The organism is Providencia sp. 2024EL-00732 (assembly GCF_044006275.1).
GTDB lineage: Bacteria > Pseudomonadota > Gammaproteobacteria > Enterobacterales > Enterobacteriaceae > Providencia > Providencia huashanensis.
Window position 1 is genome coordinate 115,344 of record NZ_JBIPDG010000009.1, and the last position, 57,671, is coordinate 173,014.

The window sequence follows — 57,671 nt, forward strand, 5'->3', positions numbered from 1 at the left end:
GACAAGGGGAGAGGCAGACTTAAGTTGCTGTAATATATTTGATTTTGTTACGTTGTCGATACTTTCAAATTCAGCCATGTGCCCCTCTCGCATAATAGAAACTGTAGAATAACTCATGCAGTTTACAGGTTATAATCATTAATGAAATAGCTTAATAATCAGAAAGATAGTTTTGTATCACCATCCCCCCAGCCCCTTGAGCGACAATTTCATAAGAGTCATTCGCTGGGTAAATACGTGTTTTAATATGCGGGAAAATAGACAGTTTGTCTTCAATGGATTTTTTAGTCACCGCAAAAAAGTGGTTTTTAGGTGTTAATGTGCCCCCGCATACAACGACATCCGCTTGCGTGATCAAAACGGCATTAGCAATCGCAATACCATAATAATAGGCAGCTTCTTCAAGTGCCTCAAGACACAATGCATCATTCAAGGTTAACGCTTTGAAAATAATATGGTAATTAATCTCAGATTCATGATTAACTAATTCATTGATAACTGAGGGCTTTCCTAAGCGAAGTTGTTTTATTATTCGGGTTTTAATCGCAGATAGTGAGCTATACTGCTTTAAACAGCCAAATGACCCACATTCACAGCGTTGGCCATTGATATCAATCGTGGTGTGACCAAATGCTTGGGCGGTACTGATAGGCGCAGGGGCGTAGTGATTATTAATTATGGTGCAGCTGCGGATGTCAGTATCACAAGTAGTGAATAAAAACCTTTGGCTATCAGAGGTATAGCGTAAGCGATATTCAGCAAAAGCCGCAAAGCTGATCCCACTCCCAAGTAATACAAAGCAAGGTACTTTGTCAGTAATATAACGATATAGCTCTTGTATCCGGGCGCTATATTGGTGATAAGGTAGTTTATCGCGCTCTAAAATATGGTCGATAGCAATCCCTATGCCAAGCAAGCTTTCAAGCTTGAGATGGTGTTCCTCAAGCAGGGTGTTAACCTTATTTAGCAGATGATCTAGCATGTTTTCTGCTGTTTCTAAGTGTTCATATTTCACTTTGACCATGCCTAAAATATCCAGCTTTAGGTTTTGTAAAACAATGGTCGAGTAGATATCACTCATTTCAATCCCAACTAAATAACCATCAGCAGGGTTGATGCTATACAGAATGGGTTTACGCCCACCAGTTGATTCTCCGAGTTCTGAGGTCGAAATTAATTGGCATTTACTCAGCTCATCAAGCAGCCTTGCACAGGTGGCAGGCTTCATACTGGCCAATGATGCCAAGGTTTCAGCTCTAATTGGACCATGGTTAAGAATCAACCGATAGAGGACTTTGAGTTTTTGTGTTTTTGAATTTTTTGAGGTGCGAAATTCATTTAATAGTGTATGTAACAAGCGCCCCGCTCCTTTCTATTGCCAACTCTTGCGCTAGAGATTAGCAAATCTACGCATAAAATACTGTTTCGTCCGACACATCATACCGAAATACTTTTTCTTAAAATGAGATTAAGATCGCTGTTCTGTTTTTAAATTGCTTTATGATCGATTTTAACAATTTTTAGTCGATGTCAATTTGGAGACCGCCATGCATCATACAAAAGATATTTTAGAAAGCTTGAGTTTTATTCAGTCTCGCACAGATATGAAACCTACTGTTGGCATTATTTTAGGGTCAGGATTAGGGCCATTCGCCGACACATTAGAAAATGCGGTACATATTCCTTATAGTGAAATTCCCCATTTTGCGAAATCAGAGGCGGTTGGTCATGCCAACGAGTTAGTCATAGGGACTATCGCAGGCAAAAATGTTGTTGCTATGAAAGGGCGTTTTCATTATTACGAAGGCTTTTCCCTTGATCAAGTCACTTTCCCTGTGCGTTTAATGAAAGCTCTGGGTGTCGAAAAACTGATTATTACTAATGCTTGCGGTGCAGTGAATACTGAGTTTAACCCAGGCGATCTGATGATTATCACAGACCATATTAATTTGACGGCGAACAACCCATTAATTGGGCCAAATAACCCTGAATTAGGTGTGCGCTTCTTGGATGTTAGCGAAGTCTATAACAAAGAGTTACGTCAAACGATTAAAGATGTTGCCACAGAGCAAGGGGTCAGTGTGCGTGAGGGCGTATATGCATGGTGGACAGGGCCAACTTATGAAACACCTGCCGAAATTCGCATGATCAGAACGTTAGGCGCTGACGCCGTTGGGATGTCTACTGTACCTGAAGCCTTGGTTGCTCACCATTCACAAATTAAAACAGTCGGGATTTCCTGCTTAACCAATATGGCGTGCGGTATTTTAGAACAACCTCTCAGCCATGACGAAGTGATTGAAACGGCAGAAAAAGTCAAAGCAACTTTCTTGAAGTTAGTGACAGGTGTGATTGAACGCTTCTAATTTTTTAAGCTTCTTTTTCTCAAAATAATATAAAGAATGTTGTAAGTATAGGCAGGATGAATATTGAAATGAAACTCAAAGGTTTAATTCTAGTTTCTTTAGGCGCTTGTAGTTATGGCATTCTTTCGACGTTAGTCATTCTAGCTTATCGTGCTGGGTATTCCCTTAATGATGTCATCGGTAGCCAAACGGTACTTGGTGCGATATTACTTTGGTTTTTTGTCGTCGTTGGCGCATGGGTAAAAAGAGTTCGTTTAGTCTGGCCAACGGGTCAGCAGGGGTTGTTGATGTTACTCACGGGGACAACAACAGGCTTAACGGGGCTACTGTATTATGCATCGCTACAGTATTTATCGCCTGCTCTTGGTGTTGTGTTATTTTTGCAATTTACCTGGATGGGGGTAGTAATTAATACGGTAGTGACGCGCCAAATACCGCCTTTCATGACGGTAATTTCTGTTGTCGTCATATTAATCGGAACAGTACTGGCGACAGGGTTACTGAATAGTGAAACGGTGGTGTTTCATTGGCTTGGTGTGTTATTAGGGCTATTAGCCGCATTATCAAATGCTATCCGCGTGTATGTCAGTGGGGCTTTAGCAATAAAAACTGACCCAATGATGCGTTCTGCAATTATGGTAACAGGCGGAGCTATTTTGACATCAATCGTTGTACCACCCACCTTTTTGCTAAGTGCTTCAACGTTTCAATCGTTATTTTTCTCTTATGGATTACCTCTCGCTTTTTTTGGTTCCTTTTTTGGTATGTGGATGTTTGCCAAGGGCACTCCACTTATTGGCACCAGCCTAGCGACCATTGTTAGCTCAATGCAACTTCCCGTTACTATTTTATTGTCTGTAACGGTATTGCATTTACCTCTTGAATTCATTCAGTTTGTTGGTGTTGTCGTCATTCTTATGGGTGTCGCCATTGCTGAGTTGAAAATAAAAACGAATAAATGTAACTCCAAACGGAGCTTCGTATGAATATTAAATCCCGCTTAAAAATCATGCTTTTTCTACAATATTTTGTCTGGGGAAGTTGGTTGATTACACTCGGCTCTTACATGATGAAAACATTGAGTTTCTCAGGTGCAGAAGTCGGTATGGTTTATAGTTCGAAAGGTGTAGCCGCTATTTTAATGCCCGGTATTATCGGGATAATTGCAGATAAATATATTCCAGCAAATCGGCTATATATGATTTGTCATTTGATTGGCGCTGCGGCTTTATTTTATGCAGCTACAGTAACCAACTCGACAGTGATGTTTTGGGTGATGCTGATTAATGCGATGGCTTTCATGCCAACCATTGCGCTTTCGAACAGTATTAGCTACTCATCATTAAGCCAATATCAGTTAGACTCGGTCAGTAATTTCCCGCCTATTCGTGTATTTGGTACCATTGGTTTTATTGTGGCGATGTGGAGTATTAGCTTATTGAAATTTGAGCTAAGTAGTATGCAACTTTATATTGCAGGTGGTTGTTCATTACTTTTAGCGCTTTATTCACTAACCTTGCCAAAAATTGATGTCAATAAAAAAGCCATTTCAAGTAGCTGGATCAGTAAGCTAGGTTTAGATGCGCTCGTTTTATTTAAAAAACCGATTATGGCGGTGTTTTTCTTATTCGCTATGTTACTTGGTGCTGTTTTACAAATCACCAATACGTTTGGTAACCCATTCTTGCATGATTTCGGCCTGAACCCGCTATACCAAGATAGCTTAGTTGTTCAGTACCCATCGATATTATTGTCGATTTCTCAGATGGCTGAAGTGTGTTTTATCTTAGCAATTCCCTTCTTCTTAAAACGCTATGGCATTAAAACAGTCATGTTATTGAGTATGTTTGCTTGGACATTAAGGTTTGGTTTCTTTGCGTTTGGTGACCCATCTGCGATTGGCTTAATGTTCTTAATCATGTCAATGATTGTTTATGGCTGTGCGTTTGATTTCTTCAATATTTCAGGGTCTATCTTTATCGAAAGAGAAGTCGACACAAGAATGCGGGCAAGTGCTCAAGGTTTATTTATGACGATGGTGAATGGCGTTGGTGCGTATTTTGGCGCTATTTTAAGTGGGTTAGTTGTCGATTATTATACGGTAGATGGGGTTAAAGATTGGCAAATGATTTGGTTGGTCTTTGCATCTTATACCGTAGTATTAGCAATAATATTCCAATTTACGTTCCATTATCATCACGATAAAAACACTGGCTTGAAAGAAGCCAAAGCCAATTAGTCAAAAGTGGCGTAAACCCCGTTCAATACGAGCGGGGATACCCGGATAAGCTGTTAAAAATTAAGCCAATCAATACAAGTACCAATTGGCTTAATTTTTTAGTTATTGAAGAGGGTTATTCAATATTCTGAATTTGTTCTCTCATTTGCTCAATCAATACTTTTAGCTCGACAGCAGAGTTAGTGACTTCGCTATTGATTGACTTCGACGCTAATGTATTTGATTCACGGTTAAATTCTTGCATCATAAAATCAAGGCGACGACCTGTTGCCTCTTTTTTCTTCAGAATATTACGTGTTTCTTTAACATGTGCTTCTAGGCGATCTAATTCTTCAGAAACATCAATACGCTGGGCTAACAAAATAAGCTCTTGCTCTAAACGGTTGTTATCCACTTGGATTTCCGCTTCTTCAAGCTTGCTGTGCAAGCGGTCACGTTGCCATTGTAAAATTTCAGGCATATGTTGGCGGACTTTAGCTACTTCAACCAGTACACCATCGAGGCGTTGTTCGATTAATGCATGCAGTGACGCGCCTTCAGCTTCACGGCTTTGAATGAAAGCATCAATGGTTTCATCTAAGCCTGCCATTAATTGTTCGCTAATGGCGTCTAAATCTTGCTCACCTGCTGACATCACCCCAGGCCAACGTAAAATTTCCAATGGGTTAATTTCACCTTCATGGCTATAATTTTTTACCCAATTAGCGGCACTAATTAATTGGCGAGCAAGCCCCTCATTAAGAATTAATTCACCACGATTTGCCCCATCTAGCTCAAAACGCAGGTTACATTCTACTTTTCCTCGAGTTAGGCGAGAACGTAAACGCTCACGTATAACCGGTTCAAGGCTTCTAAATTGCTCAGGTAAGCGAATATAGGTTTCTAAATAGCGTTGGTTTACGGAACGCAGCTCCCAGGCCGCACTCCCCCATTCACCCTTGATATCACGGCGGGCAAAAGCGGTCATACTTCGGATCATAATTCGTTCCTATCATCATCAAATTAGGGGGATTATAACGCTATGAGGGATGACAGGATAGGCATTATCGCTTTAAGGACGTATAATGCGTCCCAATTTGAGTTGATAATGGAGATAACACCATGCGCCCAGCAGATAGACAAGCAGACCAAATGCGCCCGATTAATATCACGCGCAACTATACCAAGCATGCAGAAGGCTCTGTTCTTATTGAGTTTGGCGACACTAAGGTGTTATGTAATGCAACTGTTGAAGAAGGCGTTCCACGCTTTTTAAAAGGGCAGGGGCAAGGCTGGGTAACCGCTGAATATGGCATGTTACCGCGAGCCACTAATTCACGTAATCAACGAGAAGCGGCGAGAGGAAAACAAACAGGCCGCACGATGGAAATTCAGCGGTTAATTGCCCGCTCTTTACGAGCTGCGGTTGACTTGAAAAAATTAGGCGAATACACCATAACGCTAGATTGTGATGTGATCCAAGCCGATGGGGGTACTCGTACCGCTGCGATTTCAGGCGCTTGCGTTGCTTTAGTTGATGCTCTGAACAAAATGGTAGAGCAAGGTAAGCTAGCTAAGAGCCCATTAAAATCGATGGTTGCAGCAGTTTCTGTTGGAATTGTTAATCAAGAAGCACTGTGTGATCTTGAATATGTTGAAGACTCCGCCGCAGAAACCGATATGAATGTTGTTATGATGGATGACGGCCGTATGATTGAAGTACAAGGCACCGCAGAAGGTGAACCGTTCAGCCATGAGGAGTTACTCGCATTATTAGCACTTGCTAAAACGGGCTTAGAAACGATTTTTGAAGCTCAGCGAGAAGCGCTGAAATAAGTTAATGATTCGTTAGGCGGCTAAATAGTCGCCTTTTTTATGCTTAGAGATAGACCCTTGTTTTTAAGTACGGTACTTATAACAAATAGTCTCTAATTCGTTTTGTCAGATATTAAACAGTAATCCATGAGGAGAATGACCAATGAAAGCCTATCAGCGCGATTTTATTGAACTTGCCATGAAAAAACAGGTGCTTAAATTTGGTGAGTTTACGCTGAAATCAGGTCGCAAAAGCCCTTATTTTTTTAATGCAGGGCTATTTAATACGGGACGTGATTTGGCACTTGTCGGTCGTTTTTATGCGCAAGCGCTACAAGATAGCGCAATAGAATGTGATGTCATTTTTGGGCCAGCGTATAAAGGTATCCCAATCGCAACGACAACCGCAGTCGCACTAGCAGAACACCATGATATTGATATGCCATATTGCTTTAATCGTAAAGAAGCAAAAGATCATGGCGAAGGGGGCATACTCGTGGGGAGCCCATTACAGGGAAAAGTCGTGGTCGTTGATGATGTGATTACCGCAGGGACCGCTATCCGTGAGTCTATGGAAATTATTAAACAGCATAAAGCGACGTTGAATGGTGTTTTATTGTCCCTTGACCGTCAAGAAAAAGGCAAAAGTGAAATTTCAGCGGTACAGGAAGTTGAACGCGATTATCACTGCAAGGTTTATTCAATCATTACGATGAGTGATTTAATTACCTATCTTTCTGAAAAAGAGGGGATGCAGGAACATTTAGTGGCAATGAAGGCTTACCGAGAACAATACGGAATTGAATAAAAAAATCCCCGCGCCCAATAACGGGCGGGGTGAGTAGTATAAATAATCGGTTATTGTAACTGAGCTAGAATTAAAGGCCAGCGTGCTTCGAACTCCACCGTTGGCCGATAACGAAATTCAGAGCGTACAAAACGTGAGAGCATACCTTCACAAAAGGCTAATAGTTGAGAGGCAAGTAATGACTCATCATGGATAAACCCATGGCCATCACGTATTTTTTTCTCTTTCAACACCTGCCGTAATTGCGATTCAATACGTTCAAACAATTGGTTAATACGGTCTTGTAGCCTATCTTGCTCAAACATTAACGCATGACCAGTCATTATACGCGTTAGCCCTGGGTTTTTCTCTGAAAAGCCTAGAACTAGCGCTAATATTAACTTGATTCTGATAATAGTATCTTTTTCATCATTTAAAATCAGATTGATGCGCGAAACCAGTGAGTCTTCTATAAACCCAATGAGGCTATCGAACATTTTCATTTTACTTGGAAAATGACGATATAGCGCAGCTTCTGACACACCAACGGTGGCCGCAAGTTTTGCCGTTGTAATACGCTGGCTACCATCACTACTTTCTAACATTAACGCAAGAGCTTGTAAGATCTCATCACGCCTGTTACGTTTTTTTGTTGTCGCTTTTTCTGCCATGTCTAATAAGACCCCTGCTAAAACAGCAAAACAAACTATCCAAAATTTTGCTTTTAGTAAAGAGACTTACGCAGCAAAATAGGTTTTAAAAATGTAGAGTTTATAAGCAATTTTGAGCTTTCCCCTGTTGTTGATTATATGACTGATTGTTTTTATTGATAAATATAGAACCTAGTGCCGGTTCTATATAGCATATTAAACATCAGGGGGTTTTATTTATTGACGGCCAGAATGACCAAAGCCACCTGCACCGCGCTCAGTTGCATCAAAATCATCAACAATATTAAATTCAGCTTGAACAACGGGAACAAACACCATTTGTGCCATACGCTCACCAGGTTCAACTGTAAAAGATTTATCGCTACGGTTCCATACAGAGACCATAAGCTGCCCTTGGTAATCGGAGTCAATCAACCCAACTAGATTACCAAGTACCACCCCGTGTTTATGGCCTAAGCCTGAACGAGGTAAAATCACAGCAGCAAGGTTTTCATCTGCTATATGAATAGCTAAACCTGTTGGAATCAATTCTGTTTGACCCGGTGCTAAGTCGATCGGTGCGTCAAGGCATGCACGTAAATCTAAACCGGCAGAGCCTGTAGTTGCATAGGTCGGCAGAGGAAATTCAGTACCGATACGGCTATCAAGAATTTTTAGGTCAATTTTTTTCATAACGTTGAAGTATCTCGTCAAGTAAGTAGTGGCTTAATTCAGTTTTACTGCAATGAGGCAAACGAGTATCACCATTGCTATCAAAAAGGTGTAATGCATTGTTATCGCTATTAAACCCGTTATCCGCAAGGGATACATCATTGGCACAAATTAAATCTAATTGTTTTTGTTGCCGTTTTTGGCGTGCATATTCTTCCACATTTTGGGTTTCTGCTGCAAACCCAACAACATAGGGCCTGTTTTGTTTCAGGTTACCCACACTCGCTACGATATCTGGGTTTTTGACCAGTGTAATCATAACTTCATCGCCTTGTTTTTTTATTTTATTTTCGGCGATCGTTTTGGCGCGATAATCTGCAACGGCAGCACACCCAATAAAAATATTTTGTTCAGCAATGGTTTGATGCACTTTATCATACATATCTAAACCACTAATGACGTCGATTCGATTAACCCCTGTTGGAGTTTCAAGGTTTACAGGGCCTGCAATTAATGTCACTTCGGCACCACGTTGACTAGCTGCTTGTGCAATAGCAAACCCCATTTTCCCTGAACTGTGATTACTGATAAAACGAACAGGGTCCAATGCTTCACGTGTTGGGCCCGCGGTAATCATCAATTTAATGCCTTGTAAGTCAAGCTTAGGGTTGAAATGTTCAGCTGCGAGACGAACGATTGCTAATGGGTCAAGCATACGGCCTGGGCCAATATCACCACAAGCTTGGTTACCGTCATCCGGCCCCCAAATCATACATTGGCGTTGTTGCAATCTGATTAAATTGTCTTGTGTGGCGCTCGCCCGATACATTTGTTGATTCATGGCTGGCACAACGGCAATAGGAGCTGAAGAGGCGAGACAGACCGTCGTTAGTAAGTCATTTGCCATTCCAGCACTAAGTTTAGCAATTAAATCCGCAGTTGCTGGTGCTAAAATAATTATATCAGCCCATTTAGCCAATTCAATGTGACCCATTGCGGCCTCTGCTGCTGGGTCTAACAGGTCATCAGAAACAGGATGCCCTGAAACAGCTTGCAAAGTTAAAGGGGTAATAAAGGCCTTTGCGCCCTGAGTCATGACGACTCGCACTACTGCACCTTGATCACGCAAGCGACGTGTCAGCTCAGGGATTTTATAGGCAGCGATGCCCCCGCTGATCCCAATAACTACCTGCTTACCTAATAGTGATAGCTGATTCATTATTTTTATCCGATTCGCTCAATGTGGAAGGCATATTACCACATCATCAGTTTAGGTGGCGCGCTCGATTTGACATCAGATTGTTATTTTTGCGAAGCGTTACTCAAACACGGATAGGCAGGCTTGTTAACGTTTTCTAAGCTATATAAAAAGGTTCGAAAAGGGTTTTGGGGCGAAGGAATAAAGGGATGAGAGAACATCAGGAGTTACCACCGAGGGAAAAACTACTTGCATACGGGGCCGCCTCATTATCGGATGCGGAACTATTAGCGATTTTCTTGCGAACAGGAAGCCAAGGGGAACCCGTTTTACAGTTAGCCAAACGTATGATCAAAGAATTTGGTTCCTTATATTTACTCATCCAAGCTGATTACGAAAAGTTGATGCAGTGTAAAGGTATGGGTAACTGTAAATTTACACAGTTACAAGCCATAAGTGAATTGGCTCGTCGTTTTTTTTCTGAGCAATTTTTACATGAAGATGTAATGAGCGGGCCTGAATTATTGAAGTCAAAGTTGTTAGATTTGTTTGCGGGCCGGGAGCGTGAGGTTTTTATTGTTTTGTTTTTAAATAATCAAAATCAAATTATTTGCCATGAAGAAATGTTTAAAGGCACATTAAATAGAGTTGAGGTACATCCGAGGGAAATTATTCGCTTTGCTATTAAAATGAATGCTAGCGCAATTATACTGGCTCATAACCATCCTTCGGGTAATCCTGAACCGAGTATGGCTGATAAACAAGTTACTGAACAAATTCAACAAGCTTGCTCTCTTATGGGCGTGAAATTACTTGACCATTTTGTAGTCGGGCACAAACAATGCGTCTCATTTGTAGAGCGGGGATGGCTATAAAATTATTTTTTTGCCTAAAAAATGACAACTTTCGTTGTGTTGGGCTTGAGTGAAATCGATTGAAAGCGTATACTACGCCACCTTTAAGGATCTTGGGTTTGGCGAGAAGGGCCTATCTCAGTAAATTTTTTACTCAGGTATAAACGGTTTTTTCAGTCAATGAAAGTTTGCTGAGATGGGCTCCTAAGCCTGACGAGGCGGCCATACCCAGAACAAAAAAGCTCGAGCTGATTAGATTTTTGGAGAATAGACATGTCACGAGTCTGCCAAGTTACTGGCAAGCGTCCAATGAGCGGTAACAACCGTTCACACGCATTAAACGCGACCAAACGTCGTTTTTTGCCAAACCTGCACTCTCACCGTTTCTGGGTTGAGTCTGAGAAACGTTTCGTAACACTGCGTGTATCTGCTAAAGGTATGCGTGTGATCGATAAAAAGGGAATTGATGTGGTTCTTGCTGAACTGCGTGCCCGTGGTGAGAAGTACTAAGGAGCTAAAAAATGGCTAAAGGTATTCGCGAGAAAATCAAGCTGGTCTCTTCTGAAGGTACAGGTCATTTCTATACCACTACGAAGAACAAGCGCACAATGCCAGAAAAACTGGAAATGAAAAAATTCGATCCAGTTGTTCGTAAGCATGTGATCTACAAAGAAGCAAAAATCAAGTAATTTTGCTATCTGCGTTAAAAACTCAGCTTCGGCTGAGTTTTTTTTTGCTTAAAAATTGGTTAGTTACGGATATGCGCATTCGAGGCTATGACCATTATTCTGAAAGTAGTAACATAGCTAGTAATTATTGAATTAATAATGATATTCGTTGTCAAATATCTATCGTCTTTTACACATAATATAGACCTGATTAAGAGTGCCTGGTGAAAAAACAGTTTAAAAAAATTCTTGTGATCAAGATGAGGTTTCATGGGGACATGCTGCTGACTACACCTGTTATCAGCTCATTAAAACACCAATATCCTGATGCAGAAATTGATGTTTTGCTTTATCAGGATACCATTCCCATCCTCTCTGAAAACTCTGAAATCAATGCCTTATATGGCATGGCGAGTAAAAATAGTTCTGGATTGAGTAAAGCCTGTAATTTTATCAAGCTAATGCTAAAGCTACGTAAAAATAAATATGATTTAGTTGTTAATTTAGCTGATCAGTGGTTGGTTAGCTTATTGGTTAGGGCTATCCCTGCTGAAATGAAAATCTCTCATCAATTTACTCATCGAGATTCTCAATATTGGCGTAACAGTTTTACTCATTTGACCCCACCTGAAGGGGAACATGTTGTTGTAAATAATTTATCCGTACTTAAGCCGTTAGAAATAAAAGAATTAAAAACGCATCTAACGATGTCATACTCGGCGCAAGATTGGAAAAATATTGACGAAAAGTTATTAAGCTTAGGCGTCCATAGTAGCTATGTGGTTATCCAACCAACAGCCCGTCAACTTTTTAAGTGTTGGGATAATGAAAAGTTCTCAGCGGTCATTGATGCACTGCAGTCTCGTGGTTACCAAGTTGTTTTGACTTCAGGGCCGAGTAAAGAAGACCTTGAATGTATTAATCAGATTGCAGATGGCTGTAATACAAAACCTGTTACTGAGCTTGCGGGGAAAACAACGTTCCCTGAGTTAGGGGCTCTTATTGCTCATGCCGCTTTATTTATTGGTGTGGATTCTGCGCCAATGCATATTGCTGCAGCGGTAAACACACCTATCGTGTGCCTTTTTGGCGCGACAAATCATATTTTTTGGCGCCCTTGGAGTGATAATGTTGTTCAATTCTGGGCCGGTGACTATGAATCGATGCCACCCAGAGATGAGCTAGACCGCAATAAAAAGTATTTATCCATTATTCCAGCGTTAGATGTAATTAACGCAACAGAAAAAATGTTACCCATGAATATCCGCTCCATGATGAAAAGGTATTAATATGAATGTGGCATTCTGCTTATATAAATATTTCCCGTATGGTGGTCTACAGCGGGATTTTCTGCGTATTGCTACTGAATGCCAGTCACGTGGTCACCATGTTCGAGTGTATACCCAATCATGGGACGGTGATCAGCCTGATGGCTTTGAAATTATCATTGTACCGGTGACATCAAACACGAATCATGGCCGTAATACTCAATATTGCCATTGGGTTTTAGACCATTTGCAGCATCACCCAGTAGACCGTATTGTCGGTTTTAATAAAATGCCGGGCTTAGATATCTATTATGCTGCTGATGTGTGCTATGCCCAAAAAGTTGCGGAAGAAAAAGGTTTCTTTTATAAGCTAACCCCGCGTTATAAGCATTACGCAGCATTTGAAAAAGCTGTTTTTGCAGTGGGTAAGCCCACCCAATTATTGATGTTAACGCCACATCAAATTAGCCATTTTAAAACGCATTATGGGACAGAGAACCAACGTTTCCATATGCTTCCTCCAGGTATTGCTAAAAGTATAAAATACGACCAGCAAATACCGAATGCGAAACAGGTCTATCGCCAAAAAAATCAAATACCAGAATCTGCATTTTTATTGTTGCAAGTGGGTTCTGATTTTAGGCGTAAAGGTGTTGATAGAACATTAAAAGCGGTTGCTGCGCTCCCTGAAGATATTAAAAAAAATACGCTGCTGATGGTGGTTGGGCAAGATAAACCAGCAAAATACCAACGTTTAGCTGAAACACTTGGGATTGGGCAGCAAGTTTCTTTCTTTAGTGGTCGTAATGATATTGCCGAATTAATGGCAGCTGCCGATATATTAATGCATCCAGCTTATCAAGAAGCAGCAGGTATTGTGTTATTAGAAGCTATTACAGCAGGATTACCTATTATAGTGACGGAAGTATGTGGTTACGCTTCATTTATTGAGCAAGCCCAATGCGGTATGGTTATCAAAGAACCATTTGAGCAATCAGCTTTAAACTTAGCATTAGAAAATAGCCTAAAAAATTCTGTTCAGCTTGTACAATGGGCTCGAAATGCACAGTATTTTGCAGATACAGAAGATTTGTATAGCCTACCAGAAAAGGCTGCGGATATTATTTTAGGGTGCTCAAATGATTGAATTAAAAACGCCTTTCAGTGAATTATGGAAAAATAAAGATCCATTTTTTGAAAGCGATAAATTACATGGTGAAGTCTTCCGTGCATTAGAGTCGCGTAAAACATTACGTTTTGAAATTGAAGGGCGAAGCTATTTTATAAAGATCCACTATGGCACAACACTAAAAGAAGTTTTAAAAAATCTATTTTCTTTCCGTTTACCTGTTTTAGGGGCTGATAGAGAATGGAATGCTATCCATCAACTTACTAAAGTGGGCGTTGATACTATGAATGGGCGGGCATTCGGGCAAAAAGGGCTTAACCCTCTTCGCCGACATTCATTTATTATCACTGAAGATTTGACCCCGACGGTGAGTTTAGAGGATTATTGTGCAAATTGGCTAGATGAGCCTCCGGCATTTCGTACCAAGCAAATGATTATTCGTCGGGTTGCGGACATGGTACGTAAGATGCACGCGACAGGTATTAACCACCGAGATTGCTATATTTGCCATTTTTTACTTCATTTACCTTTTACGGGCAATGAAGACGATTTAAAAATATCCGTTATTGACTTACATCGTGCACAACTTAGAAATTCGGTTCCCATTCGTTGGCGCAATAAAGATTTAATTGGGTTATATTATTCTTCATTGAACATTGGGCTAACTCAGCGTGATATTTTTCGGTTTATGAAGGTATACTTTGAGTTGCCGCTAAGAACAATTTTGCAGCGGGAAAGGCACTTAATAGCCAAAGCTGAAAGTAAAGCAGAGCAAATTAAAGAACGTACAATAAGAAAGTCATTGTAAATGAAATTGAGATAAGAGAGATAAACTAAATGTTTTTCAATAAGGACAATGCGATAACAAAGCAAATTGATTTATCCTCAACTGGCGCGGTCGTTAGTGATGATAGCTTGCATATTTCATATGGGATTGACCGTAATTTTCTATATGGCTGTGGAATTTCAATTGCATCTTTATTAAAAACAAATAGAGATATTTCTTTTTCATTTCATATTTTTACTGATTATTTTGACGATGAGCAAAGCCGCCTTTTTCAACAACTAGCTGAACAGTATAAAACCAGTATTCAGGTTTATTTAGTTGATTGCGAACAACTAAAAACACTGCCAAGTACTAAAAATTGGTCATATGCTACGTATTTTAGATTTATTATTGCTGATTATTTTGCAAATCAGCTAGAAAGAATAATCTATATGGATGCGGATATTATGTGCCAGGGTTCATTGCAACCATTATTGAGTATTCAATTTACTGGTGATGAGATCGCAGCGGTGGTACCTGAAAGGGATATGGCTTGGTGGGAAAAAAGGGCAACAGCCTTAGGGGTACCTAGCATTACATCAGGGTATTTTAATGCTGGCTTTTTAGTCATTAATTTAGTTAATTGGGCTAAGTACAATATATCAGAGAAAGCAATGGAGTTACTTTCTCAAGAAGAAGTCAAAGCGAAAATATCGTATCTTGATCAAGATATCTTAAATATGCTACTGACGGGTAAAGTTATTTATTTAGATGGAAAATATAATACCCAATATAGTATAAACTACGAGCTTCAAAAGGGTAAAAAAGAGAACCCAATTACTTCAGAAACGGTATTAATTCATTATATTGGCCCAACTAAGCCTTGGCATGAATGGGCGAATTACTCAACAGCTCAGCCCTTTATTAATGCAAAAAATGCATCGCCATGGAAAGACATTCCGTTACTGAAGGCTAAAAGTAGTAATCATTTGCGTTACTGTGCGAAGCATATGAGCCATCAGAAAAGGTATTTGTCTAGTGTGCAAAGCTATTTTCAATATTTGTTGAAAAAGGCATTTTGATATCTTAAGGGTAATACTTATAAAGAGAAAATGTTAATACTCTTGATGTTCTTTATTTTTTTATGTTAGGTGATAGCATGAGTTTTAATGAATTTAAATATAAATTTAAATCAACTATTCAACAAATTAAAATGTTGAAACCGGCTGATGCCAAAGATAATAAAATAAAGAATATTGACTCAGTCTGTATTGTTTTAGTTAATGTTGGCATAGGCGATGCGATCATGGCAACGTCATTTATCCACACATTAAAAAAAATGAATAAAATTGTTGATATTGTTCTTGCTAAGAAAAATGTTGATATTTTTTCTGAAAATTTAGATATCAGAAACTGTTTTTTAGTGGGTGATGCTAACATATGCAAAATAAAATATGATTTAGTGGTCGATCCCTATAGCCATTGTGGATGGTTTTTTTCTTATAAGTATTATAGTTTATTAAATAAAATGAATTATATTTACTTAAGTGGCTTTAATGTAAAAGCACCAAAAAAATATAGTGATAACTTTATTGCGAGCGATGGCATCCATATAACTGATTACTATAACCATATATTAAAGAAATTTTTTAATAATACAGTTTCTGGGCAATATATTGTTAATATACCCACAAATGAACAAGAAAAAGCAAAGCAATTATTAGAAAACACACCTGTATCGAGTTTAAAAATTGCATTTTGCCCGTTTGCCTCAACGCAAGAGAGAAGCTTTAGTGATGAGCAGGTTAATAGAATTTTAAGTGAGTTAAATAAAATAAAAGATATAAGTATTATTATTCTTTGTGAAGAGCATCGAATGAAACATATTAATCTAACAGGAAACTCATATTTCTATAAGACTCGTAGTTTCTTATCTTCAGCTGCAATATTAAGTTTGTGTGATTTTTGTGTTTCTTCAGATACATCTTTTGTCCATTTGGCAAATAGTAAAGATATCCCATTATTAGCATTTTATAGTTCAGTTTATAATGATGGGTTTAATACTGATTTTTTATGTGCCCCCAACTATAAGAAGTCAAAGCAAATAATAGAACCTACGGGGATCAAAAATATCAAAGTCGATGATATTGTAAACGCAATCATCGCTGAAATAAAAAAATATTATCGAATTGATGGGGTAAATAACTCCTGCAAGCGAGAAATTTAGTCGTTGAGGGGGCCGTATTAAATATTATACTAACCCCTAAATTGATAAAATGGTTGCCTGTCTAATGATTCCTATTTTCCTCGTATATCTATAGGCAGGTCATCTTCTTCACCATCCCTTAACTCATTGAATTTATTTTTAAATATATCTAAATTATCATCATTATAGCTAGAAAATAAACTATAGTTAGGGTCTATTTTTTTATTTTTAATATTAAGCCAGTTTGCTAGACCTGTGGTAAACAATTTCCCCGATTTATAGCTTTTAATGATTTCTTTGGTGTTACTGTCAGAATTAAACATCATGAGAGGAATATTTAATACTTTTGCCGAAACATGGCTTAAATTTAATTTAATCTGGTCATCTATTAATGAATGAGAGAGTCCATGATCAGCAAAATACAACATGGAGAAGCTACGATGAGTTTGTTTTTGTTGCTCTTTTAATGAATTATAAATTAGGCCAAGTATTTTATCTGTTTTTTCTATACTAGCAACATAACAAGAGATATTATTGAATTGATTATCTTTAGTCCTGTAGTTATTTTTATAATCTTCAATTCGAGCACAAGCATCGGGGTGTGAGCCATATAAATGAATGACAAAGAGTCTCTTTTGTTTTTTACTGACCTTTTCATCTAACTCTTGTTGGAATACATTTACTAAACTAAAATCACTAGTATCTTTAGAATTAAATGCGCCCATTTTATTGAATTTTTTAATATCACTTCTTTTTGCGATAAATGTAATTGGTGTATCAAACTCACCAAGAAACCCTTGATTTGATAGCCAATACACCTTGTACCCTGCTGATTTTGCTAAGTCGACAAAATTTAAGCCATAATTCGGTAACCATTCATCTTTTTGGGATTGGGTTAGCATAATTCGCAAAGATGCCACCGTGTTAGTGCCACCGGAAGTTAATCCTTCAACAATGACTCCATTTGTCTTACTAATAAAAGGTGTGTTTTTAATTGGGTAGCCGTAGGCATTCATATAATCACGACGAACACTTTCACCAATAATTAAAACATAATCATCATATTGTGGAGTACCTACTTTTAATGTTGAATCTCCCCATTCACTTTTTTTAGTAAATTCATTTAAGTTATTGACTTCATTTTTTACATTTAATATAGAGTGATAGATATTATCAAAAAATTTAAAAGGGGATTGATTTATCAATGCAATAATGGCTAGGCAAACAAGCAATGTTTTATTTTTATAAAAAAATATGCCGTTTTTAATGGTCATTTTCCTATAATAAATAAAAGCAACAATAATAAATATTGCGAAAAGATAATTTTTTATAGGGATTTGTGTGAAAAATTCTTGGGATTCCATTGCATCTGTAGCGACGACAGAGGAAATATATTGGTAGGTTGGCTCCCCAAAGTTGAGGCCAATTGGTGTATAGAGTGCATTGACTATAATAATAGGGAAGCCAATATACCAATAAGCTTTATTTGATGAGCTTAATATAATAATTAAAAAGCAGACTAGTGTTATTTCCCTAACCGTTGGGTGTGCATTACCGGTGCCGAGCAGCATAACTTTGGATAATGTCGCTAAAATAACCAGCGCAAGTATGATGAGTATATATTTTTTTAGCTCAATGCTTTGTTTCATTGTTATATCGTAAAGTAAAATTTAGTTGGTATTATGAATACTAATAATTAAGATTAGTATTTTCCTAACGCTACCCCATAATCCGATTATAGTGTAAATACAGAATATTTATATAGATTACAGCCAAATTGTTTAATAAAATTAAAGCTAGTTGTTTAGACTTAACAGTTTCATGGAGTTTTTCAACTAAACGTGGTCTGTCAAGATATCTACTGTTGATATATTGCACAATGCAAGTCATCAAATTTGGTGTGCAATAAAATTATACGATACTAAGTGCTGGTTTTGGCAGTTTAACCCTCAAAACACTCAATATAACCATTTGTTATATATGTGGTTTTTTCTGTTGAAAGAGATAATCGTAAAGCTGAGTGAATTAACATAAATCAGGGCAAAATTAGTTTATACTATTGGTGTATGTTATTAAAACTCAATTAAGCTTAGCTAATCTGAAGTTGTAAAAATGTGAGGGGTAGGAACCTTAAAATGTTATGTAATGAGATGATAAAATCAAAGATAGAAATTAACTCAGATACCAACATTAGTAATGAATGTTACTTTCACATTTCATATGGCGTAGATGAAAATTTTTTATACGGTGTAGGGACATCGATTTCCTCGATTCTGCTTAACAACCAAGAAAATTTTTTCCACTTTCATCTCTTTGTTGATAATTTAAGCGATGAGAGGTTGTTTCATCAATTAATGGAACATACGCAACATAGGTTAAGTATATATCTTATTGATAACGAAAAATTTAAATCTTTACCTCTACCATCAAAAGGCTGGAGTTCCGCAATATATTTTCGCTTAATTATCATTTCATACTTAGCAACAAAAGGGCTTGATAAACTATTATACTTGGATGCCGATATTATCTGTAAAGGGGAGTTATCATATCTGGGTTCATTAGAATTTAATGAGAGTACTTATCTATATGCCGTTAAAGATAAGTTCCGTAGCGATAAAAATTCATTACCCATGGATATGTCAAAGTATTTTAATTCTGGTTTTTTATATATGTCGATAAAAAGGATGGCAGAATATAACATTCCAAATCAAGTCATTGATTTGGTTAATAAAAATGACTTTACGCACCCAGATCAGGATGCTTTGAATATTTTATTAAATAATAAAGTGATCAATATCAGTGAGAATTTTAACTTTATGTTTTCTTTAGATTGGCATATAACCAAAAAATCAGACCTCCCTAAAATCTCTGAGCAGGTTGTTTTTATTCACTTTGTCGGTTTAACAAAGCCATTTCATGAATGGGCTAAATTTTATTCAGAGTGTATTTATTTCGAGTCTGCAAGGGATAACTCCCCTTGGAAAAATGTCCCTTTACTAAAACCGGAAGGTTATAAACAGTTATCAAGAAAAAAATCACATTTAAGAAGAAATGGCGATTATATTGGTTTTCTTATCACAACCATAAAGTATTTGATGAGAAAACTATCTATCTAATTAATTCGATAGACATTTTTTGACTAAAATGGCAGTTAATATATTATATAAGATGAAAATATCTAAAAAGATAAACTCAAATAGACAATACACCAAAAAGTAACCAATAGAAGAAACAAAGATCCCAACATTAAGAATATTTTTTCCCCTTCGAATGTCTTTTAATAGGTCTTTCATATTAATGAAAAATGCAGATAAAAATAAAACTAAGCCAATAAAACCAATGTTATAGATGATATTTAAGAAAAAGGGCTCATCATTGTTATAGAAAGACTCACCTGACTTACGTGAATATCCCATTCCACCTTGGTTAGTTGGGGCTTTATTATCAAGTAAGAACTGATTGTACGCGACAGAACCATAACCAACACCAGCAAGCTGACTAGCAAGGCTTTGTGTAAAAATAGGGTAGCGTGTTTCAATGATTTTATCACGGTTAGATGTTAAGTTTTCAGAATATAAAGATTGGTTTATTTTATTTTTTACCTGAGGGATGTAATGATAAGAAGTAAAAATAATAGCTACAGCTAATACGCCAAGGCTAATTATATTAATAAGGAACTTCTTGTAGTTTGCTGATAATAAACATAAAATCATAAATGCTTCTATCACGACAGCCAATGCTCCACCACGACTTCCAGTATAGAGTAGGAATAAAAATGCACAGGCAGATAGGGTCAACATTAACAATTTAAGTAATATTTTTTTAAATAAAAAAACAGCACTGAAAGTGAATGGGAATAGTAATGTCATATAGTGCGCAAAGCCATACCTTAGTTGTAGGTATAGAGGCAACTGACTATTTTTAAATTGTTTTAGTATGGGGATGATAAAAATAGTAAACGCAAGGGTAGCAATAAGGGCATAAATAATCGTTTTATTTGATTTTGACATCTCTTTTTTAAAAACGATTAAAAACAATGTAATAATGACAATATAGCGCCAGTCATTAAAAAATTCTTTAACGGCCTCATGAGTGAAGCTTGGATAGGTGAAAATGACCGCACATAATAACCCCCAGGCCCCAAATAAAAAAAGTATTTTCCTATTTTTGATTAATGTAATAAGGTCATTTTTAATATTAATTTTATATTTAAAAATTGAGTATAAGGTATATATAAAAAGTAAAGTAGCAGAAACATTTAATACGCCTTGGGTATCATTGGTAAACATTCCTAAAGTGACTAAAAATAATAATAAAAAAGGGAGTTGATTGGTGACATTGTTATTTATATTCACAAAATAGCCTTTACTCTATTTAACAGTTTATGCTGATTACCCAAAGTTTTTATATTGATAAATTACACTTATTTATCATGAGGGAAAGTGCTTTAAATGTAAATACTTTATGATAACTTCTGTTTATGAATCGGTACTTAAATATCAATCAGCTTATTTACCAAAGTGTTCAGCTTCGTGTTATAACAGGTGGTGCCTTAGAATAGGTATTTGATACAGTGTACTTTTTAATTGGGTCAATATAGGTATAAAGCATGCCAGAACTACCAGAAGTCGAAACAAGCCGTCGTGGTATCGAACCCCATTTGGTTGGTAATACAATATCTTATGCCATTGTACGTAACGGTTGTTTACGTTGGCCAGTTAGTGAACAAATTAAAAGTTTATCAGATGAAGCGGTTTTAAGTGTTCAACGTCGCGCTAAGTATTTGCTGATTGAATTGCAAACAGGGTGGATTATTGTACATCTTGGTATGTCTGGTAGTGTCCGAATTTTAACGGAAGAATTACCTGAAGAAAAACATGACCATGTAGACCTCATTATGCGTGATGGCAAAGTACTTCGCTATACCGACCCTCGGCGTTTCGGTGCTTGGCTTTGGTGTGATGACTTAGAAACCAGCTCTGTACTTGCGCATTTAGGCCCAGAACCGCTATCTGATGCTTTTAATCCTCACTATCTTTATGAATTAGCTCAAAAAAAGAAAGTCGCTATCAAGCCTTGGTTAATGGATAACAAAGTTGTAGTTGGTGTTGGTAATATTTATGCTAATGAAGCCTTATTTGCGGCAAAAATCTCACCCGAAAAAATTACCAATACACTAACTTTGGAAGAGGTTACTGAATTAGTTCAACAAATTAAAAAAGTTTTACAGCGCTCTATCGAACAAGGTGGCACAACGTTGAAAGATTTTTTGCAATCGGATGGTAAGCCAGGCTACTTTGCTCAAGAGCTGTTCGTGTATGGCAAAAAAGGCGAACCCTGTTCAATGTGTGGAACACCAATTGAAAGTATTAAACAGGGCCAACGTAGCACCTTTTTTTGCCCGCAATGCCAAAAGTAGTAGGTACTTACTATTTTTTATTGAGCTTCTTTAACATTGCCTCAGCAACGACTGGGGGCAAGAAAGAAGAAATATCACCATCATGAAGTGCAACATCCTTTATTAAAGATGAAGAAACAAAGGATAAACTTTGTGATGGTAATAAAAATACGGTTTCTAAATCCGGCACAAAGTGGCGGTTCATATTTGCCAGTTGCCACTCATACTCAAAATCGGCGACCGAGCGAACACCCCGAATGAGAATATTGGCCCCATTCTTTTGTGCAAAATTTGCCATTAGTTCAGAAAAACCAACGACTTCTACATTATTAAGATGAGAAGTGACTTCTTTAGCAAGAGCAACACGTTCATCAAGTGAGAACATTGGGTTCTTTCGTTGGCTATTAGCAATAGCGAGTAGGACATGGTCAAACATTGCTGCTGCACGAGTAACAATATCAACATGTCCAGATGTAACCGGGTCAAACGTACCAGGGTAAATAGCCTTGTGTTTCATGGCGATAGTATCTCTTTGTTTGCTATTACTTATTCTAAAAAACAGCATGAATAAGCGTTGATAGTAATTAACATTATCGGCTATCTGGCATGGTTGCAACTGTAGATAGTGGTCTGTTATCATTTTTAGGTGCATATTCTGCACACTTTTATTTGAGCTTTATGCTAAGATAGCGCCAATTTTGGTAAGTGAATCAGAACGAATGTTATTGCTGCGTTTATATCAGGTACTTCTTTATCTTATCCAGCCATTTATATGGGTTCGCCTATTGCTGCGCAGCCGTAAAGCGCCTGCGTATCGTAAACGGTGGGGCGAGCGCTATGGTTTTTGCGCGGGGAAAGTAAGGCCTCAAGGTATTTTGCTCCATTCAGTCTCTGTTGGGGAGACTCTCGCGGCGGTTCCTCTTGTTCGCGCACTTCGCCATCACTATCCCTCATTACCAATTACTGTGACGACGATGACGCCAACTGGCTCTGAGCGTGTACTTTCTGCTTTTGGTGATGATGTTGACCACGTTTACTTGCCTTATGACCTTCCCGGTTCAATGCGCCGTTTTCTTAAACAAGTAGACCCTAAACTTGTGATTATCATGGAAACTGAGTTATGGCCAAACATGATAAATCAGCTCCATAAACGTAAAATTCCTTTGGTTATTGCCAATGCACGGTTATCTGAGCGTTCCGCTCGGGGGTATCAAAAGCTCGGCAATTTTGTAAAACGGATGCTGCGTAATGTCACGATAGTTGCTGCCCAGCACCAGGAGGATGGCGAGCGTTTTGTTCAACTTGGGTTAAGGCGAATGCAACTGAATGTGACAGGGAGCTTAAAGTTCGATATTTCTGTGACACCTGAATTGGCTGTTAGGGCAATAACATTGCGTAGGCAATGGGCTGCTCACCGCCCTGTTTGGATTGCTACGAGTACACACGAAGGTGAAGAAGCAATTGTATTAGAAACACATCAAAAATTGTTAGCCCGCTTTCCTGACTTACTATTAATTCTGGTTCCTCGTCATCCTGAACGTTTTGCCAAAGCAGAGGAACTCACTCAAAAAGCAGGTTTAACATTTATTCGCCGTAGTGCCAATACTGTCCCAACATCTGATATACAAGTGGTTATTGGCGATACGATGGGGGAGTTAATGCTGCTATACGGTATTGCGGATATTGCATTTGTCGGGGGAAGTTTAGTTGAAACAGGGGGGCATAACCCTCTTGAAGCCGCTGCTCATGCTTTACCTGTTTTAATGGGGCCTCATACGTTCAATTTCAAAGATATCTGTGGGAAATTAAAACAAGCAGATGGTTTAATTACGGTAACAGATAGTGAATCGATGGTTCAAGCAGTGACCAGTTTGCTTTCTGATGAAGATTACCGGTTATATTATGGTCGACATGCTGCAGAAGTGCTGCATGAAAATCAAGGGGCCTTACAGCGCCTCTTGAAATTACTGCAACCTTATTTGCCTCCGAAAGAACAATAGTCGTCAATAAAGTCTTTTCTCGAGTAGAAACTTGAACATTACAGCAATAAACTGTGAATATTTCATGGCATACCTTAGTATTATTCCTAAACTATAGTAGACTGCACCGTTTATTATTGAGCCGTTCTAGTTTGGTTTATTGCACTTGAAGTCGCACCCAAATGGAATGTTGAAATTTTTTCTTATCTTTTAAGACTATATGCCTGCTATCAATCAATCAATATCAAATAAATATGTCTATCTATGGGTTATAGGCTACGCTATCGCTTGGATCTTAGCGAGTTTCTATTTTGACCCAACGGTACCTTATGACACTGTAGAAGCAGTGAATTGGGGAATGAATGGCGAATGGGGCTCCCCTAAAAACCCATGGTTTGTTGGGGTATTGATGTGGCCTGCAATTTATTTAGGGATATCATATAGCTTCTATTGGTATTTTATCCATTTTGCGGGTATTGCATTTGGTTTGCTTGGTGTGTGGAAACTCGCTTTTCATTTAACAGGGCGTCGTGACCTAGCTTGGTTTGCGATGCTGATGTTAAATTTATCAGGTGTAATTAATTTCGATATCATTCCATATAATGATAACTATATTTTAGTGACTTTATGGCCATGGACTATTTACTTCTTTCTACGCGCTGTAGATGACAACCCTGCATGGTGGCTACCTTTTGCCTTGTTTGCAGGGTTGGCCACGATGGGGAAATACTCAACTTTAGCTTTAGTTGGCTCTGTTTTCTTGTTAACACTATTTGTAAAGCAGGTTCGCCAAAGTTATCGCCACCCCGTTTTTTATCTCGCAATTGCCCTTTGGTTTGGGCTGGTATTACCGAATTTCTTTTGGTTAATGGCGAGTGATTTTTCTGCGTTTAAATGGGTTGATTCGCAAATTGACCCTGGTTTCAATTTGCATACAACTCAAGCTGCGCTAAGTGTTTTTTACCCACTAATCATTGCTGCTGTGATCGTTTATCGTGGTGGCGGTAAGTTAGGCTGGCCGAAACCTATTGCCAATAGAATGGCTAATTTTATTATCTTATTTCCACTTATTGTGATTTATGGCTGGTTTTCATTCCATGATGGCGGTCGGATCACCGAATGGTTACAACCATTTATGGCCGTTTGCGCACCGTTATTTGTTGGTTCGATCACGGTGCTGCCGAAAAAAACCTTTAAAAAATCATTAGTGGGCTTTGCCGTTTTTGGTGCTTTAGTGTTAGTCGGGTATATCACGGTGCAAGCGGCAAACATCCGTGGAGCAGGGCAAAAATTTATTGGTGTCAAAGACCTGATTGCAGAAGGTGAGCAACGTTGGTATCAGCGATATGGTACGCCAGTTAAATATGTTGGTGGGGAAGATAACCAGTATCAATGGTTTATCATTTACGCAAAAGATAGGCCGCATGTGATCCAACCTTGGTCGATGGAAAAACATATGCCACCAAATGTATATAATCGTGATATTACCGAAGCGGAAATTCGCCAGCATGGTGCATTGCTACTCGGCAAAAAATATGATGATTGTGCCCATGAGAACTTTGCTAAAGTACGTAAGTTTTGGCCGCAATTTACGATAGAAAAAGAAGATGTGATTTACCGTTCTGAACCGGATGCCGCACCTGAAACCATGTGCTTTGGGTTTATTGCGCCGGAACAAAAGAAATAAAAGGGTTTAAATTTATGTCATTAAGCGGTCGGTTGACCGCTTTTTATCAATTTAGTTATGACTTTGATTAGAGATATCGGGCTAGTTGCCGATAAACATCAAGAGCTTGAATACTCGCCATCGTATTTTCAGGAGGCTTAATGGTATTCTGATGTTGCCCATATCCCCCAATCAACCCTGGGTCAGTGGGCCCAAACAGGGTGAAATTGGGTTTATCAAGCGCAGCAGTCAAATGGCTAAGCCCAGTATCGACAGAAACCACTGCTTTAGCATTAGCAATTTGTTGTGCAACCTCAGCTAAAGTCAGTTTTGGCAATACCTCGACAAAATCAAAGCCTTTCGCTAACCGCTCTGCACGTTGTTGCTCATGAGGCGCACCCCACGGCAGTTTAATTTGAATACCACTATTCGCCATTAAGCTAATGAGTTCTCGCCAGTTTTCTTCTGGCCAGTGTTTATCATCGCGGGTTGTTGAATGCAAAAAGACGACGTAAGGGCTTTGCCCATCTTCAGATGATTGTAAAAAATGGCGTGCAATGGCGTAATCCCCTTGCTGTGTTGGGCAATCATAATTAAGGCTTTTGGCAAACAGTTGGCGGATGCGTTCGACAGCATGTTGTTGTTTACTAATTGCATAACGGTGGTCATAGAACCAACTGGCTAACGGCTCGCGAATACTATGGCGGTCGTACCCATGTTTGTCACCCTTTGCTAAACGGGTGACAAGAAAAGCGCTCTTTAATAACCCTTGAGCATCAATGATGGCGTCATACTGTGTTGCTTGTAATTTCTTGCGAAATTCTGCGCGTTCGGCCCTGATCGGTGCAGAAAACCAATTTTTTCGCCAGCGGCGAATGGCCACAGGGATCACTTGGTTAACGGCACTGTGCCATGTCGGAATTTGCGCGAAGCCTTCCTCAACGACCCAATCAAATTGGATACCGGGTATGGCTTGTTGTGCATCGGTCAGTGCTGGTAATGAGTGTAAAACATCTCCCATTGAAGATGTCTTGACTAATAATACTCTCATTATTCAATACCTATATTTAACCGAGCTAACGCATCGATAACTAATTGAGGTTGGATATCAATCAAACTTTGGTGATAACCACTTTCACCGTCACCTTTACGCACTTTGTGATACCCCGTAATTAGGCGGATCACTTCTGCTTTATCTGATAATGGCGGGGTGAAATCAGGGCTACTTGGGCCATATAAGGCGACAAGAGGTTTACCTAGCGCTGCTGCGACATGCATCAAACCAGAGTCATTACTGACAACGGCAGTACAGGCATCGATCAGATTCACAGCTTGTTCTAAAGATGTTTTTCCTGAAAAATTATGGCAATGTAATTTCGCATCATCAGTCAGCTCTAAACGAATGGCTTCACCGGCTTCGTGGTCTTTTTGTGAACCAAATAGCAGCACCTGATAGCCTTTTTCGCTAATTAATGTTTGAGCGAGAGAAGCGTAGTGATAGTGAGGCCAACGTTTGGCTGGCCCGAACTCTGCACCAGGGCAAAAACCAATAATAGGGCGAGAACCATCAACCCCAAAAGTTTGCAGGGTTTCAGTGACTTCTTGCGGCACTGTCACCAGTTTAGGCGGTAAAATTGGTGTCGGAATATCGGAAGCTGATTGAATAGTTTGCTTATCATAAGCTAGAGCAACATATCGCTGCACCATTAAAGGAAAAGCGTCTTTATTTAGCGGGCGAATATCATTGAGTAGGCCATAGCGCATTTCTCCCCGCCACCCGGTTCTTTTGGGGATTCTTGCAAAGAAAGGCACAAATGCAGACTTCAAAGAATTGGGTAACACAATAGCTTGATCATAGCCATTTGCTTGCAAACTTTTGCCTAATCGACGACGTTCACCAATTTCAAGTGCCCCATGGCCTAGCGGCATAGGAATTGCGTTACTGACTTCGGGCATTTTGGCAAGTAAAGGGCGACACCATTGTGGCGCCATCACATCAATCTGCGCATGGGGCTGTAACGCCTTTATTGTGCGATAAAGGCTCTGTGACATCATCATATCCCCTACCCAAGAAGGGCCGATCACCAATATTTTCATAAATAATAATTACGCGTCTTTATTTAGCCATTGCATATATTCAGCAACACCTTCTGCAACCGTCTTAAATGGTGCAGTATAGCCGGCGGCACGTAGCTTAGTGAGGTCAGCTTGTGTGAAGCTTTGGTAGCGGCCTTTTAATTTTTCAGGGAATTCAATATATTCGATAGCGACATTTTTATCTTTGTGGAATTCAGTGACTGCATCAGCAACGGCTTGGAAAGATTCCGCTCGCCCTGTACCGCAGTTAAAAATACCTGAAACATTATTTTCCCAGAACCACAAGTTAACCGCGGCTACATCACCGACATAAATAAAGTCACGGCGGAAACCATCGCTACCTTCGAACAGTTTTGGACTTTGCCCTTCATTAATTTGCTTATTTAGGTGATAAGCAACGCTTGCCATGCTGCCTTTATGGTTTTCATTTGGCCCATAGACGTTGAAATAACGGAAGCCACAGACTTGCGAACCCGCTTCAGGCAAAATTTCGCGAACGTATTGGTCAAACTGGAATTTTGAATAGCCATATACATTCAACGGTTTTTCAAATTGGCGCTCTTCGATAAAATTATCGCTACGGCCGCCATATGTCGCCGCTGATGAGGCGTATAAGAAGGGAATTTCCCGCTCTAAACAGTAGTGTAGTAACTCTTTAGAATATTGATAGTTATTATCCATCATATATTTGCCATCCCACTCAGTGGTTGATGAGCAAGCACCTTCATGGAATACCGCGTCCACATCGCCGAAATCATCACCGGCAATGATACTAACAATAAAATCTTCTTTGTCTGCGTAATCGGCAATATCAAGGTCAACAAGGTTGGCAAATTTAGTGCCATCTTTCAGATTATCGACTACTAGGATATCTGTGCGGCCAATTGCGTTTAGAGCTCTAATAATATTGCTGCCAATAAAGCCAGCTCCACCAGTGACTATGATCATTGGATATACCTCAAATGGGTTAAAAAAATAGAATAACAATGGGTGACTATAATAACACCTCTTTCCATCGACAGCAGTATTGTTAATAGAGATTTGAACTAGTGTGTTAATCAGAACAAGGCCATTATCGTGATCTTGCCTACAAACTTAACTTATTTGTGCTGTGAATGTCGCTACCAACAGAGACTATTATTAAACTCTATTAATAGTCATTATACAGGAACAAATCATGTCAGATAAATTTTACCAGCAGATCCAAGACCAATTGGTGCAAATTGAAGCGGATGGGTTATTTAAAAATGAACGCATCATTACCACTTCACAAGATGCTGACATTGAAATTATCGGTGGCCAGCGAGTGATTAACTTTTGCGCAAATAACTACCTTGGGCTGGCGAACCATCCTGCATTGATTGAGGCGGCAAAGCAAGGAATGGATAGCCATGGTTTTGGAATGGCTTCTGTACGGTTTATTTGTGGTACCCAAGACAGCCATAAGGTTCTCGAACACAAGCTCGCTGACTTTCTTGGTATGGAAGATGCTATTTTGTATTCTTCTTGTTTTGACGCAAACGGTGGGTTATTTGAAACATTACTAGGGCCTGAAGATGCAATTATTTCAGATGCATTAAATCATGCTTCAATTATTGATGGTGTCAGGCTAAGTAAAGCAAAACGTTACCGTTATAGTAATAACAACATGGCCGAGTTAAAAACACGTCTTGAAGAAGCGAAAAGCGCGGGGGCTCGGCATATTCTAATTGCCACAGATGGCGTATTTTCGATGGACGGTGTCATCGCTGACCTTCAGTCAATTTGCGACCTTGCTGATGAATATCAAGCTTTAGTCATGGTTGATGATTCTCACGCAGTTGGCTTTGTGGGGGAAAATGGCCGTGGTAGCCATGAGTACTGCAATGTCATGGGGCGCGTCGATATTATTACAGGAACATTAGGAAAAGCACTGGGGGGAGCCTCTGGTGGGTATACCGCTGCGAGAAAAGAGGTCGTTGAATGGTTACGTCAGCGTTCTCGCCCGTATTTATTTTCCAATTCCCTTGCGCCAGCCATTGTTGCTGCATCCATTAAAGTCATCGATATGATGAGTGAAGGGCAACATTTACGTGAGAAGTTATGGAATAACGCCATGTTATTTAGGGAGAAAATGACATTGGCTGGTTTTACGCTCGCGGGGGCTGATCACGCAATTATCCCCGTTATGTTAGGGGATGCGAAGTTAGCCCAAGTATTCGCCAAAGAGCTTCTTAGTGAAGGTATTTATGTTACCGGCTTTTTCTATCCTGTTGTGCCGCAAGGCCAAGCTAGGATACGTACCCAAATGTCTGCAGCACATAGTAAGGAGGATATTTTACACGCCGTTGAAGCATTCACCCGCATAGGTAAAAAACTAAACATAATCAAATAATAAGGCCGTCTATGAAAGCACTGTCCAAATTAAAAGCAGAGCCAGGTATATGGATGACAGATGTTCCTAAACCGGAACTCGGGCACAATGATGTGATGATAAAAATTCGTAAAACCGCTATTTGTGGTACGGATGTCCATATCTATAACTGGGATGAATGGTCGCAAAAAACGATCCCTGTCCCTATGGTGGTCGGTCATGAATATATAGGGGAAATTGTTGCCATTGGGCAGGAAGTGAAAGGTTTTAATATTGGTGACCGGGTCTCTGGTGAGGGGCATATTACCTGTGGTCATTGCCGAAACTGTCGTGGTGGCCGTACCCATCTTTGCCGTAATACTATAGGCGTGGGGGTCAACCGTACTGGCTGCTTTGCTGAATACCTAGTTATCCCCGCATTCAATGCCTTTAAAATTCCCGATAATATCCCTGATGAAATTGCCGCTATTTTTGACCCTTTTGGCAATGCAGTTCATACCGCACTATCCTTTGATTTGGTTGGGGAAGATGTTCTGGTTTCAGGCGCAGGCCCTATCGGTATTATGGCTGCCGCAGTTTGCCGACACGTTGGTGCCCGCCATGTTGTGATCACAGATGTTAATGACTATCGTCTTGAATTAGCGAAAAAAATGGGGGTGTCACGAGCGGTCAATGTCAGTCGTGAAAATTTAAAAGATGTAATGAACGAACTTGGTATGAAAGAAGGCTTTGATGTCGCATTAGAGGTTTCAGGTGCCCCAGCCGCTTTTCAAACCATGTTAGATACCATGAACCACGGTGGGCGAATTGCATTATTAGGGATCCCCCCAGCTTCGATGGCGACGGATTGGAGCCAAGTCATATTCAAGGGGCTGTTTATTAAAGGGATCTATGGCCGGGAAATGTTCGAAACATGGTACAAAATGGCGACCCTAGTACAATCAGGGTTAGACTTATCACCGATTATTACTCACCAATTTCCGATTGACGAGTTCCAAAAAGGCTTTGATATCATGTGCTCAGGGCAGTCTGGTAAAGTTATATTAAATTGGGATTAACTTTTATAACGTAATGCCCCTTTTCCCCTTCTGCATTATTTCCACGCCAGAAGGGGACTACCACCTGTTGAATAGCTTATGACTTGGGTTGTTTAGTCTTTTAATAAAAGAGGTTGTAAGGCCTTGTCGTAATAAATCCCTTCAACTACAAACATAATAAAATCAATTCCTTGTAGTTTATTCTTTGGTGTTTCAAACTCGCAAAGACCTAATTCTGCGGGGGGAGCTTCAACCGTTGTCACCTCTTGTTCGGGCTCGGGTTGTACTTCTTCTTCAGGTGTTGCGGATGGCGGAGTGGAAGATTCACTATTTTGTGGTTGCTTCGCTTCTTCCGATAGCATTCTGAGTGATTTTGCAGGTTGTTTATCGGCTGGTTGTGGGCTAAGCAGCGAACTAACCGCAACAAGTTCAATATCCGCAGGGAGCTGTGGAAGGTACTTTTGCAAAGCACGTACTGTGGATGGGTGAGGGTGGCCAATCGCAACGGCACTGCCATGTTTACGTGCATAGGCAACGGCTTTGTTAAGTTGACCGCGGGTTTCTTCTTCCGATTGGTGGTTATCGATAAAAATATGGCGGCGTAAGGTTGGCACACCGTATTCTTTCGCCGCATTTTTCACTTGTGTATTACCAATGGTGACACTATCTAAGAAAAATAAATTCGATTGTGACAGGCTGTGCATGACATTACGCATCCCCGGTAAGCTCGATGTCATCTCGCTACCCATATGATTATTCATACCTTTTGCATAGGGTACCCGTTTAATCGCATTCTTAATGAGTCGGTCAATATCCTCTGCACTCATTGAGGGGGATAATGTATCTTTTTCTAAGGGCTGGTTACTCAATGGCTTCATTGGCATGTGGATTAAAATATCCCGCCCTTGCTGATGGGCCTTTTCTGCCACTTCACGACCGTGTGGAGAGCTTGGTAAGATAGCAATAGTGACCGCGGTTGGTAACGCTAAAATTTGGTTATCTTCTTTGACTCGGTAACCAAAGTCATCAATAACGATAGCCAGTTTTGCTGCACTCACCTGTAGACACACCATTAACAAAGAACATCCAATGAGTAATCTAAAGGGTAAGTACTTCAACATAATTTTATCCTAATCTTTTAAATTTAACGTTTTGCTATCGGCCCAACCAAGGTCGAGGGTTTACGGTTTTACCTTGTCTACGGATTTCAAAGTACAAAGCAGGGCGTTCTTGGCCACCACTACTACCGACTAAGGCAATAGGCTGACCCGCTCGAACTTCTTGGCCAACATTCACTAATGCGCTTTGGTTATATCCATAAAGGCTCATATCACCTTTACCATGTTCAACGACCACAACCAGCCCATAACCTTGTAGCCAGTCGGCCAGTAACACTCTGCCATCTGCAATGGCTTTTACTTGCGTGCCTTCATTTGCCGCAATAACCATACCTTTCCAGCGTAATTCACTAGAGATAACATCACCATAGTTATGCAGTAATGAACCGCGAACTGGCCAAATTGCTTGCCCAGCAGGGCGCCCTAATCCACCTGTTCGAGACATAAGTGAGCGTTCACTTTCTGACGGTTTATAAGTTGAACCTTTTTGTTTTGCTTGGCGTTCTTTTTCTGCTACTTGTGCACGGATACGAGCAGCTTCACGGGCTTCTCGCTCAGCTCTTGCTTTTGCTTCCCGCTCAGCACGTGCAATTTTGTCTCGTAGCCTTGCTTCGTTTTGTTTTAGAACCGCAAGGTTTTTTTGGTCCTCTTTTAATGTGCTTTCGAGCGCATTTAATGTTTTTTGGCGCGAAGCTCGGGCATTATCGAGTTTGCGCTTTTCTTGCTGTTGACGCGCAAGAGTTGTTTTTTGTTCCGCTTGTTTTTTCTGTTCCAGTTGCTTTTGTTCTTGTAGCGTTTGAGTTGTTTCTTCCAGTGCGGCAATGTTTTTTTCACGAGCCTGATTTAAATAACTGTAATAGGCTAAAATGCGCTCTTCACGCTGACCTTCTTCACCTTTAAACATTAAGGTAAGCCCTTGATGGTTCCCTAAGCGAAAGGCTGCATCAAGTTGGTCCGCCAGCAGTTTTTCTTGCTGTTGTTTCTTTATTTGGAGTTGTTTTATATTATTATTTAATGAAACTATTTCTTTATCTAATTGTTTTAATTGGTTTTGTGTTTCATGCAAACTACGGCCAGCAGCCGAAATACTTTGTTCTTGCTGCTTGAGTTGATTAAGCAGTGCCGAGCGCTTAGCTTGCTGTTCTTTAACACTTTTTTCTTTTTCGGCAATATTTTTCAGTAAATCGTGTAATTGCCCTTTATTTTCGGTGATCTGATTGGCAAATACGGTGTGGGCAGGGATGAGAGTAAACAGCCCTAAACCCAATAGAGCAGTAATAGCCTGACGAAGAAATGATGCTTTCATTCGATGATGTATATTGGCCATTGTGATAGTTCACCTCAATTAAGTACGATAACTGATTATTTCATCTGCAAGTTATGGTTTCCAGCACTCTCTAACAAATAGTATTGAAAACATTTACAAATTCGGATTTTTGCCCTGAGATAAAGGTTAATTAAGTTAAATTATATAGTTTTATTATCACTGATTTATTTTGTATAGCTAGTATTCAATCATTTTTTTATTATTGAACCCCTATTTAATCCATCACTTAGACCCGTTTAGCCATGTTTATGTTAAAATGTCTGCGTACAGTTTCGCGATACAAATGTTATTTTCCAGTGGTTCGGTATTCATTTTGCGTGCTTTACCGCAAAAAAAACACTGTAGTTTGTGTGAATTGGCTGTAATTAGCTCAACACAAAGGTATACTCTGAACCCTTTGATATTCGTTTTTAACTAACGGGAGTGATTGCCCCCCATGATCCAAGAAATCATGCAATTTGTAAGCCGGAACATGTTATTGAGTCTGGTTTGGATAGCGTTATTAGTTGCTGTGGTCGTAATGACTTTTAAAGGTCTTTTCTCTAAAACGAAAGTGATTGCTCGTTCACAGGCGATTACACTGATTAATAAAGAAGAGGCAGTTGTTGTGGATTTGCGTACTCGTGACGATTTCCGCAAAGGGCATATAATTGATTCTATTAACTTAACACCGTCTGAAATTAAAGATAACAATTTAGGCGAATTAGAAAAACATAAACAGAAACCCGTCATTATTGTTTCTGCGAGTGGAATGGAATCAGCTAAACCTGCTGAGCAACTTGCGCAATACGGTTTTGAAAAAGTTTTTGTCCTAAAAGAAGGGATTGCTGGCTGGGCAGGTGAAAACCTTCCATTAGCTCGTGGTAAGAAGTAGTTACCATATATAATAGTTAATCTTGAGTTGCATGTATTAATATGTAACTTGGGTAGTGCAATGCAGAGAGTCTTCTGTAACTCAAAATGAAATTATTTGGGTTACAGTTAGGCGCAAGTGAAGGTATCCAAGGAGCCTACATCAGTATGTGACTTGGGTAGCGCGATGCAGCGAACACCTTCTGTGGCTTAAGAAACAAGGCTTTCCTTGGGTTATTTTGGGCTACAGGCAGGCAGCAAATGAAGGTATCCAAGCAGCCTACATCAGTATGTGACTTGGGTAGCGCAATGCAGCGAACACCCCTGTAACTCGAAGAATAACAGGGAAAACTCATATGGAAGTTAAAAGGTACTAAACTATGTCAGAACAAAACAACTCAGAAATGGTATTTCAAATTCAACGTATTTATGCAAAAGACGTTTCATTTGAAGCACCTAACGCGCCTCATATTTTTCAACAAGAGTGGCAGCCAGAAATTAAATTGGATTTAGATACATCTTCAAATCAGCTGTCAGAAGGCGTTTATGAAGTTGTTTTACGTGTCACGACCACGGCAACGTTAGGTGAAGAAACCGCATTCCTGTGTGAAGTTCAACAAGCAGGCGTTTTCTCTATCGAAGGTATTGATGGGACTCAAATGGCGCATTGCTTAGGTGCATACTGCCCGAATATCCTGTTCCCATATGCACGTGAAGCGATTACTAGCTTAGTGGGTCGTGGTACATTCCCACAATTGAACTTAGCGCCAGTTAACTTTGATGCACTGTTCATGAACTACTTACAGCAGCAACAAGGTGAACAAGCGCAGAACTCAGAAGCTCAACAGGACGCTTAATGGATACTGCTTCAATGACAGTGATCGGTGCCGGCTCGTACGGCACCGCTTTAGCCATTACGTTGGCGCGTAATGCACATCAGGTCGTGTTATGGGGTCATGACCCAAAACACATTCGTCAATTAGAACAAGATCGTAGCAATCAGGCTTTTTTGCCTGGCGTTTCTTTCCCTGATAGTTTATCTCTCGAAACGGACTTAAAACGTGCCGTTGAGGCGAGCTCGAATATCTTGATAGTCGTCCCTAGCCATGTTTTTGGTGATGTACTAAAACAAATCCAACCTTATTTACGAGCAGATTCGCGCATTATTTGGGCGACGAAAGGCTTAGAAAGGGATACCGGTCGTTTGTTACAAGATGTGGCACGTGAGGTATTAGGCAATGAAATTCCTCTAGCAGTTTTGTCTGGGCCTACCTTTGCAAAAGAGCTAGCAGCAGGCTTGCCAACAGCAATATCGGTGGCGGCAAGTGATAGCCAATTTGGTGATGACCTACAACAACTTTTCCATTGTGGTAAAAGCTTTCGGGTTTATAAAAACCCAGATATGGTTGGGGTGCAACTTGGTGGCGCAGTCAAAAATGTGATTGCTATCGGGGCGGGTATTTCGGATGGCATGGGCTTTGGTGCCAATGCACGGACTGCTTTGATCACCCGCGGCCTTGCTGAAATGAGCCGCTTAGGTGCAGCACTCGGTGCTGACCCTTCAACCTTTATGGGGATGGCAGGGCTTGGCGATTTAGTGTTAACTTGTACTGATAACCAGTCTCGTAACCGCCGTTTTGGTATGATGTTAGGCGATGGCATAACGGTTGAACAGGCAGAAAAAGAGATTGGCCAAGTGGTTGAAGGTTATCGGAATACTAAAGAAGTCCGTGCTCTTGCTGAACGTGCTGGGGTGGAAATGCCAATTACAGAGCAAATCTATCAAATCCTCTATTGCCATAAAAATGTACTAGAGGCGGCGCAAGCATTACTGGGGCGAGCGACCAAAGATGAAATTGCTGATATGCCAAAACTGCATGATTAATAAAAATTAACCGCATTAAGAAGTTACATAATAGGGTAATTATAAAAATAGATAGGTGAGTGATTATGTCGCGTGAAGAATTGGATAGAATTTGGGGCTTCATTAAAGAAGAAGCGAAGTCGCTTGCTGACTGCGAACCACTCCTCGCCAGTTTTTTTAACGCGACATTATTAAAGCATGATAACTTGGGTAGCGCACTTAGCTATATGTTAGCGAATAAACTCAGTTCACCTATCATGCCTGCTCTTGAAGTCCGCGAAATCGTTGAAGAAGCATATCGCAATGACGAAGGCATGATTTTCTCCGCAGCAATGGACTTAGCTGCGGTTCGCCTACGTGACCCTGCCGTTGATAAATATTCCACTCCATTATTGTACCTGAAAGGCTTCCACGCCTTGCAAGCCTATCGCATCGGGAATTGGCTGTGGAAAGAAGGCCGCCAAGCGCTGGCGGTTTACCTGCAAAATCAAATTTCTGTTTCATTTGGTGTCGATATTCACCCCGCAGCTCGTATTGGTTGCGGTATTATGCTTGACCACGCAACAGGCATTGTAATTGGTGAAACGGCTATTGTGGAAAACGATGTATCTATCTTGCAATCGGTTACCCTCGGCGGTACTGGGAAAACCTGTGGCGACCGTCATCCTAAAGTCAGAGAAGGGGTGATGATTGGCGCGGGGGCAAAAATTTTAGGTAATATTGAAATTGGTCGCGGCGCAAAAATTGGTGCGGGTTCGGTTGTTCTTCATCCTGTTCCGCCACATACTACCGTTGCAGGGGTCCCTGCGAAGGTTGTTGGTAAGCCAAGTAGCGAAATGCCGTCCTTAGAAATGGACCAAAACTTTAACGGTAGTATTTATGGTTTTGAAGATGGTGATGGGATTTGAGTTGCGGGAAGGCGTAATAGGTAGTGAGTTGCTCACTATCGTTGTTATTTTTCAATAGTGTGTTTTTTAAACACATTTCCCTTTTTAAACTGAGTAATCGATTTATTTAAATGTTCGGCATTAGCGGGTGAACGTAATAAATAAGTGGTTTCATCGATACGACCTAATGGGGTATTCGTGGATTGCTCAGTTTGTTTAGTAAAAGGCTCTTCCATTAAAATATCTCGCTTATGTTCAGAAAAGTCACCTATCCCTCTAAATAATTCGAGCGGCACATTGCTTGGGTATTGGTGTGAAGCCAACACCCATACTGCTTGAAGTATGGCTAGGGGGCTAGTCTTTTAGCAACGCCCCTGCATACCCCAGCTGTCTCCATGCTTCAAACACCACAACCGCCACGGAGTTGGATAAATTCATACTGCGGCTATCGGCTAGCATTGGAATACGAATTTTTTGCTCCATTGGCATGTTATCGAGAACATAGGGTGGCAACCCGCGTGTTTCCGGGCCAAACATCAAATAGTCATTTTGTTGGTAACTGACATTACTGTGGCTGGGTTTACCTTTGGTGGTTAAGGCGAAGACGCGAGCACCACTTTCTGACTGGTTATTATCGGGGTTTAGCCCCTCACTTTTTAAGAAAGCGTAATAATCATGGTGATGTTTGATATCAGCAAACTCGCTGTAATCCAACCCTGCACGGCGTAGGCGCTTATCATCCCAAGTAAAGCCTAATGGGTGAATAAGGTGTAAATCAAAGCCGGTATTAGCGCAAAGACGAATGATGTTGCCGGTATTTGGTGGTATTTCTGGTTCGAATAAGACGATGTGTGGCATAACGTTAAGCTGATATTTGTAATGATGAAATAAATGATGGGTGGAGTTTACGCGCAAATGGGTTTATTTTCATGTGGAACTTTTATTTGCGGCTAAAAATTATTTGCACTCTAAAAACAAAAAACGAGCCATAAAGGCTCGTTTCTGAATTAACTCGTTGAGGTTAGCTGTTATAACCGTTAGGGTTCATAGACTGCCAACGCCAAACATCATCAGCCATATCTTGGATAGAATACTGTGCCGTCCAGCCTAAGTCTTGTGCTGCTTTTGCCGGGGTTGACCAATATTCAGCAATATCACCAGGGCGGCGGTCTGAAATAGTATAAGGGATTGGTTTACCAACCGCTTTTTCAAATGCAGCCACCACCTCTAATACACTGGTGCCTGTACCTGTACCAAGGTTATAAATATGAAGCCCTGCTTGCTGACTAACTTTATTTAGTGCAGCAATATGCCCATCAGCCAAATCCATTACATGAATATAGTCACGAACGCCGGTCCCATCTTTAGTCGGGTAATCACCACCAAACACAGCGAGCTCTTTACGACGACCAACTGCCACTTGTGCGATAAATGGCGTCAGGTTATTTGGAATACCATTCGGGTCTTCCCCCATCAAACCTGAATTATGCGCACCGACAGGGTTAAAATAGCGCAGTAATGAGATAGACCACTCGTTATCTGCAATGTTTAAGTCAGTCAAAATACGCTCAACCATATATTTACTGGTGCCATAAGGGCTATTCGTATTACCAACAGAAGCCTCTTCCGTTAATGGAATATGCTCGGGTTCACCATATACTGTCGCCGATGAACTAAAAATCAGGCTTTTTACGCCCGCTTTTTTCATGCTTTCCACTAATACCAATGTGCCATTGACGTTAACATCATAGTATTCAATCGGTTTCTGTACTGACTCACCAACCGCTTTTAACCCAGCAAAGTGGATCACTGAGTGAATTTGGTGATTAGCAAAAATAGTGTCTAAAATCTGGCTATCGCGCACATCACCTTGGTAAAAGACCGGCTTAACACCTGTGATAGCTTCAATGCGGTTTAGCACTTCAAGGTTAGCATTATGCAAATTATCTAAAATAATCGGCTGCATTCCCTGCTGGATCATTTGTACACAGGTATGGCTACCAATATAGCCAAGACCACCAGTAACGAGAACTTGTTGATTATTCATCTCAATATTCCTGAGTCTTAATATTCGTAATGGTAGTTATAATCGTCAGATCTTGCATCAATACCATTCAAGATCACACCGGTAATTTCGATATCATTTTGCTTAAAGCGTTTCAGTGATAAATCAACATCTTTCACGGTATTTACCCCGTAGAAAGCAATCAGTAATGAAGTACCGACATATTTACCAATAATCGCCGAGTCGGTGATCGCCAAGATTGGGGCGGTATCGATCACCACAATATCGTATTGGTTTTTTACTTTATCGAGCAACTGTTTAAAGCGCTCGCTCATTAGTAACTCAGAGGAGTGAGTGACATTTTTACCACGGCAAATCACATCTAAATTTTCAATCACATTAGAGTGAATGGTGGGTGACTCTAGGTTTGACTGAGATAAATACTCAGATAACCCGACTTTATTATTTAACCCAAAGGCTTTATGCAAGCGGCCTTTACGTAAGTCAGTATCCATTAATAATACTTTCTTACCTGCATTAGCCAGTACCACCGCCATATTGGAAGTGACAAAGCTTTTCCCGACACCGGGTGAGGCACTGGTGACCATAACTAGGTTGTTACCTTGGTTCATCACCGAGAAATACACGCTGGTACGTAAGGAGCGGATCGCTTCTACTGCGGTATCGGCTGGGTTTTCTATCGCTAATGGGCTCTTGTTGCCAGCCTCAATCAGTTTTTTCTCATGGGTAGAGAAAGGGATAGTGGCATAGACATTAATCCCGAGCGCATCGATATCTTCAGTGCTTTTAATCTTATTATTAAAGAACTCGCGAGCTATCACGTATGCACAGCCGAGAATAAAGCCAAGGATAGTAGCAAGAACGACAATTAGTGATTTTTTTGGCGCTATAGGTTTTGGTTGCGATTCAGCGGAGTCGATAATACGCACATCCGCAGTAATACCGGAGTTTAATACGCTGAGTTCTTGCTGTTTAGCCACCAATTGAGTGTAGATAGCTTGCTCAGACGCGACATCGCGAGTTAAACGGACAATTTCTTGTTGGGTATTCGGCAGCTTTTGAATGTTTTTACTGATTTTTTCTTTTTCCCGTAACAGTTGTTGGCGTTTATCGAGCAAAGACTGATAAGCGGGGTGGTTACGGGTATACAGTTGCTGAATTTCCACTTCTTTAAAAGTCAATTCATTAAGTTTCTCTTCTACCTGCAATGCACTGTCGAGAGCGGCTTTGGCTTCTAAAGAGAGGTCAATCGATTCATTCTTTTTGCGAAACGCGTTAAGCTGGTTTTCGTAGTTATCTAATTTCTTTTTAATGGTGGGTAAGTAGCCCTCTAAGAACACTAAGGTGTTATTAGTGACTTCTTTTTTACGTTCTGTGTTTTGGTCGACATAGTTTTGGATAACACTGTTGAGAATTTTAACATTCTCGCTTTTATCTGCCCCTTTAATCGCTAAGCTGATAATCCCTGTTCCTTTCCCTACCTCAGCAATGGTTAAGGTATTGCGTAAGTCTTCAATAGTGGAGTAGCGGGCATTTTTAACTAAGGTAAACTCCTCGCCAGTTTCCGCAGTAAAGCTTGAGATCAATAAGCTAATTTCGCCTTGTTGTAGTACTTCCGCCACTTTGCCTTGCAATACTTGCCCATCAATATTTAAGGAGTATTGGCCATCCCCCAAATAGGTTAATGTAATTGGCTGACCAATCAGGCTTTCAGGTAGCTGAAATAGGGCAATATCAACAGGCGCAATTTCGCCCAGCAATTTATTGAGGAAGCCTTCAGGGGCGGCTTGAGTATCTAAGTTTAGGTCTGCAACGGTTTTACCCAACACCATACGGGATTTAATTACTTCAATCTCTGAATCCACTTGGTTATTGCTGTTTCCAAATGGCATCACATCACTCATTTGGTCAAGTAATGAAACCTGTCCTAGTTTGTCATACTGCAAGGTGGCGTTAGCTTGGTATATGGGAGTTGCCAATAAACTGTATGCGATGGCGATAGCCGCAAAAATAACAGTAAAAAACCCAATTTTAATCGTGTTGGATTTCAAAACTTTAAACAGAGCGAGCAGGTCGATTTCATCTGCAGCAGGGGAGCTATTTTTTGTTGTGTTCATAATAGGTTAAATGTTAAGTCATCCAATAAATAAAATTAAATTTTGCCTTGCCAAGCAATCGCAGCTTTTTCCATTAACTGATAAACATGTTCAAACATTTCATCACTGCGTTTATGGGGGTCAGGGATCTCGGTTTTATTAATCCACTGGCCAAACAGCATCACTTTGCCACGGGTTTCAGGAAACAGTTGGTGGATTTTAGCAATATGGTCATTTTCCATCACTAGGATTAAGTCGGTTTTTTTACATAATTCGCTAGTTAAACGACGGGACTGATGGTTTTCCAAACAAAGGTTATGCTGCTGTGCAATGCGGATGGCACTGTCATACGCGGGCCTATCATTTTTAGCGATAATGCCCGCGGAATGGACGGTTTTATCTGGGAAATAATATTGCAATAAACGCTCCCCAGTAGGAGAGCGACAGATATTCCCCATACAAACAACGAGAATATGGTTAAACATGGCTATTACCAATCGTGAATACGTTTAGTGCCTTCAGTTAACTGATTATAGGTGGCAATGGTTGGTAATAACTGGGTGATTAGACGGTTCCAACGTACCACTGGTGCCGCAGTCACATACACTAAATCATACGGTTGCAATTTAAATTCAGTGCCCATCACAAGTGATGTAGCATCGGATAAATCTAACTGATATACCGCCGCCATTTTTTTCGGCAGTAAGGCTTCCAGTTCTTTATCTTCCGCAGGCTGGTTCTTAATTGGGCGAATAACGAATACACCTGTAGCTTGGGCTGTTTCTTGCTTAATGCCATTTGCCTTGCTAAGTGCCTCAGTGATACTCATACCTGCACGGTCGATGGTAAGGGTAGTTGGTTGGCCGACTTCACCCATCACAAACACTTTCTGGTTATCATTACGCGGCACATACAGGACATCACCTGATAACATTAAATGGTTTTGGGTTAAATCCCCATATTGCACAAGGGATTGCAGCGAAATTCGAGTTTCTTTGCCGTTACGCGTTAAAACTACATTGTCCCAATCGGCTTTTTCGGTTAAGCCACCCGCATTATTAAAGGCTTCTAAAATAGTCAGCGGCACGTTAGTAATTGGCAGTGTACCCGGTTTTGCTACTTCACCTGACACATACATTTTCTGTGAACGGAAGGCGGCAATACTGACATCCACTTGTGGGGATTCAATATAGGTGGCTAAGCGGTTGCTGACCAGAGTACGGATTTCAGTGACGGTTTTACCGATCACTTTGACTTTACCAATATACGGGTAGTAGATGGTGCCATCTGAATGTACCCAGTTGCCGGAGTCCTGCGCGCTACGGTAAGAACCTGCCGGGATGGTCAGTTCAGGGTGGTCCCATACCGTAATGGTTAATACATCACCTGCACCCACACGGTACTCATAGTTAGTGAGCTGCTTTTCTAACTGAGAGTTTGGCTTAGCGATAATCGGGGCGGTGTACATATCGTCCAAGAGTTTTGGTGAAATGGGGTAGATATCCACCAATTTGGTGATATCACGGTCACCGGTATCAACCACATTTTTGCCAGAGGTTGACATATAGGCACCCGGGGTGATGGTGCAGCCGGTTAATAAAATACTGATAGTTAATAGTGTAAGTGGGAGGGGCTTCCTAAACACGGTACCATCCTATGATAAAAAATGATTAGATAAGGTATAAGTGATGATGGGGGATCATCATTCCCACTTATACGTATTACTACAATGAGGAGTAGTTTATATTGATGTTCTATATTAGGCAAAAACTGCGATTCTAAAAATAGAAGTTAGTTATTACAAACTAATCGTTACCGAACAAGTCACGGGTGTAGACTTTACTCGCCACATCTTCCAGCTCAGGCACCATGCGGTTGGCTAAAATAATGTCGCATTGAGCTTTAAATTCCGCTAAGTCATTGACCACTTTTGAACGGAAAAACTCAGGTTCGTTTAAAACAGGTTCATACACCACCACTTCAATGCCCTTGGCTTTGATGCGTTTCATCACACCTTGTACCGCAGAGGCGCGGAAGTTATCAGAGCCCGCTTTCATCACCAAACGGTACACCCCTACTTTATGTGGTGCTTTGGCAATTAATGCGTCAGAAATAAAGTCTTTACGGGTACGGTTGGATTCGACAATGGCGTTAATCAAGTTATTTGGCACGTCATCGTAATTAGCCAGTAGCTGTTTGGTATCTTTCGGTAAACAATAACCGCCGTAACCGAATGACGGGTTGTTATAATGGCTGCCAATACGTGGGTCTAAAGAGACACCTTCAATAATTTGGCGGGCATTTAAACCACGACTTTCTGCATAAGTGTCGAGTTCATTAAAGTACGCCACTCGCATCGCTAAATAGGTATTGGCAAACAACTTGATGGCTTCGGCTTCGGTTCCATCGGTAAATAACACCGGAACATCTTTTTTGATGGCACCTTCTAGCAGTAAATCAGCAAAAACCTTTGCACGCTCAGAACGCTCCCCGACCACAATGCGGGAAGGGTGTAAGTTATCCCACAGAGCGCGGCCTTCACGTAAAAATTCAGGGGAGAAAATCACGTTGGTATAGCCAAACTCTTCACGTAAACGCTCAGTAAAGCCCACAGGAATGGTGGATTTTACAATAATCGTCGCTGCGGGGTTAATGTTATTCACGTCATGAATAACAGATTCAACCGATTGGGTATTGAAGTAATTGGTTTTTGGGTCGTAGTCTGTGGGCGTCGCCACAATCACATACTGCGCGCCCGTATAGGCTTCGTTTTTATCTTCTGTGGCACGGAAATTAAGCGTTTTCTCGGTTAAGAATTGCTCAATTTCAGCGTCAACAATCGGTGATTGATGATTGTTTAACATTGCCACTTTTTCAGGGATGATATCCACAGCGACCACTTCGTGGTGTTGTGACAGTAACATGGCGTTAGATAGACCGACGTAGCCAGTCCCTGCGATTGCTATTTTCATTGTAAATCCTGAATTACATAATAATTTTTGGGTTAGGAGGGGTTAATTTTTTTGGTAACACTGAGCGATAGCTTGTAAATACTTATCAATAATAATTTCTTCGTTAAATTCACGAGACATTTTTTCTCGACTTTCTTGACCCATTTGTAAACGTTGTTCATGTGTCATCAAAATAACTTTTTCTAGGGCGCCTATAAGGCTTTCGGTAGAACGAGGTTGGCATAAAAAACCATTAACGCCATGTTCAACAGTTTCCCGACATCCTACATTGTCGGTTGTTACAATAGGTTTTCCCATAGCACCTGATTCTAGTAGCGATTTAGGGACGCCTTCACGGTAAAAAGAAGGTAAAACCATACAGTCTACTTTAGCTATCTCTTCTTCGACTGAGTCAGAAGTACCTAGATACATTACTATCCCTTCGTCAACCCATGCTTGCATTTCTAATTCAGAAATGGCGGAGGGATTATTAACACCTAAAAATCCAAGTAAATAAAATTCCACGTTGCGGTTATATTTTTGTTTTAAATATCTAGCAGCTTCTACATAATGCCCGACACCTTTATCGTATAACATCCTTGCGATGAGTAGAAACCGAACAACACCATCATCAGCGGCAGGGGATGGTGTAAAACGAGTTAAATCTACACCAGAACCAGGCAGTCGTTCTGTTATGCTTTCATGAGCAAATCCGCCTTGTAAGAAGAGAGAACGATCGTCTTCATTCTGAAAGAATATTTTAGAGGCTTTTTTTTGACTTATTTTATATAAGACACGAGCAATTTTAGACGATAAACTTTCCTCTATAAAAAGAGTGCCAAGGCCAGCAATATTGTTTATTGCTTTTATTTTGAGTAATGAGGCGGCCAAAGTTGCATAAATATTATTTTTAGGTGTAAAGTTTAAAACACATCTGACAGAGTTCTGTTTAAATGAACGGTAAAAATTAAATAATGCTCTTGTGTCTTGAAGCGGATTTTTTCCACCTTGGTTGATCGGTAGGTGAATAAACTTACAACCTAAACTTTCCAAGCGAGAAGAATAGCTATCTCTAGGAGCTATTGCAACAACGTTGTATCCTGCTGTAATTAAAGCTTTGATTGTATTTTGTCGGAAGTTATAAATATACCAACTTGTATTAGCAGTAATGGCAATCATTTAGTAATTACCTTATTTACCATAATATTCACGATACCATTTAACTAAGCTAGCGACACCTTCTTTAATACCGACTTCTGGTTTATAGCCAATGACATCAAATAAATCTTGTGTATCCGCGAATGTTTTATATACATCGCCAGGTTGCATTTCTCTATAATTTTTCTTGGCCTCAATGCCTAGCTCATCTTCAATTGTTTTAATAAAATTCATTAAATTGACGGGTGAACCGTGGCCAATATTATAAATACTATAAGGTGCAGAACTTGTTGCTGGTGAACCAGTTTCTACTGCCCAATTGTTGTTTCTTTGAGGAATAACCTCAGAAATACGGGTAATTCCTTCTACGATATCGTCAATATAAGTAAAATCACGCCACATATCCCCATTATTGTTAATATCGATCACTTCATTATTTAGTATTTTTTTGGTGAAAATAAATGGAGCCATATCAGGTCGACCCCATGGACCATAGACAGTAAAAAAACGTAAGCCAGTAGTCGGTATATTATATAGGTGTGAATATGAGTGAGCCATCAGTTCATTAGCTTTTTTGGTTGCAGCATATAAAGAAACTGGGTGATCAACGGAATCGGTTGTTGAGAATGGAGTCTTACTATTTAACCCATATACTGAGCTGGATGAAGCGTAGATGAGATGTTTAACTTTTTTAGCTCGACAACCTTCTAAAATATTTAAATGACCAACTAAGTTTGAGTCAGCATACGCATGGGGGTTTTCGAGAGAATATCGTACTCCTGCTTGAGCCCCAAGGTGAATAACATAGTCAAAGCTATATTGTTCAAAAATTGCATTTATTTCATGCCTATTTGAAAGGTCACACTCAATAAAGGTGAGCTGAGGATGTTTAATATTTTCCAATCTAGCTAACTTTAAGTTGAGATCATAATATGAATTATTATTATCAATACCAATAACTTCATGTTTATTTTTTAGAAGTTGTTCAGCGACTTTACTACCGATAAAGCCTGATACACCAGTTACAAGATATTTCATTTTTTTTCGTTCCAATATTGACCTAATTCATAATCCACGGCAAGTGGACGGATTGGTTCCCAGCCACTACCGTGACAGAAAGTCATTTCACCAAAGTAAATATTATTATTACAGCTATACATATCCACACGAACATATGTAAAGTCTGATGCAAGTTTATTAACTAAACAAAGCATTTGAGGGTAGTTGTCAGGAAATACAAAATCTTCGCCAATTTCCTCATACTTAGGTTGTATTTTAAAGTATGAGGGTGTTTTATCTGAGTTATAAATAGTTCGTTTATGTTTTTCAAACCTTCCAATATCTACTTGTATAAATATATTTGATTCATATCCATTATTAAAGACATGGAACTTAAAATCTGACGGAACCTTGTCTTGTTCATCTTTTATTAATTTTTCAAATAATATTTTTGGTTTTTGTACATCATAAAATAACTCATCTATTTTCGCTCCTATTTTTATATCAATATAGGAATTAAATTCATTACAAATTCTATCTATATCTAAACTTTTTTTATCTCTGACGATTAAAATATTTTCGCCTCCACCTCCATTTGAAGTTTTTATTACAAATTCATTTGGGAGATCTATAAAGTCAAGAGGAATTATTTTCTCTCTCTCTTTATATAAAGGGATTAGGTATTCATTGCCTATTCTAGTTTTAACATATTCTCTAACTACATATTTATCAGTGAACTGTGATAAATATAATGGGTCTGCATTGAATTTTCTATGAATTATCTTTTCAGAAAATGTTTTTGGATTTTTTATATTGAGAAAATATTTGTGTGTGATGAAAAAACGTATGTGAGTATATAATTTTTTCCCTAGGAATATCCGGAGTATATCTCTGAGATGGTTTTTAATTTTTTTCATGTTCACTCAATATTTCAATGAATTTTTCGATAAATAAATCATAGGAGAAATTTTTCTTGGCATATGTTAGGCTGTAATTTCTATCGTTATTTCTTAAGCAAGCATCATTAATTAATTCCGTATAGGCAGTATTGAAGTTCTTTTCTGATGCCTTTTCATTTGTGACAAGTCCGATTTTTTCGTTAGTAATTATATCACTAATGCCATCAACGTTGGACGAGACTACATAACACCCAGCGATTAAAGCCTCTATAGCAACTCTAGGTAAACCTTCTTTATAACTAGCTAACAGGAATATATCAGAAAAAGATAAATATTCAAAAACAAGATGAGTATGTGGAATTATAGTTATTCTTCGCGTTAATTCAAGGTGTTCAATTAAGTTTAAGAGTTCATTGTAATATATATCATCAGCTTCTGTTGCAGGGCTGCCTAAAATATATAAATGCTTGTTTGTTATTTTTATGTTTTTAAAACACTGAACTAAGGATTTTTGATTTTTTCTTTGGCAAATACTTCCAACAGAAATAAAGATTTTATCATTGTCCTGATGTCTTTTTTTAATAATTTTAATTGAATATTCTTCAAGCGTTGGGATTTTAAATCCTGTATGAAGAATTCTAATTTTATTATTATATGTATGTAACTCTTTATCTTTAAATAACAATTTACAATCTTTAGATATTAATATTATTTTATTTGATAGTAAAGTGGCAATCTTAGTAATTATTTTTACTCGATCATTAATTCTAACGTACCAAATTATTTTCTTTTTATTTAGAATTAATATTGGAAGAAATAATAGAAATGTTCTGATGTCATTGATGCATATAACATCATATTTTTTTAGTGAATATGATGTTATGGATTTCAACCAAGTATACATTAGTAAAATAAAATATATCAATTTATGCCAAAAATTTAAACTCCTTCTTGAAACCAATAATACCTTTGGGACATTGAATATTTTAACTTTTAATTTTCTATCTATTGCTGATTTTGCTAAAAGGTCGTTTTTTGTAGTTATAATGTCGATATTATAATTTTTATTTCTTAAGCCACTAGCTAAATCTAACATACTTCTGGGGGCACCATAAAGACCTTTATGATAACTATCAATAAAGGCAATATTATTAATCGAATTTTTTGAAGACATCTTTATACTCATTGACAATGTGACTAATATTGTATTTGGCTATAGACTTTGAGATTTTTTGGGTTGACCATTCATGATTTAATGCTAGTTCTATAAAATTAGCTAGTTCATGGTAGTCCATATAGGGGACAAGAAAACCGTTAACTCCTTTTTGTATGATTTCTTTTGGACCACTTGGAGTATCATAAGATACAACTGGAGTTAAATGAGACAGTGATTCTAGTAAAACATTTGGAAACCCTTCATTTATTGATGAAAGTATAGTTAGATCTGCTTGTGAGTAAAATGAAGATGTTCTTTTTTGATAACCATGAAAGGTTACATGATTTTCAATTTTTTCATTTTCACAATATTGATTTAGTTTATATGAATCAATACCATCCCCTACAATACTAAGATGAACCTTGATATCATTACGAATGAGCAGTTTTATGGCTTTTAATATATCAATAACATTTTTCTGTGGGACTAGTCTTCCGATATATAGTAATTCTTTAGTTTTACTCTGACTTTTTTCTTTAACTGATAATACCGTACCTATCGGATTGTTAATGATTTTATAGTCCCTACTAACATTATAGTTTTTTATAGTATCTTCTTTTATTCCTGTTGATTGAAATATGTAGAAATCTAGATGTCTATAAAATAGTTTCATCATAGTGGTTATTACTATCTGATAAGATTTCTTTTTGGATTTTATTGCAATGGATAACGTATTATTTAAGCGGGTTATTAGTTTTGTATCGTTAAAAGTTATCTTTTTAACTAAATAAGCGACTAAAGCTAATTCATGGTTAAATATAAGTATTTTTTTTATTTTTTTATCTTTCAATAACTTTACTATTTTTAATGGGCTTTGGAGTGTATTGGTTTTTCCTAGATAGTTTAAGATAACACCATCTTTAACATCGTAGTAAGAACCACTATCATCTAGAATGTGAAGATTAACTTTCCATCCTTCTTCTACCAATTTATTAGCAATCGACACACAAACTTTCTCAGTGCCGCCACCCTTAAGGGAGTTTATTAGGAAATCTATTCTCATTTTTTCTTTCTTTACTGAATAATATAATTACAAAAATAAAAAAGATAAAGGTTAAGCTTGTTAACTTTATTTTCGTTGCAAAAGGCAGTAGACACACAAGAGTATAAGTTGCAATACGTATATTCTTGTAAATAATCAATATTAAAAATAGCATACCAATTACTCCAAATTTCATGATTATGAAAATCATGAGTCCATTGTCATTAATTGCAGCAAAGCCATTTTTGGTCCAAGATAGAGCATTTGACAAATATAAATACTCTAAAGAAAGTGGCACTCCGACAGGACCATTTCCAAATAATAGATCACTTAGCGGTTGTTCTAGTAATGCATTGTTTAAATTTTGTCTAATTCCTATTGCATCATAATTCCCAGAGGTTCTCAATTCATAAAAATTTATTAACAAAGGAGTTAGAACTATAAGTAATAAGATAACAAAAGGTATGAGCTTATGTATTTTTTTGCCTGTCAGATTAATTATTATAATGAAAATTGAGCTAATGATAATTGCCGCAAAAGATAATGTTAAATAAAATGATAGTAATGCCCAGCAATCAACTCTAGATAGCTTATTTGATAGGTAGTACCTTAAAATCACAAAAGGTAAAAGAATAGAGAAATATGTTGATGGCTCATTGAACATACCGGTAGGACGATAAGTTGAGCCAATAATAGGGATTTTTACTCCCCATGTATATCTAGAGGCTTCTCCTGTAAAAGGAAATAAAAAATCAGGATATATTCCAGTGGTATATATCATAGCTAGCTGTATAAAAAATATAGAAACATGAAATAATATACTATATTTCAAAATGGTACATAATGAGTTTTTATCATCTTTAATGATATAAAAAAATAGTATGATTAGAAATATTTTTACTTGAGTTGAGTAAAAGAATTCGACTGAATTATATTCTCCCATATTTTCTTTATAGGTAAATATACTGAAAAGTGATAATAGTGAAATAAAAAGCAATAAAGAGGATGTTTTTAAAAGTAAAAGTGTTGGCTTAACAGGAATTTTTTGTGTTTTTAACAACAGAAGTGATAAAATTATTATAATGGCGGCGAATGCCAATCTAATGTTTCCATGATTCTCCAGTGAGAATAAAAATAACACTATAGATAGAATAAAGTTTTTTATATTTTCATTGCTGATTATTGTCATTTTTTCCTATCCAAAACTGCGTTTGATATTATTATTGCAGGTACTCCTGCAATAATAATATTATCTTGAAAGCTTTTGTTAACTACAGCGTTGGCGCCAATGGCAACATTATTTCCTATTTTAATATCACCATATATTTTTACTCCAGGCGCTATATAACAATTATCACCAATCATTGGTGCTTTATTAGAGTCTGTTGCACTTGCTCCAATATTAACACATACGTGTAGACGACAATTTTTTCCTATTTTAGCTTTACCATTTACAACTATAGTACCATAATGAGCTATTGATAATCCTTCCTTAAATGTATTTAAAGGGATCGAGAACCCAAGACTTCTGCCTTTTTTTAAATACATTATTCTTGTGATCATTCTTAATATTAAATTTTTAGAACAATTATTATAGTATTCGGCTCTTCGTAATCTTTTTTGATAAATCCATATGTCGTTGAATATATAATCTTTTAGAGTTCCTTTAACTCTCAAGTTTTTTTTATCTTCCTTTAAGTAGTGAATATAATCATCTTTGTTTTTTATCATTTTTCTCTCGATATATTTTTACAATGTAATATAAAGGAATAGGGAATATTATACTTGCTGAAAATAAAAGCTTGATTAAATCACCATTGATAAACCTAAATATATAACTCAGAAAAATCAATAGTGTTATATTTATAGCCAGAGCTTTTATAGATAAACTTAAAATATCGATAATTTTCTTTTGCAATATTTTAGAGGTACTCCATATATTAATCAATGCATTCAATATAGATAATAATAAAACTGTATATATTAAAGGGGTTAGCCCGTAGCTAGATGATATAATAAGGAGTGTTATTCCTATAAATCTCTTTATTATTTCCAGTTGCAATATGATTTTCCCTTCACCTAATGATTTCATAAAACAACGAAGATAACTTTCGATAATCAATCCATATGAAGATGCTATCAGTATAGGTAGAATATTAGCTGCATATTCCCAGCCATTACCTAATACTATATGTACAATTTCTTTACTATTTAAAAAAATGAAGGTGGGAAAAGAAAACGCTACTAAACATAATGTTGGTATTATTGCTTTCGATTTATGATATAATTCTTCTTTAGATTCACATTTAGACAATGTGGGAAAAATAGTTTTGTCAACTATTAATGTTAGAGTGTTATTGTATAGGTCACTAATACGTTGAGCCTGAAAGTAATAACCCGTTGCATTTGAACCGAATTTTTTTCCGATTATTATATTTATTATATTTGAATATGCAGCAGATATAATTGATGAAAGCATTAACCTGCCACCAAATGAGTATAGATTGATGAAGCATGAAGTTGAAAATTGGAGCTTGGGACGATAATTGCTTATCGCCCAAAAAAAAATGACAATAAGGAGAGACTCAATCAACTGAATATAAATCAAACTCCAATATCCATAACCATTAATAGCTATTAGAATTCCAATAATAGTGCTAATTATAGCAGATAAAAGAAAAATTATCGTTTGTAATTTGAATTGAAGATGTTTAGTCATAATGGCAATTTGTGTAGTTGCTAATGACTTGATAAAAATAGTCATCGCTAATACTTTAACTATATTTTCTAGCTCATATTGATTGTAGAAAACTGAAATATAGGTCGCTGATAAGTATATTATGCTGGAAAGTAGTAGAGATATCACTATATTAAATGTAAATGTAGTGTTGTAATAAATGTTGGAAATGTTTTTCTTTTGTATCAATGCACCTGAAAGGCCTGAGTCTATAATTATATTTGAAAATACAACTATAAAGTTAACCATGGCAAATAATCCAAAGTCATTTGGTGTTAAAAATCGAGATAGAACAATAATTAGCACAAGCCTTATTAGAAGCAATCCTATCTTTTCTACCGAAACCCAAAAGTATGACATTTTATTTGCTTTTTACTTTATTGGTGTATTCTTGAAATGATTTTATGTACTTAGCAGGGTTACCAGCATAAACACAGTCATTTGGTATAGGTTTAGTTACTACACTACCAGCAGCTATAATAACATTGTCACCAATGGTTACTCCAGGAAGAATAATACTACGGTATCCAATGAATACATTATTCCCTATTTTAACTTTTGCAAAATTGAAATAGCGTTGACCATTTATATCTTTAATTAAGCACGTCGAACCATCGTGAGTTAAAATAACGGTTTCACTGGTTATAGTTACATTATTTCCTATTTCTATTAAGTGGGGTTCTGTGCCCCAATTATCGATATAAATTCTACAATTGTCGCCAACAGATACACCTAAGCCTCTAGCATATTTAATTCTGCCTAGGTATTTAATTTTAATCTTTCTTATTATAAATGATAACAAAGAGTGTCCTTCTAATAAGATAAAACCCATAGCTACCGCACTGGGTTGTCGGGTCCCAGAGCACCATTGAAATTGTAAGTGCATACTTATCAATTGAAAACGTTACATTTTTTGCTAACCTGTTCAATTGATAAGCACTGCTTATCGTTTTTTGACCGACCAAGGGTATGCTTCGAGCCCTGTCCGGTCAAGTAAAAGCGCCTAATAATACCACTAAATATATATAGTGACTATCACTGTGATAGCCTTAGAGAATAGTCCTAATAAGCGTATCCATTGAATAAGTTATTTTAAATTATCAGGTTATAATTCCATTATCACATTCTGAGCACGATTAAATATTTTAGTTAGGTTACTCCTTATATATCATTGCTTTCGATATGTAACAAATTAATTTACAATGGAAATATATCTAAAATTATCCGAATTAAGAGTGTTAACAGATGAATAGTATGGGTAATTGATTATATTAATTAACTGAATGGTTAGATAACATCTAAGAAGTTAATGTATATTTGTTTGAAAATAGAAATATTTAACATATAAAAAACGGGTTATGTATAAAACATAACCCGTTTAAAAGAAAGTTACGCGAAATAGGTGTGTTTTACCATTTAAACGGCACGTTTACCGTAACAGCGGCACCTAGGTCATTACGAGTTTCATAATCTGTTTTAGAAACCCACACTTTGGCATCTGTGCTGATATCATTCTCAAAGTTATGCCACCAACCTAAGTCTGCACCTTTGATAGTTTCTGATTTAGGGAACAGTTTGTTACCATCGAAATTAGATTTATTCACCTTCGCATACATTAGGCGGGTGCTAACACGGTTATCATCATCAAGGGTATATTCCACTTTGGTGGTGAGCATACGGCCGTCACCGCCCATCGCGTGGCCCAGTGATGCACCTTGTTGGTAATAACCATTTTTATAAATAAAGTGGCGGTACATTACGCCGTCTTTATCCCACTCTGTATGGGTATTGGCGCCTTCAATGTACCAATTTAATGGTTGGCCCCATAGGGTGTGGTAGCCCTCAATACCGCCCATAAAGGCATTTTTCGATGGGAAAAGGTTAGCTTCATCTTCACCGACCATTTGCCCGTAAACGCTGACAGGGAGGTCAATTAATGGGTAAAGTTTTAGTTTAAAGTCTAAACCAGCTAATTGGTTACCGGGGTCATCATTATAGTCGCCAGTATTATCCCTACCACCCATAGCGTTCCAGAACGAGTTCCAATTGTTAGGGCGGCCATCGCCTCCCCACATCACGACGCGTGAACCGCCGAGTTCAAAGAAATCAGTAGGGTTCATGGTCATACGCAAACCAATCAGTTTGGTATTGGGTTGGGAAGAGTATTGCTTAATTTGCCCAGCGGTTAATTGATATTGCCATGAACCAATCCAAGAAAGCCATGGGGTTTCAAATGGGCTTTGGTCAGCACGTTGCAGCAAAAAGCCCGTGACAGGGCGAGCGGCATCGGTACGAATTAAGCTACCATCATGACCCGGCCCCCACCATTGAGGGATCTCACCAAAGGTGACCCACTGGTTCCAAATTTTTACGCCACCATAAGAGCCATTCAGGTTATAGTCTGAACCGTTTTCAACACGCAGGGCGCGTTCACCGTTGGCGGTGAGGTTTAAATCTACATCGTCAGTGCTATAGTTGCCGGAAACGGTATAACGGATGTCGCTATATTCGCTTTGTGCAAAGCCTTGCGGCATAGAATTGTGGCTAGATGCAAAGTGCGTTTCCAACTGAACACTGTTTTTAGTGCGGTTTAGGTTCTTTTTAATACGTTGAATAATCGCTTCTTGTTCGCTGTTAGTAATATTCGCATTATTTAAAGAACGTGTAATTTCTTCTTGGGATAGTGGCCAAGTTGATAAACTAATCTGAATAACGTTACGCTCTGAAAGCCAAGCCAAATCACTACGTAAATTGTTATCCGGTAGTACTAATCCCCCCGCAATGCTGTGTGTACTTATGGCACTCAGTACAGCAAGCATAGCCAGCTTGGTGAGCTTGAATTTTTTCATTGATAAATCCATTTGAAGTTGAGTTCGCCTAATATTGAACAGGTTAATAAATAAGAACCAATAAATTAAATCGATTTAAAACGTGATTAGTATCAGCACATATTATAAGTATCTTAATTTGAAGCGAGTTGGGCTTCTGTGCCTTCTTGCCGCTCTATTAAACACCACGCGTAAATCACGTAAAATAGAATATCAGATTAATATATTAGGCATAGGAAGTAATAACACATTAAGATATATAGCGATATACATTACTGCGATTTTATATCTCTAAAATTTTCCTTATTTCTCAATAATATTCTTTCATTTCTGTATTTTTTTAGATAAAAGGCATTTTATATTGGTGGCGTGTTTAGGGATTGTTGCTTTTGCATCCAATATAAGAATATTCCATAATAGTTTTTGAGTACATGCTTTGTGAGTAGGAATAAAAAAGCCCTCTATTTAAAATAGAAGGCTTTAAGGTTCAAACTAAGCGTTAGGTTAACGGCCGTGTTCAGGTAACCAAATTTGTAACCTTAAACCACCAAGTGGGCTATCATCGGCTTTCACCCAACCTTTGTGTTGTGTTATGGCTGTTTCAACAATAGCAAGGCCTAACCCAGTACCACCAGTTTCCCTGTCCCTAGCTTCATCCGTGCGGTAGAACGGGCGGAAAATATGTTCACGGTCAGCAGGGCTAACACCGGGGCCGTCATCATCTACAGTGATCAGAATACCGTTGTTTTCTTCTTTAAAATCAACAGCAATATGGGTGTTTGAGTAACGCAAAGCATTACGCACGATATTTTCAAATGCACTACCCACTGCGGAAGGGTTACAGTACAACGGCCAAGGGCCTGGATGAGAAGTTACATCAAGCGTTTTGTTCATTTGTTCCGCTTCGAAACTTGCGTCATCTAAAATATCACCCCAAAGTTCATCTGCCTTGATGTTTTCACGGAGGATTTCGTTTTTGTGCTGGCTACGGGACAGAACAAGCAAGTCATTGATCATGCTGTCCAAACGGTGCGTTTCTGTTTCGATGCGTTCAAGTTCTTTACTTTCACCATGGCGACGACGCAGTAATGCGGTTGCCAATTGTAACCGTGTCAGCGGAGTGCGTAATTCATGGGAGATATCAGAAATTAAACGTTGTTGAGCACTAACCATGCCATCAAGAGCGCTGATCATCTGGTTAAAGCTGTTCCCCGCAGAAAGGAACTCTTGTGGACCGGCTTCCAGTTCAGGGTGGGGCCGCAAGTTCCCTTTGGCAACGTCATCTGCCGCCATTTTTAATTTACGGGCAGGGCGTGCGAGGCTCCAAGATAGCCATAATAAGAGCGGAGCACTGATTAGCATTGTGGCAATCAGTAATAAGAATGGCCTATCAAATAATAAGTTAATAAAGTCAGATTGCGGGCTGCTAGATGGGCGAACTAAGTACAGTTGATAGTGGTCTTCTCCATCACGGATAGAAAAAGGCCCTAAAATTTCAGCGCGACCGTATTTTTTCTTTTTGGGGTGATCGGCGTTATCTGATTGCCCAATGAAGTTACGAATAACTTGCATTTCACTTGGCATTGCACCGATAACACGACCTTCGCTGGTGACGATAATCAACCGTTGCCCAGGCGGTGCCCATTTTTTGATGGCATTAGAGATGCGACGCCACCAAAGTAAGTCATTCATTGGAGCTTGCGCAAGTTCTGCTTCTATATGCTGCTCAAGCATTTCCCCTTGGCGTTGTTCACTTTCCATAAGGACGGTGATTTGCCGAGAATCGAGCTTGGGCACCATCAGCACTAGCATTAATACTAGTGCGAGGGTGAACCAGAAAATCGCAAAGATCCTGGCGGTTAAGCTGTTGATCATGTGGCAGAAACCATTAAGTACCCTCGACCGCGCAGGGTTTTAAACCATGGCTGGCCATCAGTACGTTCAGGAAGTTTACGACGTAGGTTTGAAATATGCATATCGATTGCACGGTCAAACGGTGTTAAGCGTTTCCCGAGAACTTCTTGGCTAAGATGCTCACGAGACACTACTTGGCCTAAATGCTGTGCAAGCAGATATAACAAAGTAAATTCAGTCCCTGTTAAGTCCAAAATTTCGTTATCAAAGCTAGCTTCTTGGCGACCAGGGTTAAGCTGCAGCTTATCAACTTGCAAGACAGGGGTATTGCTGTTGTCGCCTTGCGTTTGTTCGCTCCAGTTTGAGCGACGTAATAAAGCACGAATGCGGGCAACCAGTTCGCGGTCATTGAATGGTTTTGGTAAGTAATCGTCTGCACCTAATTCTAAGCCCAGTACTTTATCTAGTTCACTGCCGCGGGCAGTTAACATGATCACCGGCGTTTGGTGTATTTGACGCAGTTCTTTTAATGTCTCAATACCATTTTTTTTCGGCATCATGACATCAAGTAAGAGTAGATCAATGGATGAGTCAATTTGTTGTAATGCTTGTTCACCATCATAAGCGATGACAACATTGAAGCCTTCCATTTCTAGCAGTTCTTTTAATAGCGACGTGAGTTCACGGTCGTCATCAACTAATAGGATTTTATGCATTTTATATGTCCTCCAACTGCCAAAATACGATAAC

The 57,671-nt window shown here is 38.8% G+C and carries 56 protein-coding genes (1 of these 56 only partly in view); 23 read left to right on the forward strand and 33 right to left on the reverse strand.

Annotated elements, in window-relative coordinates:
- Window positions 1–78: the 5' portion of a hydroxyethylthiazole kinase gene (gene thiM, locus ACHB7C_RS14605; RefSeq protein WP_395347699.1), read on the reverse strand. 699 nt of this gene lie to the left of the window's left edge; only the first 78 of its 777 coding nucleotides appear in the window; it begins with the start codon at window positions 76–78; its stop codon lies beyond the left edge, outside the window.
- Between the two features lie 73 nt (window positions 79–151).
- Entirely contained in the window at window positions 152–1,357 is a 1,206-nt protein-coding gene (locus tag ACHB7C_RS14610; RefSeq protein ID WP_048605685.1) for an ROK family protein, read from the reverse strand.
- Between the two features lie 190 nt (window positions 1,358–1,547).
- On the opposite strand from ACHB7C_RS14610, the gene ACHB7C_RS14615 reads away from it, so the two are divergent.
- From ACHB7C_RS14615 to ACHB7C_RS14625, 3 genes are all read left to right on the forward strand, one after another.
- Window positions 1,548–2,366 carry a purine-nucleoside phosphorylase gene (locus ACHB7C_RS14615; RefSeq protein WP_048605686.1) on the forward strand — a complete coding sequence of 273 codons (819 nt, stop codon included), beginning with the start codon at window positions 1,548–1,550 and terminating at the stop codon, window positions 2,364–2,366.
- Window positions 2,367–2,434: 68 nt separating this feature from the next.
- Window positions 2,435–3,352, forward strand: coding sequence for a DMT family transporter (locus ACHB7C_RS14620; RefSeq protein ID WP_042846827.1), 918 nt, complete (start codon window positions 2,435–2,437; stop codon window positions 3,350–3,352).
- Window positions 3,349–4,605 (forward strand): nucleoside permease, encoded by a 1,257-nt coding sequence (locus ACHB7C_RS14625; RefSeq protein WP_042846746.1) that lies wholly within the window; start codon window positions 3,349–3,351, stop codon window positions 4,603–4,605. Before ACHB7C_RS14620 ends, ACHB7C_RS14625 begins: the two co-directional genes overlap by 4 nt.
- 115 nt (window positions 4,606–4,720) lie before the next feature.
- Here the strand turns inward: ACHB7C_RS14625 and ACHB7C_RS14630 are convergent, their stop codons facing one another.
- Entirely contained in the window at window positions 4,721–5,584 is an 864-nt protein-coding gene (locus ACHB7C_RS14630; protein ID WP_042846745.1) for a YicC/YloC family endoribonuclease, read from the reverse strand.
- Between the two features lie 122 nt (window positions 5,585–5,706).
- Between ACHB7C_RS14630 and rph the strand changes: the two genes are divergently transcribed.
- Together rph and pyrE are read left to right on the forward strand one after the other, a co-directional pair.
- Window positions 5,707–6,420, forward strand: a complete 714-nt coding sequence (gene rph, locus ACHB7C_RS14635) for a ribonuclease PH (RefSeq protein ID WP_042846744.1) — start codon at window positions 5,707–5,709, stop codon at window positions 6,418–6,420.
- A gap of 142 nt (window positions 6,421–6,562) precedes the next feature.
- Window positions 6,563–7,207, forward strand: a complete 645-nt coding sequence (gene pyrE, locus ACHB7C_RS14640; protein ID WP_042846743.1) for an orotate phosphoribosyltransferase — start codon at window positions 6,563–6,565, stop codon at window positions 7,205–7,207.
- 50 nt (window positions 7,208–7,257) lie between these two features.
- Here pyrE and slmA read toward each other — a convergent pair whose 3' ends face one another.
- The 3 genes from slmA to coaBC all read right to left on the reverse strand — a co-directional run bounded on the left by slmA (window position 7,258) and on the right by coaBC (window position 9,727).
- Window positions 7,258–7,857 carry a nucleoid occlusion factor SlmA gene (gene slmA / locus ACHB7C_RS14645; RefSeq protein WP_042846742.1) on the reverse strand — a complete coding sequence of 200 codons (600 nt, stop codon included), beginning with the start codon at window positions 7,855–7,857 and terminating at the stop codon, window positions 7,258–7,260.
- Between the two features lie 216 nt (window positions 7,858–8,073).
- A complete protein-coding gene (dut, locus tag ACHB7C_RS14650; RefSeq protein WP_042846741.1) occupies window positions 8,074–8,529 on the reverse strand; it encodes a dUTP diphosphatase in 456 nt (151 codons plus the stop codon).
- On the reverse strand, window positions 8,516–9,727 hold the full coding sequence (gene coaBC / locus ACHB7C_RS14655) for a bifunctional phosphopantothenoylcysteine decarboxylase/phosphopantothenate--cysteine ligase CoaBC (protein ID WP_048605688.1): 1,212 nt from the start codon (window positions 9,725–9,727) through the stop codon (window positions 8,516–8,518). The genes dut and coaBC overlap by 14 nt, the downstream gene beginning before the upstream one ends.
- Window positions 9,728–9,915: 188 nt before the next feature.
- Here coaBC and radC point away from each other — a divergent pair, with 188 nt between their 5' ends.
- From radC to ACHB7C_RS14695, 8 genes are all read left to right on the forward strand, one after another.
- Window positions 9,916–10,581, forward strand: coding sequence for a DNA repair protein RadC (radC, locus tag ACHB7C_RS14660; RefSeq protein WP_042846739.1), 666 nt, complete (start codon window positions 9,916–9,918; stop codon window positions 10,579–10,581).
- A 252-nt stretch (window positions 10,582–10,833) separates the two neighbouring features.
- On the forward strand, window positions 10,834–11,070 hold the full coding sequence (rpmB, locus tag ACHB7C_RS14665; protein ID WP_166685538.1) for a 50S ribosomal protein L28: 237 nt from the start codon (window positions 10,834–10,836) through the stop codon (window positions 11,068–11,070).
- 11 nt (window positions 11,071–11,081) lie between these two features.
- A complete protein-coding gene (gene rpmG, locus ACHB7C_RS14670; protein WP_004924244.1) occupies window positions 11,082–11,249 on the forward strand; it encodes a 50S ribosomal protein L33 in 168 nt (55 codons plus the stop codon).
- Window positions 11,250–11,452: 203 nt separating this feature from the next.
- Window positions 11,453–12,517 carry a lipopolysaccharide core heptosyltransferase RfaQ gene (gene rfaQ / locus ACHB7C_RS14675; protein ID WP_198861028.1) on the forward strand — a complete coding sequence of 355 codons (1,065 nt, stop codon included), beginning with the start codon at window positions 11,453–11,455 and terminating at the stop codon, window positions 12,515–12,517.
- Between the two features lies 1 nt (window position 12,518).
- Window positions 12,519–13,643 (forward strand): glycosyltransferase family 4 protein, encoded by a 1,125-nt coding sequence (locus ACHB7C_RS14680; RefSeq protein WP_042846736.1) that lies wholly within the window; start codon window positions 12,519–12,521, stop codon window positions 13,641–13,643.
- Window positions 13,636–14,433, forward strand: coding sequence for a lipopolysaccharide core heptose(I) kinase RfaP (gene rfaP / locus ACHB7C_RS14685; RefSeq protein WP_272659746.1), 798 nt, complete (start codon window positions 13,636–13,638; stop codon window positions 14,431–14,433). The genes ACHB7C_RS14680 and rfaP overlap by 8 nt, the downstream gene beginning before the upstream one ends.
- Window positions 14,434–14,462: 29 nt before the next feature.
- Window positions 14,463–15,473: a lipopolysaccharide 3-alpha-galactosyltransferase gene (waaO, locus tag ACHB7C_RS14690; RefSeq protein ID WP_131680760.1), complete on the forward strand. Its 1,011-nt coding sequence runs from the start codon at window positions 14,463–14,465 to the stop codon at window positions 15,471–15,473.
- A gap of 77 nt (window positions 15,474–15,550) precedes the next feature.
- Entirely contained in the window at window positions 15,551–16,618 is a 1,068-nt protein-coding gene (locus ACHB7C_RS14695; protein ID WP_349488932.1) for a glycosyltransferase family 9 protein, read from the forward strand.
- A 71-nt stretch (window positions 16,619–16,689) separates the two neighbouring features.
- On the opposite strand, the gene ACHB7C_RS14700 is transcribed toward ACHB7C_RS14695, so the two are convergent.
- On the reverse strand, window positions 16,690–18,246 hold the full coding sequence (locus ACHB7C_RS14700) for a phosphoethanolamine transferase (protein ID WP_395347707.1): 1,557 nt from the start codon (window positions 18,244–18,246) through the stop codon (window positions 16,690–16,692).
- 486 nt (window positions 18,247–18,732) lie between these two features.
- On the opposite strand from ACHB7C_RS14700, the gene ACHB7C_RS14705 reads away from it, so the two are divergent.
- Window positions 18,733–19,713, forward strand: coding sequence for a glycosyltransferase (locus ACHB7C_RS14705; protein WP_166685533.1), 981 nt, complete (start codon window positions 18,733–18,735; stop codon window positions 19,711–19,713).
- Here the strand turns inward: ACHB7C_RS14705 and ACHB7C_RS14710 are convergent, their stop codons facing one another.
- Window positions 19,714–20,952, reverse strand: coding sequence for an O-antigen ligase family protein (locus ACHB7C_RS14710; RefSeq protein ID WP_395347709.1), 1,239 nt, complete (start codon window positions 20,950–20,952; stop codon window positions 19,714–19,716). It abuts the gene before it with no gap.
- A 254-nt stretch (window positions 20,953–21,206) separates the two neighbouring features.
- On the opposite strand from ACHB7C_RS14710, the gene mutM reads away from it, so the two are divergent.
- Window positions 21,207–22,016, forward strand: coding sequence for a bifunctional DNA-formamidopyrimidine glycosylase/DNA-(apurinic or apyrimidinic site) lyase (gene mutM / locus ACHB7C_RS14715; RefSeq protein ID WP_395347711.1), 810 nt, complete (start codon window positions 21,207–21,209; stop codon window positions 22,014–22,016).
- Window positions 22,017–22,026: 10 nt separating this feature from the next.
- Here mutM and coaD read toward each other — a convergent pair whose 3' ends face one another.
- The gene (gene coaD, locus ACHB7C_RS14720) at window positions 22,027–22,512 is read right to left on the reverse strand and encodes a pantetheine-phosphate adenylyltransferase (RefSeq protein ID WP_042846826.1); all 486 of its coding nucleotides are present in this window, start codon (window positions 22,510–22,512) and stop codon (window positions 22,027–22,029) included.
- Window positions 22,513–22,714: 202 nt separating this feature from the next.
- Between coaD and waaA the strand changes: the two genes are divergently transcribed.
- Window positions 22,715–23,995, forward strand: a complete 1,281-nt coding sequence (gene waaA / locus ACHB7C_RS14725; protein ID WP_042846726.1) for a lipid IV(A) 3-deoxy-D-manno-octulosonic acid transferase — start codon at window positions 22,715–22,717, stop codon at window positions 23,993–23,995.
- 199 nt (window positions 23,996–24,194) lie between these two features.
- On the forward strand, window positions 24,195–25,661 hold the full coding sequence (locus ACHB7C_RS14730; protein ID WP_166685494.1) for a glycosyltransferase family 39 protein: 1,467 nt from the start codon (window positions 24,195–24,197) through the stop codon (window positions 25,659–25,661).
- A 67-nt stretch (window positions 25,662–25,728) separates the two neighbouring features.
- Here ACHB7C_RS14730 and rfaC read toward each other — a convergent pair whose 3' ends face one another.
- From rfaC to rfaD, 3 genes are read right to left on the reverse strand one after another with little or no spacing between them, the layout of a single operon-like run.
- Window positions 25,729–26,691, reverse strand: coding sequence for a lipopolysaccharide heptosyltransferase RfaC (gene rfaC / locus ACHB7C_RS14735; RefSeq protein ID WP_166685495.1), 963 nt, complete (start codon window positions 26,689–26,691; stop codon window positions 25,729–25,731).
- Window positions 26,691–27,737: an ADP-heptose--LPS heptosyltransferase RfaF gene (gene rfaF, locus ACHB7C_RS14740; RefSeq protein WP_131680753.1), complete on the reverse strand. Its 1,047-nt coding sequence runs from the start codon at window positions 27,735–27,737 to the stop codon at window positions 26,691–26,693. Before rfaF ends, rfaC begins: the two co-directional genes overlap by 1 nt.
- A 9-nt stretch (window positions 27,738–27,746) precedes the next feature.
- Window positions 27,747–28,685 (reverse strand): ADP-glyceromanno-heptose 6-epimerase, encoded by a 939-nt coding sequence (gene rfaD, locus ACHB7C_RS14745; RefSeq protein ID WP_042846722.1) that lies wholly within the window; start codon window positions 28,683–28,685, stop codon window positions 27,747–27,749.
- Window positions 28,686–28,914: 229 nt separating this feature from the next.
- On the opposite strand from rfaD, the gene ACHB7C_RS14750 reads away from it, so the two are divergent.
- Both ACHB7C_RS14750 and tdh read left to right on the forward strand, forming a co-directional pair.
- Window positions 28,915–30,111 (forward strand): glycine C-acetyltransferase, encoded by a 1,197-nt coding sequence (locus tag ACHB7C_RS14750; RefSeq protein ID WP_198861022.1) that lies wholly within the window; start codon window positions 28,915–28,917, stop codon window positions 30,109–30,111.
- A gap of 11 nt (window positions 30,112–30,122) precedes the next feature.
- Window positions 30,123–31,148 (forward strand): L-threonine 3-dehydrogenase, encoded by a 1,026-nt coding sequence (gene tdh, locus ACHB7C_RS14755; protein WP_042846719.1) that lies wholly within the window; start codon window positions 30,123–30,125, stop codon window positions 31,146–31,148.
- A 92-nt stretch (window positions 31,149–31,240) separates the two neighbouring features.
- Here the strand turns inward: tdh and ACHB7C_RS14760 are convergent, their stop codons facing one another.
- On the reverse strand, window positions 31,241–32,200 hold the full coding sequence (locus ACHB7C_RS14760; protein ID WP_395347757.1) for a divergent polysaccharide deacetylase family protein: 960 nt from the start codon (window positions 32,198–32,200) through the stop codon (window positions 31,241–31,243).
- A gap of 82 nt (window positions 32,201–32,282) precedes the next feature.
- Window positions 32,283–33,572: a murein hydrolase activator EnvC gene (envC, locus tag ACHB7C_RS14765; protein ID WP_395347715.1), complete on the reverse strand. Its 1,290-nt coding sequence runs from the start codon at window positions 33,570–33,572 to the stop codon at window positions 32,283–32,285.
- Between the two features lie 436 nt (window positions 33,573–34,008).
- Between envC and ACHB7C_RS14770 the strand changes: the two genes are divergently transcribed.
- The 4 genes from ACHB7C_RS14770 (at window position 34,009) to cysE (ending at window position 37,196) form a co-directional block, all read left to right on the forward strand.
- On the forward strand, window positions 34,009–34,446 hold the full coding sequence (locus ACHB7C_RS14770; RefSeq protein WP_042846716.1) for a rhodanese-like domain-containing protein: 438 nt from the start codon (window positions 34,009–34,011) through the stop codon (window positions 34,444–34,446).
- A gap of 358 nt (window positions 34,447–34,804) precedes the next feature.
- Window positions 34,805–35,281: a protein-export chaperone SecB gene (gene secB, locus ACHB7C_RS14775; RefSeq protein ID WP_042846715.1), complete on the forward strand. Its 477-nt coding sequence runs from the start codon at window positions 34,805–34,807 to the stop codon at window positions 35,279–35,281.
- Window positions 35,281–36,309, forward strand: coding sequence for an NAD(P)H-dependent glycerol-3-phosphate dehydrogenase (gene gpsA, locus ACHB7C_RS14780; protein ID WP_042846714.1), 1,029 nt, complete (start codon window positions 35,281–35,283; stop codon window positions 36,307–36,309). Before secB ends, gpsA begins: the two co-directional genes overlap by 1 nt.
- A 65-nt stretch (window positions 36,310–36,374) precedes the next feature.
- Window positions 36,375–37,196 (forward strand): serine O-acetyltransferase, encoded by an 822-nt coding sequence (gene cysE, locus ACHB7C_RS14785; protein ID WP_042846713.1) that lies wholly within the window; start codon window positions 36,375–36,377, stop codon window positions 37,194–37,196.
- Window positions 37,197–37,240: 44 nt separating this feature from the next.
- Here cysE and ACHB7C_RS14790 read toward each other — a convergent pair whose 3' ends face one another.
- The 19 genes from ACHB7C_RS14790 to cpxR form a co-directional block, all read right to left on the reverse strand.
- A complete protein-coding gene (locus ACHB7C_RS14790; RefSeq protein ID WP_395347718.1) occupies window positions 37,241–37,501 on the reverse strand; it encodes a hypothetical protein in 261 nt (86 codons plus the stop codon).
- Window positions 37,502–37,529: 28 nt separating this feature from the next.
- A complete protein-coding gene (gene trmL / locus ACHB7C_RS14795; protein ID WP_042846710.1) occupies window positions 37,530–38,033 on the reverse strand; it encodes a tRNA (uridine(34)/cytosine(34)/5-carboxymethylaminomethyluridine(34)-2'-O)-methyltransferase TrmL in 504 nt (167 codons plus the stop codon).
- A gap of 163 nt (window positions 38,034–38,196) precedes the next feature.
- Window positions 38,197–39,222, reverse strand: coding sequence for a UDP-glucose 4-epimerase GalE (gene galE / locus ACHB7C_RS14800; RefSeq protein WP_395347720.1), 1,026 nt, complete (start codon window positions 39,220–39,222; stop codon window positions 38,197–38,199).
- Between the two features lie 17 nt (window positions 39,223–39,239).
- Window positions 39,240–41,318: a polysaccharide biosynthesis tyrosine autokinase gene (locus ACHB7C_RS14805; protein ID WP_395347722.1), complete on the reverse strand. Its 2,079-nt coding sequence runs from the start codon at window positions 41,316–41,318 to the stop codon at window positions 39,240–39,242.
- A 35-nt stretch (window positions 41,319–41,353) separates the two neighbouring features.
- Window positions 41,354–41,782, reverse strand: coding sequence for a protein tyrosine phosphatase (locus ACHB7C_RS14810; RefSeq protein WP_395347724.1), 429 nt, complete (start codon window positions 41,780–41,782; stop codon window positions 41,354–41,356).
- A gap of 5 nt (window positions 41,783–41,787) precedes the next feature.
- Window positions 41,788–42,942, reverse strand: a complete 1,155-nt coding sequence (locus ACHB7C_RS14815; protein ID WP_395347725.1) for a polysaccharide export protein — start codon at window positions 42,940–42,942, stop codon at window positions 41,788–41,790.
- Window positions 42,943–43,102: 160 nt separating this feature from the next.
- On the reverse strand, window positions 43,103–44,269 hold the full coding sequence (locus ACHB7C_RS14820; protein ID WP_395347727.1) for a nucleotide sugar dehydrogenase: 1,167 nt from the start codon (window positions 44,267–44,269) through the stop codon (window positions 43,103–43,105).
- A 42-nt stretch (window positions 44,270–44,311) separates the two neighbouring features.
- Window positions 44,312–45,427, reverse strand: coding sequence for a glycosyltransferase family 4 protein (locus ACHB7C_RS14825; protein ID WP_395347729.1), 1,116 nt, complete (start codon window positions 45,425–45,427; stop codon window positions 44,312–44,314).
- Between the two features lie 12 nt (window positions 45,428–45,439).
- Window positions 45,440–46,444, reverse strand: coding sequence for an NAD-dependent epimerase (locus ACHB7C_RS14830; protein ID WP_395347732.1), 1,005 nt, complete (start codon window positions 46,442–46,444; stop codon window positions 45,440–45,442).
- On the reverse strand, window positions 46,441–47,322 hold the full coding sequence (locus ACHB7C_RS14835; RefSeq protein ID WP_395347733.1) for an ATP-grasp fold amidoligase family protein: 882 nt from the start codon (window positions 47,320–47,322) through the stop codon (window positions 46,441–46,443). The genes ACHB7C_RS14830 and ACHB7C_RS14835 overlap by 4 nt, the downstream gene beginning before the upstream one ends.
- Window positions 47,309–48,478, reverse strand: coding sequence for a glycosyltransferase family 4 protein (locus ACHB7C_RS14840; protein ID WP_395347735.1), 1,170 nt, complete (start codon window positions 48,476–48,478; stop codon window positions 47,309–47,311). Before ACHB7C_RS14840 ends, ACHB7C_RS14835 begins: the two co-directional genes overlap by 14 nt.
- Complete coding sequence (locus ACHB7C_RS14845) at window positions 48,456–49,523, reverse strand: glycosyltransferase (RefSeq protein WP_395347736.1); 1,068 nt, start codon at window positions 49,521–49,523, stop codon at window positions 48,456–48,458. Before ACHB7C_RS14845 ends, ACHB7C_RS14840 begins: the two co-directional genes overlap by 23 nt.
- Entirely contained in the window at window positions 49,492–50,691 is a 1,200-nt protein-coding gene (locus ACHB7C_RS14850; protein ID WP_395347738.1) for a hypothetical protein, read from the reverse strand. Before ACHB7C_RS14850 ends, ACHB7C_RS14845 begins: the two co-directional genes overlap by 32 nt.
- Window positions 50,688–51,233 (reverse strand): serine O-acetyltransferase, encoded by a 546-nt coding sequence (locus ACHB7C_RS14855; RefSeq protein WP_395347739.1) that lies wholly within the window; start codon window positions 51,231–51,233, stop codon window positions 50,688–50,690. The genes ACHB7C_RS14850 and ACHB7C_RS14855 overlap by 4 nt, the downstream gene beginning before the upstream one ends.
- Window positions 51,214–52,599 (reverse strand): lipopolysaccharide biosynthesis protein, encoded by a 1,386-nt coding sequence (locus ACHB7C_RS14860; protein ID WP_395347741.1) that lies wholly within the window; start codon window positions 52,597–52,599, stop codon window positions 51,214–51,216. Before ACHB7C_RS14860 ends, ACHB7C_RS14855 begins: the two co-directional genes overlap by 20 nt.
- Window position 52,600: 1 nt before the next feature.
- Complete coding sequence (locus ACHB7C_RS14865; protein ID WP_395347743.1) at window positions 52,601–53,071, reverse strand: acyltransferase; 471 nt, start codon at window positions 53,069–53,071, stop codon at window positions 52,601–52,603.
- Window positions 53,072–53,648: 577 nt separating this feature from the next.
- Window positions 53,649–55,088 (reverse strand): capsule assembly Wzi family protein, encoded by a 1,440-nt coding sequence (locus ACHB7C_RS14870; RefSeq protein ID WP_129467178.1) that lies wholly within the window; start codon window positions 55,086–55,088, stop codon window positions 53,649–53,651.
- A gap of 483 nt (window positions 55,089–55,571) precedes the next feature.
- Window positions 55,572–56,942, reverse strand: coding sequence for an envelope stress sensor histidine kinase CpxA (gene cpxA / locus ACHB7C_RS14875; RefSeq protein ID WP_042846694.1), 1,371 nt, complete (start codon window positions 56,940–56,942; stop codon window positions 55,572–55,574).
- On the reverse strand, window positions 56,939–57,637 hold the full coding sequence (gene cpxR / locus ACHB7C_RS14880) for an envelope stress response regulator transcription factor CpxR (RefSeq protein WP_042846693.1): 699 nt from the start codon (window positions 57,635–57,637) through the stop codon (window positions 56,939–56,941). The genes cpxA and cpxR overlap by 4 nt, the downstream gene beginning before the upstream one ends.
- Window positions 57,638–57,671: the final 34 nt, after the last annotated feature.

Bases quoted from the DNA above. Each gene is read 5' to 3' on its own strand.
- ACHB7C_RS14825 (WP_395347729.1), bottom strand. From the start codon at position 45,427: ATGATTGCCATTACTGCTAATACAAGTTGGTATATTTATAACTTCCGA.
- cysE (WP_042846713.1), top strand. From the start codon at position 36,375: ATGTCGCGTGAAGAATTGGATAGAATTTGGGGCTTCATTAAAGAAGAA.
- ACHB7C_RS14625 (WP_042846746.1), top strand. From the start codon at position 3,349: ATGAATATTAAATCCCGCTTAAAAATCATGCTTTTTCTACAATATTTT.
- ACHB7C_RS14860 (WP_395347741.1), bottom strand. From the start codon at position 52,599: ATGTCATACTTTTGGGTTTCGGTAGAAAAGATAGGATTGCTTCTAATA.
- ACHB7C_RS14835 (WP_395347733.1), bottom strand. From the start codon at position 47,322: ATGAAAAAAATTAAAAACCATCTCAGAGATATACTCCGGATATTCCTA.
- galE (WP_395347720.1), bottom strand. From the start codon at position 39,222: ATGAATAATCAACAAGTTCTCGTTACTGGTGGTCTTGGCTATATTGGT.
- ACHB7C_RS14810 (WP_395347724.1), bottom strand. From the start codon at position 41,782: ATGTTTAACCATATTCTCGTTGTTTGTATGGGGAATATCTGTCGCTCT.
- rpmG (WP_004924244.1), top strand. From the start codon at position 11,082: ATGGCTAAAGGTATTCGCGAGAAAATCAAGCTGGTCTCTTCTGAAGGT.
- rpmB (WP_166685538.1), top strand. From the start codon at position 10,834: ATGTCACGAGTCTGCCAAGTTACTGGCAAGCGTCCAATGAGCGGTAAC.
- ACHB7C_RS14865 (WP_395347743.1), bottom strand. From the start codon at position 53,071: ATGGGTTTTATCTTATTAGAAGGACACTCTTTGTTATCATTTATAATA.
- rfaC (WP_166685495.1), bottom strand. From the start codon at position 26,691: ATGAGAGTATTATTAGTCAAGACATCTTCAATGGGAGATGTTTTACAC.
- ACHB7C_RS14820 (WP_395347727.1), bottom strand. From the start codon at position 44,269: ATGAAAATAGCAATCGCAGGGACTGGCTACGTCGGTCTATCTAACGCC.
- rfaP (WP_272659746.1), top strand. From the start codon at position 13,636: ATGATTGAATTAAAAACGCCTTTCAGTGAATTATGGAAAAATAAAGAT.
- secB (WP_042846715.1), top strand. From the start codon at position 34,805: ATGTCAGAACAAAACAACTCAGAAATGGTATTTCAAATTCAACGTATT.
- ACHB7C_RS14805 (WP_395347722.1), bottom strand. From the start codon at position 41,318: ATGAACACAACAAAAAATAGCTCCCCTGCTGCAGATGAAATCGACCTG.
- ACHB7C_RS14730 (WP_166685494.1), top strand. From the start codon at position 24,195: ATGCCTGCTATCAATCAATCAATATCAAATAAATATGTCTATCTATGG.
- ACHB7C_RS14760 (WP_395347757.1), bottom strand. From the start codon at position 32,200: ATGGTGTGTCTACAGGTGAGTGCAGCAAAACTGGCTATCGTTATTGAT.
- waaA (WP_042846726.1), top strand. From the start codon at position 22,715: ATGTTATTGCTGCGTTTATATCAGGTACTTCTTTATCTTATCCAGCCA.
- cpxA (WP_042846694.1), bottom strand. From the start codon at position 56,942: ATGATCAACAGCTTAACCGCCAGGATCTTTGCGATTTTCTGGTTCACC.
- pyrE (WP_042846743.1), top strand. From the start codon at position 6,563: ATGAAAGCCTATCAGCGCGATTTTATTGAACTTGCCATGAAAAAACAG.
- ACHB7C_RS14840 (WP_395347735.1), bottom strand. From the start codon at position 48,478: ATGTCTTCAAAAAATTCGATTAATAATATTGCCTTTATTGATAGTTAT.
- ACHB7C_RS14705 (WP_166685533.1), top strand. From the start codon at position 18,733: ATGTTATGTAATGAGATGATAAAATCAAAGATAGAAATTAACTCAGAT.
- ACHB7C_RS14620 (WP_042846827.1), top strand. From the start codon at position 2,435: ATGAAACTCAAAGGTTTAATTCTAGTTTCTTTAGGCGCTTGTAGTTAT.
- mutM (WP_395347711.1), top strand. From the start codon at position 21,207: ATGCCAGAACTACCAGAAGTCGAAACAAGCCGTCGTGGTATCGAACCC.
- gpsA (WP_042846714.1), top strand. From the start codon at position 35,281: ATGGATACTGCTTCAATGACAGTGATCGGTGCCGGCTCGTACGGCACC.
- cpxR (WP_042846693.1), bottom strand. From the start codon at position 57,637: ATGCATAAAATCCTATTAGTTGATGACGACCGTGAACTCACGTCGCTA.
- ACHB7C_RS14615 (WP_048605686.1), top strand. From the start codon at position 1,548: ATGCATCATACAAAAGATATTTTAGAAAGCTTGAGTTTTATTCAGTCT.
- trmL (WP_042846710.1), bottom strand. From the start codon at position 38,033: ATGCCACACATCGTCTTATTCGAACCAGAAATACCACCAAATACCGGC.
- ACHB7C_RS14700 (WP_395347707.1), bottom strand. From the start codon at position 18,246: ATGAAACAAAGCATTGAGCTAAAAAAATATATACTCATCATACTTGCG.
- waaO (WP_131680760.1), top strand. From the start codon at position 14,463: ATGTTTTTCAATAAGGACAATGCGATAACAAAGCAAATTGATTTATCC.
- tdh (WP_042846719.1), top strand. From the start codon at position 30,123: ATGAAAGCACTGTCCAAATTAAAAGCAGAGCCAGGTATATGGATGACA.
- radC (WP_042846739.1), top strand. From the start codon at position 9,916: ATGAGAGAACATCAGGAGTTACCACCGAGGGAAAAACTACTTGCATAC.
- ACHB7C_RS14750 (WP_198861022.1), top strand. From the start codon at position 28,915: ATGTCAGATAAATTTTACCAGCAGATCCAAGACCAATTGGTGCAAATT.
- ACHB7C_RS14870 (WP_129467178.1), bottom strand. From the start codon at position 55,088: ATGAAAAAATTCAAGCTCACCAAGCTGGCTATGCTTGCTGTACTGAGT.
- rph (WP_042846744.1), top strand. From the start codon at position 5,707: ATGCGCCCAGCAGATAGACAAGCAGACCAAATGCGCCCGATTAATATC.
- ACHB7C_RS14630 (WP_042846745.1), bottom strand. From the start codon at position 5,584: ATGATCCGAAGTATGACCGCTTTTGCCCGCCGTGATATCAAGGGTGAA.
- coaBC (WP_048605688.1), bottom strand. From the start codon at position 9,727: ATGAATCAGCTATCACTATTAGGTAAGCAGGTAGTTATTGGGATCAGC.
- ACHB7C_RS14695 (WP_349488932.1), top strand. From the start codon at position 15,551: ATGAGTTTTAATGAATTTAAATATAAATTTAAATCAACTATTCAACAA.
- ACHB7C_RS14770 (WP_042846716.1), top strand. From the start codon at position 34,009: ATGATCCAAGAAATCATGCAATTTGTAAGCCGGAACATGTTATTGAGT.
- slmA (WP_042846742.1), bottom strand. From the start codon at position 7,857: ATGGCAGAAAAAGCGACAACAAAAAAACGTAACAGGCGTGATGAGATC.
- ACHB7C_RS14845 (WP_395347736.1), bottom strand. From the start codon at position 49,523: ATGAGAATAGATTTCCTAATAAACTCCCTTAAGGGTGGCGGCACTGAG.
- envC (WP_395347715.1), bottom strand. From the start codon at position 33,572: ATGGCCAATATACATCATCGAATGAAAGCATCATTTCTTCGTCAGGCT.
- dut (WP_042846741.1), bottom strand. From the start codon at position 8,529: ATGAAAAAAATTGACCTAAAAATTCTTGATAGCCGTATCGGTACTGAA.
- ACHB7C_RS14855 (WP_395347739.1), bottom strand. From the start codon at position 51,233: ATGATAAAAAACAAAGATGATTATATTCACTACTTAAAGGAAGATAAA.
- coaD (WP_042846826.1), bottom strand. From the start codon at position 22,512: ATGAAACACAAGGCTATTTACCCTGGTACGTTTGACCCGGTTACATCT.
- ACHB7C_RS14850 (WP_395347738.1), bottom strand. From the start codon at position 50,691: ATGACAATAATCAGCAATGAAAATATAAAAAACTTTATTCTATCTATA.
- ACHB7C_RS14680 (WP_042846736.1), top strand. From the start codon at position 12,519: ATGAATGTGGCATTCTGCTTATATAAATATTTCCCGTATGGTGGTCTA.
- ACHB7C_RS14830 (WP_395347732.1), bottom strand. From the start codon at position 46,444: ATGAAATATCTTGTAACTGGTGTATCAGGCTTTATCGGTAGTAAAGTC.
- rfaF (WP_131680753.1), bottom strand. From the start codon at position 27,737: ATGAAAATATTGGTGATCGGCCCTTCTTGGGTAGGGGATATGATGATG.
- rfaD (WP_042846722.1), bottom strand. From the start codon at position 28,685: ATGATCATAGTCACTGGTGGAGCTGGCTTTATTGGCAGCAATATTATT.